Source organism: Streptomyces guryensis (assembly GCF_021261325.1).
GTDB classification, from domain to species: Bacteria; Actinomycetota; Actinomycetes; order Streptomycetales; family Streptomycetaceae; genus Streptomyces; species Streptomyces guryensis.
This window is the reverse complement of record NZ_JAJSBI010000002.1, coordinates 170,244-227,914: the sequence shown is the minus strand read 5'-3', so window position 1 is coordinate 227,914 and position 57,671 is coordinate 170,244. Positions and strand designations below refer to the sequence as shown.

At 69.5% G+C, this 57,671-nt stretch carries 44 protein-coding genes (2 of these 44 cut by a window edge); 16 read left to right on the top strand and 28 right to left on the bottom strand.

Annotated features, from left to right (window positions below):
* Together LJ657_RS04960 and LJ657_RS04955 are read left to right on the top strand one after the other, a co-directional pair.
* On the top strand, positions 1–95 hold the 3' portion of the coding sequence (locus LJ657_RS04960; protein WP_030939825.1) for a response regulator transcription factor. Its footprint begins 568 nt before the window's first position; the window shows 95 of its 663 coding nt (coding positions 569–663); the start codon falls outside the window, past its left edge; it ends in the stop codon at positions 93–95.
* Between the two features lie 238 nt (positions 96–333).
* Positions 334–1,665, top strand: coding sequence for a ribonuclease D (locus LJ657_RS04955; protein WP_232646981.1), 1,332 nt, complete (start codon positions 334–336; stop codon positions 1,663–1,665).
* A 7-nt stretch (positions 1,666–1,672) separates the two neighbouring features.
* Here the strand turns inward: LJ657_RS04955 and LJ657_RS04950 are convergent, their stop codons facing one another.
* From LJ657_RS04950 to LJ657_RS04940, 3 genes are read right to left on the bottom strand one after another with little or no spacing between them, the layout of a single operon-like run.
* Positions 1,673–2,503, bottom strand: a complete 831-nt coding sequence (locus LJ657_RS04950; RefSeq protein WP_232646980.1) for a carbohydrate ABC transporter permease — start codon at positions 2,501–2,503, stop codon at positions 1,673–1,675.
* Positions 2,500–3,462, bottom strand: coding sequence for a carbohydrate ABC transporter permease (locus LJ657_RS04945; RefSeq protein ID WP_232646979.1), 963 nt, complete (start codon positions 3,460–3,462; stop codon positions 2,500–2,502). Before LJ657_RS04945 ends, LJ657_RS04950 begins: the two co-directional genes overlap by 4 nt.
* Positions 3,462–4,775, bottom strand: a complete 1,314-nt coding sequence (locus LJ657_RS04940; RefSeq protein ID WP_232646978.1) for an extracellular solute-binding protein — start codon at positions 4,773–4,775, stop codon at positions 3,462–3,464. The genes LJ657_RS04945 and LJ657_RS04940 overlap by 1 nt, the downstream gene beginning before the upstream one ends.
* Positions 4,776–4,934: 159 nt before the next feature.
* On the opposite strand from LJ657_RS04940, the gene LJ657_RS04935 reads away from it, so the two are divergent.
* The 4 genes from LJ657_RS04935 (at position 4,935) to LJ657_RS04920 (ending at position 11,813) form a co-directional block, all read left to right on the top strand.
* Positions 4,935–7,310: a glycoside hydrolase family 2 protein gene (locus tag LJ657_RS04935; RefSeq protein WP_232646977.1), complete on the top strand. Its 2,376-nt coding sequence runs from the start codon at positions 4,935–4,937 to the stop codon at positions 7,308–7,310.
* The gene (locus tag LJ657_RS04930; RefSeq protein WP_232646976.1) at positions 7,307–8,335 is read left to right on the top strand and encodes a LacI family DNA-binding transcriptional regulator; all 1,029 of its coding nucleotides are present in this window, start codon (positions 7,307–7,309) and stop codon (positions 8,333–8,335) included. The genes LJ657_RS04935 and LJ657_RS04930 overlap by 4 nt, the downstream gene beginning before the upstream one ends.
* Positions 8,336–8,463: 128 nt before the next feature.
* Positions 8,464–9,690, top strand: a complete 1,227-nt coding sequence (locus LJ657_RS04925) for a thiolase family protein (RefSeq protein WP_232646975.1) — start codon at positions 8,464–8,466, stop codon at positions 9,688–9,690.
* Positions 9,687–11,813 (top strand): 3-hydroxyacyl-CoA dehydrogenase NAD-binding domain-containing protein, encoded by a 2,127-nt coding sequence (locus tag LJ657_RS04920; protein WP_232646974.1) that lies wholly within the window; start codon positions 9,687–9,689, stop codon positions 11,811–11,813. The genes LJ657_RS04925 and LJ657_RS04920 overlap by 4 nt, the downstream gene beginning before the upstream one ends.
* Positions 11,814–11,964: 151 nt before the next feature.
* On the opposite strand, the gene LJ657_RS04915 is transcribed toward LJ657_RS04920, so the two are convergent.
* The gene (locus tag LJ657_RS04915) at positions 11,965–12,981 is read right to left on the bottom strand and encodes a PLL family lectin (RefSeq protein WP_232646973.1); all 1,017 of its coding nucleotides are present in this window, start codon (positions 12,979–12,981) and stop codon (positions 11,965–11,967) included.
* Between the two features lie 142 nt (positions 12,982–13,123).
* Between LJ657_RS04915 and LJ657_RS04910 the strand changes: the two genes are divergently transcribed.
* Complete coding sequence (locus LJ657_RS04910; protein ID WP_232646972.1) at positions 13,124–14,014, top strand: NAD(P)-dependent oxidoreductase; 891 nt, start codon at positions 13,124–13,126, stop codon at positions 14,012–14,014.
* Positions 14,015–14,049: 35 nt separating this feature from the next.
* On the top strand, positions 14,050–14,424 hold the full coding sequence (locus tag LJ657_RS04905) for an NTP pyrophosphohydrolase (RefSeq protein WP_232646971.1): 375 nt from the start codon (positions 14,050–14,052) through the stop codon (positions 14,422–14,424).
* A 23-nt stretch (positions 14,425–14,447) separates the two neighbouring features.
* On the opposite strand, the gene LJ657_RS04900 is transcribed toward LJ657_RS04905, so the two are convergent.
* The 9 genes from LJ657_RS04900 to ngcE all read right to left on the bottom strand — a co-directional run bounded on the left by LJ657_RS04900 (position 14,448) and on the right by ngcE (position 26,606).
* Positions 14,448–15,929, bottom strand: coding sequence for an amino acid permease (locus LJ657_RS04900; RefSeq protein ID WP_232646970.1), 1,482 nt, complete (start codon positions 15,927–15,929; stop codon positions 14,448–14,450).
* 147 nt (positions 15,930–16,076) lie between these two features.
* On the bottom strand, positions 16,077–18,005 hold the full coding sequence (gene dxs, locus LJ657_RS04895; RefSeq protein ID WP_232646969.1) for a 1-deoxy-D-xylulose-5-phosphate synthase: 1,929 nt from the start codon (positions 18,003–18,005) through the stop codon (positions 16,077–16,079).
* A gap of 218 nt (positions 18,006–18,223) precedes the next feature.
* Complete coding sequence (locus LJ657_RS04890) at positions 18,224–19,546, bottom strand: sugar ABC transporter permease (RefSeq protein ID WP_232646968.1); 1,323 nt, start codon at positions 19,544–19,546, stop codon at positions 18,224–18,226.
* Complete coding sequence (locus tag LJ657_RS04885) at positions 19,543–20,334, bottom strand: ATP-binding cassette domain-containing protein (RefSeq protein ID WP_232646967.1); 792 nt, start codon at positions 20,332–20,334, stop codon at positions 19,543–19,545. The genes LJ657_RS04890 and LJ657_RS04885 overlap by 4 nt, the downstream gene beginning before the upstream one ends.
* 248 nt (positions 20,335–20,582) lie before the next feature.
* Positions 20,583–21,692 carry a sugar ABC transporter substrate-binding protein gene (locus tag LJ657_RS04880; RefSeq protein ID WP_372487804.1) on the bottom strand — a complete coding sequence of 370 codons (1,110 nt, stop codon included), beginning with the start codon at positions 21,690–21,692 and terminating at the stop codon, positions 20,583–20,585.
* A gap of 121 nt (positions 21,693–21,813) precedes the next feature.
* Positions 21,814–23,013 carry an ROK family transcriptional regulator gene (locus LJ657_RS04875; RefSeq protein ID WP_232646966.1) on the bottom strand — a complete coding sequence of 400 codons (1,200 nt, stop codon included), beginning with the start codon at positions 23,011–23,013 and terminating at the stop codon, positions 21,814–21,816.
* Positions 23,014–23,227: 214 nt separating this feature from the next.
* Positions 23,228–24,151 (bottom strand): carbohydrate ABC transporter permease, encoded by a 924-nt coding sequence (locus LJ657_RS04870; RefSeq protein ID WP_232646965.1) that lies wholly within the window; start codon positions 24,149–24,151, stop codon positions 23,228–23,230.
* Positions 24,152–24,157: 6 nt separating this feature from the next.
* Positions 24,158–25,084 (bottom strand): carbohydrate ABC transporter permease, encoded by a 927-nt coding sequence (locus tag LJ657_RS04865; RefSeq protein WP_232646964.1) that lies wholly within the window; start codon positions 25,082–25,084, stop codon positions 24,158–24,160.
* 67 nt (positions 25,085–25,151) lie between these two features.
* A complete protein-coding gene (ngcE, locus tag LJ657_RS04860) occupies positions 25,152–26,606 on the bottom strand; it encodes an N-acetylglucosamine/diacetylchitobiose ABC transporter substrate-binding protein (RefSeq protein WP_232646963.1) in 1,455 nt (484 codons plus the stop codon).
* A gap of 395 nt (positions 26,607–27,001) precedes the next feature.
* On the opposite strand from ngcE, the gene LJ657_RS04855 reads away from it, so the two are divergent.
* Positions 27,002–30,805: a GH92 family glycosyl hydrolase gene (locus tag LJ657_RS04855; protein ID WP_232646962.1), complete on the top strand. Its 3,804-nt coding sequence runs from the start codon at positions 27,002–27,004 to the stop codon at positions 30,803–30,805.
* 207 nt (positions 30,806–31,012) lie between these two features.
* On the opposite strand, the gene LJ657_RS04850 is transcribed toward LJ657_RS04855, so the two are convergent.
* A complete protein-coding gene (locus tag LJ657_RS04850) occupies positions 31,013–32,086 on the bottom strand; it encodes a lytic polysaccharide monooxygenase auxiliary activity family 9 protein (protein ID WP_232646961.1) in 1,074 nt (357 codons plus the stop codon).
* 581 nt (positions 32,087–32,667) lie between these two features.
* Here LJ657_RS04850 and LJ657_RS04845 point away from each other — a divergent pair.
* Together LJ657_RS04845 and LJ657_RS04840 are read left to right on the top strand one after the other, a co-directional pair.
* Positions 32,668–33,531, top strand: a complete 864-nt coding sequence (locus tag LJ657_RS04845; protein WP_232646960.1) for a helix-turn-helix domain-containing protein — start codon at positions 32,668–32,670, stop codon at positions 33,529–33,531.
* A 45-nt stretch (positions 33,532–33,576) separates the two neighbouring features.
* A complete protein-coding gene (locus LJ657_RS04840; protein ID WP_232646959.1) occupies positions 33,577–34,014 on the top strand; it encodes a hypothetical protein in 438 nt (145 codons plus the stop codon).
* 268 nt (positions 34,015–34,282) lie between these two features.
* Here LJ657_RS04840 and LJ657_RS04835 read toward each other — a convergent pair whose 3' ends face one another.
* The 4 genes from LJ657_RS04835 to acnA form a co-directional block, all read right to left on the bottom strand.
* Positions 34,283–34,444 (bottom strand): DUF397 domain-containing protein, encoded by a 162-nt coding sequence (locus tag LJ657_RS04835; RefSeq protein WP_232646958.1) that lies wholly within the window; start codon positions 34,442–34,444, stop codon positions 34,283–34,285.
* A 345-nt stretch (positions 34,445–34,789) separates the two neighbouring features.
* On the bottom strand, positions 34,790–36,277 hold the full coding sequence (locus LJ657_RS04830) for a sensor histidine kinase (protein WP_232646957.1): 1,488 nt from the start codon (positions 36,275–36,277) through the stop codon (positions 34,790–34,792).
* Positions 36,274–36,609: a response regulator gene (locus tag LJ657_RS04825; RefSeq protein WP_372487803.1), complete on the bottom strand. Its 336-nt coding sequence runs from the start codon at positions 36,607–36,609 to the stop codon at positions 36,274–36,276. The genes LJ657_RS04830 and LJ657_RS04825 overlap by 4 nt, the downstream gene beginning before the upstream one ends.
* Before the next feature lie 145 nt (positions 36,610–36,754).
* Complete coding sequence (gene acnA / locus LJ657_RS04820; protein ID WP_308117007.1) at positions 36,755–39,469, bottom strand: aconitate hydratase AcnA; 2,715 nt, start codon at positions 39,467–39,469, stop codon at positions 36,755–36,757.
* A 448-nt stretch (positions 39,470–39,917) separates the two neighbouring features.
* Between acnA and LJ657_RS04815 the strand changes: the two genes are divergently transcribed.
* A complete protein-coding gene (locus LJ657_RS04815) occupies positions 39,918–41,447 on the top strand; it encodes a helix-turn-helix domain-containing protein (protein WP_232646955.1) in 1,530 nt (509 codons plus the stop codon).
* Positions 41,448–41,692: 245 nt separating this feature from the next.
* Here LJ657_RS04815 and LJ657_RS04810 read toward each other — a convergent pair whose 3' ends face one another.
* Complete coding sequence (locus LJ657_RS04810) at positions 41,693–41,866, bottom strand: hypothetical protein (RefSeq protein WP_232646954.1); 174 nt, start codon at positions 41,864–41,866, stop codon at positions 41,693–41,695.
* Positions 41,867–42,070: 204 nt separating this feature from the next.
* Between LJ657_RS04810 and LJ657_RS04805 the strand changes: the two genes are divergently transcribed.
* The 4 genes from LJ657_RS04805 to LJ657_RS04790 are packed head-to-tail and all read left to right on the top strand — an operon-like array spanning position 42,071 to position 45,526.
* Positions 42,071–43,042 (top strand): ABC transporter ATP-binding protein, encoded by a 972-nt coding sequence (locus LJ657_RS04805; RefSeq protein ID WP_232646953.1) that lies wholly within the window; start codon positions 42,071–42,073, stop codon positions 43,040–43,042.
* Positions 43,039–43,785, top strand: a complete 747-nt coding sequence (locus LJ657_RS04800) for an ABC transporter permease (protein ID WP_232646952.1) — start codon at positions 43,039–43,041, stop codon at positions 43,783–43,785. The genes LJ657_RS04805 and LJ657_RS04800 overlap by 4 nt, the downstream gene beginning before the upstream one ends.
* A gap of 29 nt (positions 43,786–43,814) precedes the next feature.
* The gene (locus LJ657_RS04795) at positions 43,815–44,927 is read left to right on the top strand and encodes a sensor histidine kinase (RefSeq protein ID WP_232646951.1); all 1,113 of its coding nucleotides are present in this window, start codon (positions 43,815–43,817) and stop codon (positions 44,925–44,927) included.
* Positions 44,924–45,526 (top strand): response regulator transcription factor, encoded by a 603-nt coding sequence (locus LJ657_RS04790; RefSeq protein ID WP_232646950.1) that lies wholly within the window; start codon positions 44,924–44,926, stop codon positions 45,524–45,526. Before LJ657_RS04795 ends, LJ657_RS04790 begins: the two co-directional genes overlap by 4 nt.
* A gap of 10 nt (positions 45,527–45,536) precedes the next feature.
* Here LJ657_RS04790 and LJ657_RS04785 read toward each other — a convergent pair whose 3' ends face one another.
* The 9 genes from LJ657_RS04785 to LJ657_RS04745 all read right to left on the bottom strand — a co-directional run.
* A complete protein-coding gene (locus LJ657_RS04785; protein WP_232646949.1) occupies positions 45,537–45,701 on the bottom strand; it encodes a hypothetical protein in 165 nt (54 codons plus the stop codon).
* Positions 45,702–45,779: 78 nt separating this feature from the next.
* On the bottom strand, positions 45,780–46,637 hold the full coding sequence (locus LJ657_RS04780) for an ABC transporter permease (protein ID WP_232646948.1): 858 nt from the start codon (positions 46,635–46,637) through the stop codon (positions 45,780–45,782).
* Positions 46,634–47,614 (bottom strand): ABC transporter ATP-binding protein, encoded by a 981-nt coding sequence (locus LJ657_RS04775; protein WP_232646947.1) that lies wholly within the window; start codon positions 47,612–47,614, stop codon positions 46,634–46,636. The genes LJ657_RS04780 and LJ657_RS04775 overlap by 4 nt, the downstream gene beginning before the upstream one ends.
* 31 nt (positions 47,615–47,645) lie before the next feature.
* Positions 47,646–48,752, bottom strand: coding sequence for a thiopeptide maturation pyridine synthase (locus LJ657_RS04770; RefSeq protein ID WP_232646946.1), 1,107 nt, complete (start codon positions 48,750–48,752; stop codon positions 47,646–47,648).
* Positions 48,749–51,151, bottom strand: a complete 2,403-nt coding sequence (locus tag LJ657_RS04765; protein WP_232646945.1) for a lantibiotic dehydratase — start codon at positions 51,149–51,151, stop codon at positions 48,749–48,751. Before LJ657_RS04765 ends, LJ657_RS04770 begins: the two co-directional genes overlap by 4 nt.
* A complete protein-coding gene (locus LJ657_RS04760) occupies positions 51,148–53,001 on the bottom strand; it encodes a TOMM precursor leader peptide-binding protein (protein WP_232646944.1) in 1,854 nt (617 codons plus the stop codon). The genes LJ657_RS04765 and LJ657_RS04760 overlap by 4 nt, the downstream gene beginning before the upstream one ends.
* Positions 53,002–53,014: 13 nt before the next feature.
* Positions 53,015–54,433, bottom strand: a complete 1,419-nt coding sequence (locus LJ657_RS04755) for a nitroreductase family protein (RefSeq protein ID WP_232646943.1) — start codon at positions 54,431–54,433, stop codon at positions 53,015–53,017.
* Between the two features lie 4 nt (positions 54,434–54,437).
* On the bottom strand, positions 54,438–55,415 hold the full coding sequence (locus tag LJ657_RS04750) for a lantibiotic dehydratase C-terminal domain-containing protein (protein ID WP_232646942.1): 978 nt from the start codon (positions 55,413–55,415) through the stop codon (positions 54,438–54,440).
* Positions 55,408–57,671: the 3' portion of a lantibiotic dehydratase family protein gene (locus tag LJ657_RS04745; protein ID WP_232646941.1), read on the bottom strand. The gene runs 397 nt beyond the window's last position; the window shows 2,264 of its 2,661 coding nt (coding positions 398–2,661); its start codon lies beyond the right edge, outside the window; the stop codon is at positions 55,408–55,410. Before LJ657_RS04745 ends, LJ657_RS04750 begins: the two co-directional genes overlap by 8 nt.

Below are 57,671 nucleotides of genomic sequence, written 5' to 3'. Positions count from 1 at the left end.
TCAAGAGCCACCTCGCCCGCATCGCCCGCAAGCTCGGCACGGGCGACCGCGCCGGAATGGTCGCGGTGGCACTGCGCACCGGCATCATCCACTGACCCGTACTCCCCTGCCCTTCACCTCTGCCTCCCCCTACCTGGCTCCACCTCTCCCCTGTCTCCCCTGTACATCCCTGCCATTCACGGACGTGAACAGGATCGGCCGTTGATTCTCCGCCCGTGTCCCACCTGTCGTGAACCGGATCTTTCACCGACCTGACTGGTTTACGACCCCCAGGCGCCCGCCGACGGAACGTTACGTCGGCGGGCGCTGTCCATACACAGATACCCTTGACACGTGACCGACGCCCAAGAGACCGCAGCAGACAGCTCACTGCGAACCACCGGAGGCGCCCCTCCGGAAGACGGCGGAACATCTGTTACGGGGGCGCCGAAAGCGGAGTCGAGCCCAGAACCCGGCCCAGAACCCGGCCCGGAACCGATCCCTTTGCTCGAGCCGCGCGAGGGCATTCCGCCCGTGATCGCCGACGCGGACGCGCTCGCCGAGGTGGTCGCCGCCTTCGCCGCCGGTTCCGGCCCCGTGGCCGTCGACGCGGAACGCGCGTCCGGCTACCGCTACGGCCAGCGCGCCTATCTCGTCCAGCTGCGCCGTGAGGGCGCCGGGACCGCGCTGATCGACCCCGTGGCCTGTCCCGATCTGTCGGCGCTCGGTGAGGCGCTCTCCGGCGTCGAGTGGGTGCTGCACGCGGCCACGCAGGACCTGCCGTGTCTGCGCGAGATAGGCATGGTGCCGACGCGGCTGTTCGACACCGAGCTCGCAGGACGCATCGCCGGGTTCCCCAGGGTCGGCCTCGGCGCCATGGTCGAGAACGTCCTCGGCTTCGTCCTCGAAAAGGGCCACTCCGCCGTCGACTGGTCGACCCGCCCGCTGCCCGAGCCGTGGCTGCGCTACGCCGCGCTGGACGTCGAGCTCCTGGTGGATCTGCGCGACGCGCTGGAGAAGGAGCTGGACCGGCAGGGCAAGCTGGAGTGGGCCCACCAGGAGTTCGACGCGATCGCCTCGGCTCCTCCGCCGGAGCCCCGCAAGGACCCCTGGCGGCGTACGTCCGGCATGCACAAGGTCCGGCGGCGCCGGCAGCTCGCCGTGGTGCGGGAGCTGTGGCAGACGCGGGACCGGATCGCCCAGCGGCGGGACGTGTCGCCGGGGAAGGTGCTCGGGGACGCCGCCATCGTGGAGGCGGCGCTCTCCCTTCCGGGCAATGTGCACGCGCTGGCCGCCCTGAACGGGTTCGGCAACCGGATGGGGCGGCGGCAGCTGGAGCAGTGGCAGGCAGCGGTGGATCGTGCGAAGGCGCTGGCGGAGGCGCAGTTGCCGGCGCCCGGGCAGCCGGTGACCGGGCCCCCGCCGCCGCGGGCGTGGGCCGACAAGGACCCGGCTGCCGCGGCTCGCCTGTCGGCGGCCCGGGCGGCGGTGTCCGCCCTGGCCGAGCAGCTGAACATGCCTCAGGAGAATCTGATCACGCCGGACACGGTGCGGCGGGTCTGCTGGGAGCCGCCGAAGGTCGTCGAAGCGGATTCGGTCGGTGCGGCGCTTTCCGGGTTCGGGGCGCGGCCCTGGCAGGTCGAGCAGGTGACGCCGGTGCTGGTCTCCGCGTTGTCCGCCCAGTGACGCGGCCTCAACGGGTCGCCCCTCTCGTGAAGCCGTTGTAGATGTAGCGCTGCAGGCACAGGAAGACGATCAGCGTCGGCAGGATGACCAGAATTGCTCCTGCCGAGATCGTTTCCCAGTGGGCGCCGAACGGGCCCTTGAAGCGGAACAGGGATGTCGAGATCACGCCAAGATCCTGGGACGGCATGTAGAGGAAGGGGATGTAGAAGTCGTTGTAGACGGTGATCCCCTTCACGATCACCACGGTGGCGATCGCCGGTTTCAGGAGCGGAAAGATGATCTTGCGGTAGATCGTGAAGGCGTTGGCCCCGTCGATACGGGCCGCCTCGTCGAGCGAGGCCGGGATGGATCGTACGAACTGCAGGAAGATGTAGATCGAGACGATGTCCGTGCCCATGTAGAGCGCGATCGGCGCCCAGAGGGTGTTGAACATTCCGAAGCTGTTGACGATCTGGAAGGTCGCCACCTGGGTGGTGACGCCGGGGACCAGCGCGGCCAGCAGGAAGAGCGCCACCACCAGCTTCCTGAAGCGGAAGGTGAAGCGGTCGATGGCGTACGCCGTCATCGAGCCGATGAGGACCGTGCCGCCGATGGCGAAGACCAGGATGAAGGCCGTGTTGCCGAAGGCCGAGAGCATCCGGCCGTCCTGGAACGCCGTCACGTAGTTGTGGAAGTTGAGCGGGTCGTCGGGGAGCGTGAGGGCTCCGCTTTCGTTCGCCATCTCCTTGTCGGACTTGAGGGAGGTGAGGAACACGACGCCGAGCGGGAGCAGGACGACCACGGACACGGCGATCAGCGACAGGTACATCAGGGTGCGGGCGACCGCTCGGCGTGTCATACGAGGTCCACTCCCTTGTCGACGGAGTCCGGTACGAGGCGGCGCTGCAGCCAGGTCACCGCAAGGATGATCAGCAGCAGTACGACCGCGGCCGCCGAGGCGAGCCCCGTCTTGTTGAACTGGAAGGCCAGCTTCACGGTCTGGATCACGAAGGTCTCGGTGCCCGTCGCGCCGCCGGTCATGATGTACGGGATCTCGAAGGCCGACAGGGAGCCCGAGATGGACAGGATCACGGTCAGGGCGAGGACCGGCCGGATGCCCGGCGCGATGATGTGGCGGAACTGCTGCCAGCGGTTCGCGCCGTCCAGTTCGGCGGCCTCGTACAGGTCCCCCGGGATGGACTGGATGGCGCCCAGGAACAGGACGAAGTTCAGGCCCGTGTAGCGCCAGACCGAGACGCCCGCGAGGGAGACGTTGGCGGACACGGGGGTGCCGAGCCAGGCGTGGTCCGAGTGGAGGCCGAGCAGGCTCAGCACCGAATCGAGGGTGCCGCCGTCCTGGAAGAAGTAGAGGAAGACGAAGGCGATGGCCACCCCGTTGATCAGGTACGGGAAGAAGAGCAGGCCCTTGAAGAAGTTGCGGAAGCGGACGTTGAAGCTCAGGATCGTCGCGAAGTAGAGGGCCGCGGCGATCTGCACGGCGGAAGCGGCCAGGTAGTAGCCGCTGACCCAGAACACCTCGAAGAGCTCGGGGCGGGTGAGGAGTTCGGCGTAGTTGTGGGCGCCCGTGTAGTGCAGTTCGGGGCTCACCCCGTCCCAGTCGGTGAAGCTGTAGGCGACCATGTTGGCGATCGGCGCGTAGGTGAAGGTGACCAGCAGGGCCAGCGGGGCGATCAGGAACAGCCAGGGCGTGAGGCCCCGCCACACGCGCGTGCGGCGCGGGGCGGGGGCCGGGACGGGGACGGCGGACGGCGGCCCGGCGGCGGCCCGGACGGCCGCCTGGTGGGTGGTGTCCGTCATCAGGACCCCACGGTCTTCTGCGCCTCGGTCCACTTCTTGCCGAGGCCCGCGAGGAAGTCGTCCAGGCTGCCCTTCCGCGCGCCGCGCGCGAGGTCGACCAGGTCCTGGCGGTAGTCGGGCTTGTAGATGCCGACCTCCGACTGGTCGTCGATCTCCTTGACCTGGGCACCCTTTGCGTCGCTGACCTCGATGAACTTCACGCCCTGGTCCTCGTACGGCTTCAGGACGGACGGCAGGGGTGCCGACTTGAGCGGCGAGATCGCCAGGTTGTCCTTGTCGTAGCCGGACTTGTCGGTGAACCAGTCGATCCAGGCGCGGGCCGCCTCCTTGTGCTGGGAGTTGATGTTGACGGCCTGGCTGTAGTCGGGGCTCACGACTGCGCAGAACCTTCCGCCCGCTTGGGCCGGGAACGGCATGAAGCCGATGTCGTCGGGGCTCACCCCGGCCTTCCTGGCGGCGTCCTGGAACTGGATGATCGCCCAGGTGCCGAGCCACTGCGTAGCGATCTTCCCCTTGGCCAACTGGGGCTTGGACAGCTCCCAGTTGGTGGTCGCCGGGTCCTTCTCGGCCAGGCCCTGGTGGACGATGTCGTAGAGGAGCGTGTCGCCGACCCGGAGGTCGGAGCCCATCGCCCAGGGGTCGCCCTCGGCCAGCTTGGTGGTGGCCTGGGTGTCGCAGCTGGGCGAGCCGTTGACGTACGTCCAGGAGGTGAGCGGCCACTGGGCGGCGAAGTTGGTGTAGTAGGGCGTCGCGTCGGTCTTCGACTTGATGGCCTTGAGGTCGCTGAGGAACTCGGCAGGGGTGGTGGGCCACTTGCTGACCCCGGCTTCCCGCCAGACCTTCTTGTTGTAGACGAAGCCCGGGGACACCCCGATCGGGCTCTGGCCGTAGACCTTGCCGTCGACCGTGGTGAAGTCGGTGAAGCGGTACTTCTTACTGCGTTCGGCCTGGGTGCCCAGGGAGGCGAAGAACTTCGGGTAGTCGTTCTTCTTGATGACCGCGGGGATGAGGAGGACGTCGCCGTAGTCCTTCGTGTTCATGCGGATCTTGACGTCGGCCTCGTAGTCGGTGAGGGCCTCGAACTCGACCTTGACCTTCGGATACGTCTTGTTGAACTCGGCGGCGTACTTCTTCATCGTGCCGTCCTGCACCAGGTCGGTGCGCTGGGTGAGGACCTTGATGGTGCCGCTCACCTTTGACGGGTCGTCAGACGCCGGGGCCTCCGCGCCCTTCGAGGTGCCTCCGGTGCCGGTGCATCCGGCGAGCAGGAGGGCGGTTCCGGCGGCGAGGGCGAGGACTGTACGGCGGTTCATGTGCATCAGCTCCGTTCACTGTTCATGGGACGGACGAGCACGAGCGGGGTTGGCTGATTCGGTACTCTGACAACGTTTTCTTAACCGGTAAAGTCCCAATCGCGCCAACGCTGCCGAAAGTTTTCCGAGCACTGGGCTGGAACGGTTTAGGGAGTGTGCATGCTGGAGGCGACACCGCTCAGCGAGGGATGGGTCCTGCGGCACGGGGAGGCTGCACTTCCGGCCGTCGTGCCGGGTTGTGTGCACACCGACCTGATGGCGGCGGGGGTGATCCCGGACCCCTTCCTCGGGCGGAACGAGACCGAGGTCGCGTGGGTCGGGCGCCGGGAGTGGACGTATGAGACGGACCTCCGGGCGGGCTCCGGGCACGAGCAGTCCGACCTCGTCTTCGAAGGGCTCGACACGATCGCCGAGGTCCTGGTCGACGGTCGGCTCCTGGGCCGTACGAGGAACATGCACCGCTCCTACCGTTTCGACGTGACCGGCCTCCAGGGGCGCCTCTCGGTGCGGTTCGTCTCCGCCTACGCCGAGGCCGAGGCCGTCCGCGGGCGGGTCGGGGAGCGACCCGCCGCCTATGCCGAGCCCTACCAGTACCTCCGTAAGATGGCCTGCTCCTTCGGCTGGGACTGGGGGCCGACGCTGGTGACGGCCGGACTCTGGCGGCCGGTGCGGCTGGAGCAGTGGTCGACGGCCCGGATCGCGCGGGTGCGGCCGCTGGTGACCGTCGAGGGCGGCGAGGGGGTGGTCGAGTTGCACGTCGAGGTGGAGCGGACCCGGGTCGAGGCGCCCCTCACCGTCGAGGCGACGGTCGGCGGGGTGCGGGCCCGCGCCGAGATCGACGGGACGGCGGGGGTGGTACGGCTTCGGGTGCCGGACGTACGGCTGTGGTGGCCGCGCGGGTATGGTGAACAGCCGTTGTACGACGTCGAGTTGACGCTCCGGCATGGTGGCGACGCGCTCGACGTGTGGCGGCGGCGGGTCGGCTTCCGGACCGTCGGGCTGGACACCTCGGCGGACGCGCACGGCACCGGATTCACCCTCGTCGTCAACGGCGAGCGGCTGTTCGCGCGGGGCGTCAACTGGATCCCGGACGACGTGTTCCCGTCCCGGATCACCCGCGCGCGCTACCGGGAGCGGCTGCGGCAGGCGGCCGGCGCGGGCGTCGACCTCGTACGGGTCTGGGGCGGCGGGATCTACGAGGGCGAGGACTTCTACGACGCGTGCGACGAGCTGGGGCTGCTGGTCTGGCAGGACTTCCCGTTCGCGTGCGCGGCCTACCCGGAGGAGCAGTCGCTGCGGGGCGAGGTGGAGGCCGAGGCGCGCGAGAACGTCGTACGGCTGATGCCGCATCCGTCGCTCGTGGTGTGGAACGGCAACAACGAGAACCTGTGGGGGTTCCGGGACTGGGGCTGGGAGGAGCAGCTGGGCGGGGACTCCTGGGGCGAGGGGTACTACCTCGGCGTATTGCCGCGGGTGGTGGCGGAGCTGGATCCGACGCGGGTGTACACGACCGGCAGCCCGTGGTCGGGGTCGTGGGCGCACCATCCGAACGATCCGGCGCACGGCACGCATCACTCGTGGGAGGTGTGGAACCGGACGGACTACGGCGACTACCGGCTTCAAGTGCCGCGGTTCGTCGCCGAGTTCGGGTGGCAGGCGCCGCCTGCGTACGCCACGCTGCGGCGCGCGCTGCCCGGCGAGGAGCTCGCGGCCGACTCCCCCGGCATGCTGCACCACCAGAAGGCGGACGACGGCAACGGGAAGCTGGAGCGCGGACTCGCCCGGCATTTCGCCCTGCCGGAGGGGGACTTCGACCGCTGGCACTATCTGACGCAGGTCAACCAGGCGCGGGCGGTGGCCGCCGGGATCGAGCACTGGCGGTCGCACTGGCCGGTGTGCGCGGGCACGGTGGTGTGGCAGCTCAACGACTGCTGGCCGGTGACGTCGTGGGCGGCGATCGACGGCGACGGGCGGGAGAAGCCGCTGTACCACGAGTTGCGGCGGCTGTATGCGGACCGGTTGCTGACGGTTCAGGTACGGGAGCAGGGGCTGGTGCTGGCCGTCGTCAACCAGGCGGGCGAGGCATGGACGGGGGCGGTGCGCCTTCGGCGGATGTCGGTCGAGGGGGCGGTGGCCGGGGAGGCGGCCGTGCGGTTCGAAGTGGGCCCTCGCGGCGTCGCCGAGGTGCGGGTCCCGCGGGAGCTGGTGCCGCAGGGACCCAAGGAGTTCCTGGTGGCGGACGCGGACGCCGACGGGCTGCGGGCGCTTCATTTTCCTGTGCCGGACCGTGAAGTCCCGTACCCGCGACCCGAGTTCGACGTCGTGGTGGCGCCGGGTGCGGTGACCGTGACGGCCCACACCCTCGTACGGGATCTGCTGTTGCAGGCCGACCGGCTGCAGCCCGAGGCGCGGGCCGATCGGGGGCTCGTCACGCTGCTGCCCGGGGAACGGGTCACGATCGGCGTACGCGGCTGGGAGACTCCTGATCCGGCGGCCGCACGGTCTGCCCTGTACTGCCTGGAGCCCACCCCATGACCACGTCCCGCGTCACCATCAAGGACGTCGCCGCGCGCGCCGGCGTGTCCAAGGGGGCCGTGTCGCTCGCCTTCAACCACAAGCCGGGGCTGTCGGAGGCGACCCGGGGCCGGATCTTCGAGGCGGCCAAGGAGCTGGGGTGGGCGCCGAACCTGACCGCGCGGACGCTGGCCGGGTCGCGGGTGGACGTGGTGGGACTGGCCATCTGCCGGCCGGCGCGGCTGCTGGGGCTCGAACCGTTCTACATGGAGTTCGTGTCGGGGGTGGAGAGCGTCCTCATCGAGCGGTCCTGCTCGCTGCTGCTGCGGCTCGTCCGGAACGTGGAGGAGGAGGTCGGGCTGCAGGAGGCGTGGTGGCGGGGGCGGCAGATCGGCGGGGCGATACTGGTCGACTTCCGGCTGGACGATCCTCGGGTGGCCGCGGTCGAGCGGCTCGGGATGCCGGTGGTGGCCGTGGGGCACCCCTCGCTGACGGGGGGACTGACGTCCGTGTGGACCGACGACGCGACCGCCGTGACGGAGGCCGTGCGATATCTGGCCGCGTTGGGGCACCGGCGGATCGCGCGGGTGGGGGGCGCGGCGGCGCTGGGGCACACGGCGACGCGGACGGCGGCGTTCGACGAGGCGGCGGGGGCGTTGGAACTGGCCGGGGCGTGGCAGGTGACCACCGATTACTCCGGGGAGTCGGGGGCGCGGGCGACGCGGTCCCTGCTGACCGCTGCCCCGTCCGACCGGCCGACGGCCATCGTGTACGACAACGACATCATGGCGGTGGCCGGACTTTCGGTCGCGGCGGAGATGGGGCTGACCGTGCCACGCGACGTCTCGCTGCTCGCCTGGGACGACTCGCAGTTGTGCCGGCTCACCCATCCCACACTGTCCGCGATGAGCCATGACGTGCACGGGTTCGGGGCGGATGTGGCTCGGACCCTGTTCGGGGTGATCACGGAAGAGGGGCCGGGGTCGCACCCCGTACCCACTCCGGTACTCACTCCGCGCGGCTCGACAGCTCCCCCAGGAGTGTGACGTTCGCCGCTCCACCCGTCAGGGGTGTGCAGGCACGTTACCCGCAAGTAGCATGGGCCTGAGCGCGCGCTCAGCGCTTGCGCTTGCGCCGTGCAGCAGTGCCATCCCGCATCTGGAGGAGAGCCATCGTGCCTCGTACCGTCAGGGACGTCGTCTTCGTCGACGGCGTCCGTACCCCGTTCGGCAAGGCGGGCCCGAAGGGCATCTACCACGAGACCCGCGCCGACGACCTCGTCGTGAAGGCGATCCGGGAGCTGCTGCGCCGCAACCCCGGTCTCGACCCCAAGAAGATCGACGAGGTCGCCATCGCCGCGACCACGCAGATCGGTGACCAGGGGCTCACCCTCGGTCGTACGGCCGGCATCCTCGCCGGTCTCCCGCAGTCGGTCCCCGGCTACTCCATCGACCGCATGTGCGCCGGTGCGCTGACCGCGGTCACCACCACCGCCGGCTCGATCGCCTTCGGTGCGTACGACGCCGTCATCGCCGGTGGTGTCGAGCACATGGGCCGCCACCCGATGGGTGAGGGCGTGGACCCGAACCCGCGGTTCGTGAGCGAGAAGCTGGTCGACGAGTCCGCCCTGTTCATGGGCATGACCGCGGAGAACCTGCACGACCGCTACCCCACGATCACCAAGCAGCGCGCCGACGAGTACGCCGTGCGCTCGCAGGAGAAGGCCGCCAAGGCGTACGCCAACGGCAAGATCCAGCAGGACCTGGTGCCGATCTCGGTGCGCCGGAGCAACCCGGAGGCCGGCGAGACCGGCTGGGGTCTGGTCACCGCCGACGAGCCGATGCGCCCGGGGACCACCCTGGAGAACCTGTCGGGTCTGAAGACGCCGTTCCGTGTGCACGGCCGGGTCACCGCCGGTAACGCGGCCGGTCTCAACGACGGTGCGACCGCCTCGATCATCGCGTCCGAGGACTTCGCCCGCGAGCACAACCTGCCGGTCAAGATGCGCCTCGTCTCGTACGCCTTCGCGGGCGTCGAGCCGGAGGTCATGGGCTACGGCCCGATCCCGGCGACCGAGAAGGCCCTCGCCAAGGCGGGCCTGTCGATCGAGGACATCAACCTCTTCGAGATCAACGAGGCCTTCGCCGTCCAGGTGCTCGCCTTCCTGGAGCACTACGGCATCGCGGACGACGACGCGCGCGTGAACCAGTACGGCGGCGCCATCGCGTACGGCCACCCGCTCGCCTCCTCCGGCGTCCGTCTGATGACGCAGCTGGCCCGCCAGTTCGAGGAGCAGCCGGAGGTCCGTTACGGCCTCACCACCATGTGCGTCGGCTTCGGCATGGGCGCCACGGTGATCTGGGAGAACCCGAACCACAAGGACGCCGGAGGCAACAAGTGAGCACCACCGAACTCCTGAAGGGTGCGGCCGAGCTGTTCCCCGACGAGGTCGTGACGTCCGCGCACGTACGCCACCTCGACCTGCCGTTCGGCGCCGGGCGCTTCGCGCTGATCACGCTGGACAACGGTTTCGACCACACCAAGCCGACCACCTTCGGCCCGGCCTCGCTGGCGAACCTGAACACCGCCATCGACCAGGTCGAGAAGGAGGCCTCGGCCGGCGAGATCGTCGGTGTCGGCATCACCGGCAAGCCGTTCATCTTCGCCGTCGGCGCCGACCTCAAGGGCGTCGAGCTGCTGAAGGAGCACAAGGACGCGCTCGCCATCGGCAAGGGCGGCCACGAGGTCTTCAAGCGCCTCTCCGGCATCGCGGTCCCGACCTTCGCGTACTACAACGGTGCCGCCATGGGCGGTGGCGTCGAGGTCGGTCTGCACTGCAAGTACCGGACGGTGTCGAAGGCCCTGCCCGCCTTCTCGCTCCCCGAGGTCTTCCTCGGGCTGGTCCCGGGCTGGGGCGGCTGCACGATCCTGCCGAACCTGATCGGTGCCGACAAGGCCGTCTCGGTGATCATCGAGAACAGCCTCAACCAGAACAAGCAGCTCAAGGGAGAGCAGGTCTTCGACCTCGGTATCGCGGACGCGATCTTCGAGGGCGCCGACTTCCTGGAGCAGTCCCTGATCTGGACCGCCCAGGTACTGAAGGGCGACGTCGAGGTCGAGCGTCCCGTGATCGACCGCGGTGAGGCCTGGGACCAGGCCGTCGCCAAGGGCCGCTTCATCGCGGACTCCAAGGTGCACGGCGCCGCTCCGGCCGCCTACCGCGCCCTGGACATCATCGCCGCCGCCAAGAACGGCGACCTCCAGCAGGGTTACGACGCCGAGGACAAGGCGCTCGCCGACCTGATCATGGGGGGCGAACTGCGCGCCGGCATCTACGCGTTCAACCTGGTGCAGAAGCGCGGCAAGCGTCCGGCGGGTGCGCCGGACAAGAGCCTGGCCCGCCCGGTCACCAAGGTCGGTGTCGTGGGCGCCGGTCTGATGGCCTCCCAGCTCGCCCTGCTCTTCCTGCGCCGCCTGGAGGTGCCGGTCGTGCTGACCGACATCGACCAGGAGCGCGTCGACAAGGGTGTGGGCTACGTCCACGCCGAGATCGAGAAGCTGCTCGGCAAGGGCCGTATCAACCAGGACAAGGCCAACCGCCTCAAGGCCCTGGTCACCGGTGTGCTGGACAAGGCCGAGGGCTTCGCGGACGCCGACTTCATCATCGAGGCCGTCTTCGAGGAGATCGGCGTCAAGCAGCAGGTGTTCGCGGAGGTCGAGGCGGTCGCCCCGGCGCACGCGATCCTCGCCACCAACACCTCCTCGCTGTCCGTCTCCGAGATGGCGTCGAAGCTCAAGAACCCCGAGCGGGTCGTGGGCTTCCACTTCTTCAACCCGGTCGCGATCCTCCCGCTCCTTGAGATCGTCCGCGGCGAGCAGACCGACGACGCCTCCCTGGCGACCGCCTTCGCGGTGGCCAAGAAGCTGAAGAAGACCGCGGTGCTGGTCAAGGACGCCCCGGCGTTCGTCGTGAACCGCATCCTCACCCGCTTCATGGGCGAGATCCAGAACGTCATCGACGAGGGCACCCCGGTCGAGGTGGCGGAGAAGGCGGTGGAGCCCCTGGGCCTGCCGATGTCTCCTCTCGTCCTCCTGGAGCTGGTCGGCCCCGCGATCGGTCTGCACGTCTCGGAGACCCTCAACCGGGCCTTCCCGGACCGCTTCACGGTCTCCCCGAACCTCGCGGCCGTCGTCAAGGCGGGCAAGCGCGGCTTCTACGTGTACGACAGCGGGAAGCCGGAGCTGGACCCGGAGGTCGCCGCGCTGCTGAAGCAGGGCGACTCCGTCCTCAGCGAGGAGCAGGTCCGCGACCGCGTCCTCGACGCCGTCGCCCAGGAGATCGGGCTCATGCTCGACGAGGGCGTCGTCGCCGAGGCCCAGGACATCGACCTCTGCCTGATCACGGGCGCCGGCTGGCCCTTCCACCTGGGCGGCATCACGCCGTACCTGGACCGCGAGGGTGTCTCGGAGCGCGTGAACGGCAAGAAGTTCCTGGCTCCCGGCCTGGCGTCGGTTCCGGTGTAAGCGCTCCGCTGTGAACGCCGGTGCCCTGCACGCCTACCTGGTGTGCAGGGCACCGGCGTTCGTACGCCCGTACCTGGGGGCTCCGCCCCCAGACCCCTGTCGGCCTGAACGCCTCGTCCTCAAACGCCGGACGGGCTGAAAGCGCCGTTGCTCACAGCTCCCGCCACGCCTCCAGCGCCAGCCCCTGCTCCTCCTTGCGGCGGGTGAGCAGGAGCTGTCCGGTCGACGGGGACACCGTTGCCGCCACCACGCGGCCGTCCTCGTCCACCGCGAGCGCCACCGTGGCGTCCGCGGGAAGTGCCGGGCCCGACTCGGTCCACCAGGCGCCCGCCGACTCCTGCTCGGTCGGGTACGCGGCGAAGGCGACCCGGCCGCTCGCCGAGCGCTGCGCGAGCAACGTGCAGTCGTGGCCGTCGAGTTCGCAGCGGACCGCGGAGACGGGGCCGGGTCCGGCGGACGGCAGCAGTGTGACGGGCTTGGTGCCGGGGCGCCAGGCGCACAGGTCTCCCGACTCGTCGGTGTAGAAGAGGGTCGTACCGTCCGCAGAGGTGGCCAGCGCGCGCAGGGTGTCCGGGCGGACCGGCGCCTCCATCGCCTCCTCCAGACCCGGCTCGGCGCCCGCCTCCTCCTGACGCCAGTGCAGGAGGCCGCCGGGGACGGCCGCGTACACCTCGACGCGCCCCGGCTCCCCCGTCACCGCGGCCAACTCCCCTTGTACGTCACGACCCTTGAGGTCCCGCCAGGGGTCCCAGCCGCCCTTCTCCTTCTGCGCGACCATGCTCACGCCGCCGCCGCTGTTGCGGACGAAGACATGGGCGCGCCCCTCGGCGTCCACCGCGACGGCGGGCGTACCGGTGCGGGGTCCCTTCTTGTCGGGGTGCCCGATGGGCGCCCAGTCGAGGGCGGCGAGCCGGGGCCGGAAGTGGGTGGAGTGCACGAGGCCCGCCTCGCCGGACACGGTGGGCCGCCAGGAGACCAGATGGGCGTATGCGTCGCCGCCCTGCCCGACCGCCGGTGACGGGTGCAGCTTCTGCTCGCCGCCAACTCGGTGCGCGGCCGTCCAGGGGCCGCCGGGTGAGCGTTCCGCCCGGCACCGGAGGGCCTCGTCCGTGGGGAGGTAGACACTGAGCCGGCCGTCACGGCCGCGTAGGAGCCAGTCGCCGTTCACCGCTTCACTCTAAGCGGGGCGACACGCGGGCCGGGGCCCGGCCCCCCGCGTCCTGGTACGTGCGGCAGGCCGCCGACGGGGCAGGCTGTTCTTCAGCAACTCCAGCGACAGAAGCGACAGAAGCGAGAAGGAAGCCGATCTCATGACCGACCAGCTCACCGTGGGCGTCCTCGGCACCGGCATCATGGGCGCCGCGATGGCCCGCAACCTCGTCCGCGCCGGCCACTCCGTCCGTGCCTGGAACCGCACCCGCGCCAAAGCCGAGCCGCTCGCCGCCGACGGCGCGCACATCGCCGACACGCCCGCCGGGGCGGTCCAGGGCGCCGATGTCGTCCTCACCATGCTCTACGACGGTCCCGCAGCCCTGGAGGTCATGCGCGAGGCCGCCCCCGCGCTGCGCTCCGGCGCCGCCTGGGTGCAGTCGACCACGGCCGGCATCGACGCGATCGCGGACCTGGCCGCGTTCGCGGACGAGCACGGCCTCGTCTTCTACGACGCCCCGGTGCTCGGCACCCGGCAGCCCGCGGAGGCGGGCCGGCTGACGGTGCTGGCCGCCGGGCCGGTCGATGGGCGGGCGGTGGTGGAGCCGGTCTTCGACGCGGTCGGCGCCCGCACGCTGTGGACCGGGGACGACGGCGCGGCCGGCAGCGCGACCCGGCTGAAGCTGGTCGCCAACAGCTGGGTCCTCGCCGCGACCGCGGCGACCGGCGAGGTGCTGGCCCTGTCCCAGGCCCTCGACGTCGACCCGCAGAACTTCTTCGACCTCATCGCGGACGGCCCGCTCGACATGGGCTACCTCAAGGCCAAGGCCGGCCTGGTCCTGGACGGCCGGCTGTCTCCGGCCCAGTTCGCGGTGGCCACCGCCGCCAAGGACGCCCGTCTGATCGTCGAGGCCGGTCGGCGGAACGGCGTCCGGCTGGACGTCGCCGCCGCGACCGCCGAACGCATGGAGCGGGCCGCCGCCCAGGGCCACGGCGAGGAGGACATGGCCGCCGCGTACTTCGCCAGCTTCGACGAGAAGCCGGTGGACTGAGCGGACGGCAGCGGCGGCTGTGCGAACCTTGCCGCATGACTGAGAGCGACCCCCTGCTCGTGATCGTCGACGCCGCCAACGTCGTCGGGTCGGTGCCCGACGGCTGGTGGCGTGACCGGCGGGGGGCCGCGGAACGCCTCCGCGACCGGCTCGCCTCCGACGGTCTCCCCGGCCACTCCGGTCCCGTGGAGATCATCCTGGTGGTGGAGGGGGCGGCACGCGGAGTCGAGCCGGTGCCCGGCGTCCGGGTGGAGTCGGCGCCGGGCAGCGGGGACGACCACATGGTCGACCTGGTCGCCGGGGCGGAGGGACGCCCGGTCCTGGTGGTGACCGCGGACCGGGAACTGCGGCGGAGGGTACGGGAGTTGGGTGCGGAGGTCTCGGGACCCCGTACCGTCAGGCCGGCGTGAACGCGGCGCATCAAGGGAGTTGACTACGCCTCCTCGCCGCGTGCGAGTCGGCTGTGGGAGCGGCCGTAGAGGAAGTACACGAAGAAGCCGATCACCATCCAGATGCCGAACCGGAGCCAGGTCTCGGCGGGCAGGTTCAGCATCAGCCACAGCGAGGCGCACACCGACAGGACCGGGATGACCGGGACCCACGGAGTACGGAAGGAGCGGGGCAGGTCGGGGCGGGTGTTGCGGAGGATGATCACGCCGATCGCGACGACGATGAACGCGAAGAGCGTGCCGATGTTCACCAGTTCCGCGAGTTCGCTGAGGCTGGTGAAGCCGGCGACGATCGCGATGATCACACCGAGCAGGATGGTCGGCCGGTGCGGGGTCTTGAACCGCGGGTGGACGTGCGAGAAGAAGCGCGGCAGCAGTCCGTCGCGGCTCATCGCGAAGAAGACGCGGGTCTGGCCGAGGAGCAGGATCATGCAGACCGTGGTCAGGCCGACGGCGGCGCCGAAGCTGATGAAGCCCGCGAACCAGGGGTGCCCGGTGGCCTTGAAGGCGTCGGCGAGCGGGGCGTCCACGGACAGCTTGGTGTAGTGCTCCATGCCGGTGACGACGATCGACACGGCGACGTAGAGCGTGGTGCAGATGACGAGCGAGCCCAGGATGCCGCGCGGCATGTCCCGCTGCGGGTTCCGGGTCTCCTCGGCGGCGGTGGCGACGACGTCGAAGCCGATGAAGGCGAAGAAGACGACGGAGGCGGCGGTGAAGATGCCCATCACACCGAAGTTGGAGGGTGCCCAGCCGAACATCAGCTGGATGAGCGGGGCCTTGAGACTCCCGCCCGCCTCCACCGTCTGCGACTTCGGGATGAACGGCTTGTAGTTGTCGCCCTTGACGAAGAAGAGGCCCGCGACGATCACGGTCAGGACGACGGTCACCTTGATGGCGACCACGAAGGTGGTGACGCGCGCGGAGAGCTTCGTACCGACCACCAGGATGGCGGTCAGCACCAGGACGAGGGCGGCGGCGAGGATGTCGAAGCCGAACCCGTGCGCCCCCTCCCTGCCGCTGAGCGCTTCCGGCAGGTGCCAGCCCGCGTTGTCCAGCAGCGAGGCGATGTACCCGGACCAGCCGACGGCCACCACCGCCGTCCCCAGTGCGAACTCCAGGACCAGGTCCCAGCCGATGATCCAGGCGGGCAGTTCGCCCAGGGAGGCGTACGAGAAGGTGTACGCCGAGCCGGCCACCGGGACCGTGGAGGCGAACTCGGCGTAGCAGAGGGCCGCGAGCCCGCAGGCGACACCGGCCGCGACGAACGCCAGGGCGACGGCGGGACCGGCGTTGTTCTTGGCCACCGTGCCGGTCAGGACGAAGATGCCGGTGCCGATGATGACGCCGACCCCGAAGACCGTCAGATCGAGCGCGGACAGGGATTTCCTGAGCGCGTGCTCGGGTTCCTCGGTGTCGCGGATGGACTGCTCGACCTTCTTCGTCCGGAAGAGGGTGCTGCTCACGGGCTTACCTCCCACGCTGCGTCGTCCTCGACATGATCGAGAGGGGGCGTGGTACGTATGCCCCGACGCAGGCGGATTCACGCGGATGGGCCGCTTCCGCCCACCTCGGCGGTGGTGGAAGCGGCCCATCCGGCCGTCCTGAGCAGGTCAGTCGCGCGCGGGCTCCACCGAGTCGACCTCCGCCGCCTCGCGGTCGAAGCGGCCGTCGAGCCTGGAGACCAGGCCGGTGACCTGGCGGGCGATGTCGGGCGCGGTGAGCCCGATCTCCGTCATGACCTCGGCACGGGAGGCGTGGTCGAGGAAGCGCGGCGGGATACCGAAGTCGCGCAGCGGTACGTCGACGCCCGCGTCGCGCAGGGCCTGCGCGACGGACGAACCGACGCCGCCGACACGGGAGTTGTCCTCGACGGTGACGACCACGCGGTGCCGCTCCGCGAGGGGCGCCATGGCCTCGTCGACGGGCTTGACCCAGCGCGGGTCGACGACGGTCGTGGAGATGCCCTGCTTGTCGAGCAGGGAGGCGATCTCCAGGCACATCGGGGCCAGGGCGCCCACGGAGACGAGCAGCACGTCCGGGGTGTCCGTCCCGGGCTCGCGCAGGACGTCCATGCCGCCCACCCGTCCCACGGCGGCCACGGCGGGGCCGACGGCGCCCTTGGAGAAGCGCACCACGGTCGGCGCGTCCTTGACCTCGACGGCCTCCCGCAGCTGGGCTCGCACCTGGTCGGCGTCGCGCGGCGCGGCGAGCCGCAGCCCCGGCACGACCTGCAGGATCGACATGTCCCACATGCCGTTGTGGGAGGCGCCGTCGGTGCCGGTGACGCCGGCCCGGTCCAGGACGAAGGTGACGCCGCACTTGTGCAGGGCGACGTCCATCAGGACCTGGTCGAAGGCGCGGTTGAGGAAGGTGGCGTAGACGGCGAAGACGGGGTGCAGTCCACCGGTGGCGAGGCCCGCCGCGGAGACGGCGGCGTGCTGCTCGGCGATGCCGACGTCGTAGATCCGCTTCGGGAAGGCGTCCGCGAACTTCTTCAGGCCGACCGGCTGGAGCATCGCCGCGGTGATCGCGACGATGTCCTTGCGCTCCCGGCCGAGCCGGACCATCTCGTCGCCGAAGACGGACGTCCAGTCGGCGCCGGAGGCCTTGATGGGCAGGCCGGTGTCGGGGTGGATGGGGCCGATGCCGTGGAAGCGGTCGGCCTCGTCCTGGAGGGCGGGCTGGTAGCCGCGGCCCTTCTCGGTGAGGCAGTGCACGATCACCGGGCCGCCGAACCGCCTGGCGCGCGCGAGCGCCGACTCCAGGGCCTCGATGTCGTGTCCGTCGATCGGACCGACGTACTTCAGGCCCAGGTCCTCGAACATGCCCTGCGGTGCGATGAAGTCCTTCAGGCCCTTCTTCGCCCCGTGCAGGGTCTCGTAGAGCGGCCGGCCGACGACGGGCGTGCGCTCCAGCAGGTCCTTGCCGCGGGCCAGGAACCGCTCGTACCCGTCGGTCGTACGAAGGGTGGCGAGGTGGTTGGCGAGGCCGCCGATGGTCGGGGCGTACGACCGCTCGTTGTCGTTGACGACGATGACGAGCGGGCGGTCCTTGGCGGCGGCGATGTTGTTGAGGGCCTCCCAGGCCATGCCGCCGGTCAGCGCGCCGTCACCGATCACGGCGACCACGTGGTCGTCGCGCTCCAGGATCTGGTTGGCCTTGGCGAGGCCGTCGGCCCAGCCCAGCACCGTGGAGGCGTGGCTGTTCTCGATGACGTCGTGCTCGGACTCGGCCTGCGAGGGGTAGCCGGACAGGCCGCCCTTCTGTTTGAGCTTCGCGAAGTCCTGGCGGCCGGTGAGCAGTTTGTGCACGTACGACTGGTGACCGGTGTCCCAGAGCACCTTGTCCTTGGGTGAGTCGAACACCCTGTGCAGGGCGATGGTCAGCTCGACGACGCCCAGGTTGGGGCCGAGGTGGCCGCCGGTCTTGGAGACGGCGTCGACGAGGAAGGTCCGGATCTCCTCTGCCAGCTGGTCCAGCTGCTCCAGGCTGAGCCGGTCCAGATCGCGCGGTCCCCTGATGCGGGTCAGCAGCGGCACCCGTGCCTCCTTGCAGTAGAGCTGATCGAGCTGTTGCCGGGCTCGTCGAGTCTAATGTTCCGCCTGTGCGGACGACGCGCGGGCGGTGCGTGATAGGTCACGCGATCGGCTGTACCCAAGATCCCCCCTACCCATGACACGACTGTGCCCGGCACCGACATCGGCACCGGGCACAGGCACAGGGAGGGGCGCCGTGGCGCCCCCGGGGCGCGACCGCGCTACGCGCGACCCGCAGCCTTCTGACTCCGACGAGAGACGGAGTCGATGACAACCGCACCGAGCAGAACCGCACCCGTGATCATGTACTGGATGGACGTGTTCATGTTGAGCAGGTCCAGTCCGGTCTGGATCGACTGGATGACCAGCATGCCCAGCAGCGCGGACCAGACCGAACCCCGGCCGCCGAACAGCGACGTACCGCCGATGACCGCCGCCGCGATGGCGAGCATCAGGGTGTTGCCGCCACCGGCACTCAGCGTCGCACTCGCGGTCTGACCGGCGAAGAACATACCGCCGAGCGCCGCGAACCCACCGGAGATGGCGAACACGGTGATACGGATCAACGGCACGTTGATACCCGCACGGCGAGCCGCCTCGATGCCGCCGCCGACCGCGAACACCTTGCGGCCGTACGTCGTACGACGCAGCACGAAGTCCACGATCACCAGTGCCGCCAGGAAGATCACCAGCGCGTTGGAGACACCGGCCGAGTTGTTCAGCACGGCCGCGGCCACGAAGGACGCCACCGCGAGCGCGCCGACGCGCACCAGGATCTCGCTCGTCGGCCGGAACGGCACACCCGCGGCCTTGCGGCGCCGCTGCTCGCTGAAGTTGCCGACGAGCATCAGCACCACACCGAGGCCGGCCAGCAGGTAGGCGCCGATGATGGCCTGGTCCACGAAGAACGAGCTCTGGCCGAGCAGGTGGACCGGACCGGAGTCGGACGGGATGTTGATGGTGCCGCTGGAGCCCAGCAGCCACAGCATCAGGCCGTTCCAGCCGAGGAAGCCGGCCAGGGTGACCACGAAGGCGGGTACGCCGATCTTCGCGAAGAACCAGCCCTGCAGCGCGCCGATACCGATACCGGTGAGGACCGCCAGGACCAGCGACAGCCACGGGTTCATGCCGTGTGACACCACGAACACCGCGAACAGGGTGGAGCCCAGACCGCTGACCGAACCGACCGACAGGTCGATCTCGCCGAGCAGCAGGACGAACACCAGGCCGATGGCGAGCATGCCGGTGGCCGACATGTAGTAGCTGATGTTCGAGAGGTTGTCGGCGCTGAGGAAGCGGTCGTTCTGCAGCTGGAAGATCGTCCAGATGATGATCAGGCCGACCACCACCGGCAGCGAGCCCAGCTCACCGCCCTTGACCTTGCGCGTGAACTCCGTCCAGTAGCCCTTGAAGCCCTCTTCGCGGACCAGCAGACGGGGGTCGACGGTGGCCACCGGCGCGGCGGTGGGGTCGTCCGCGGGCGCGAGGGTGCTCTGAGCATCCGCCTCGGCGTCCGTCTTGGATACCTTGGATGTGTCGCTCACTGTCCCGCCTCCGTGCTGCGACGCCCCGCACGACGGGTCACGGCGTTGTCCGTGGCACCCGTGATCGCGGAGATGATCTCTTCCTGACTGGTGTCCTTCACCGAGAAGGAGCCGTTGTTGCTGCCCAGCCGCAGCACTGCGACGGTGTCGGCGACGGCCTTCACATCGGCCATGTTGTGGCTGATGAGGATGACGGCGAGGTTCTGCTCACGCAGCCGCTCGACGAGGTCGAGGACCTGCGCGGTCTGCTCGACGCCGAGCGCGGCGGTGGGCTCGTCCAGGATGACGACCTTGGGCTCGCCGATCAGGGCGCGCGCGATGGCGACGACCTGGCGCTGACCGCCGGAGAGGCTCGCGATCGGGATGCGCACGCTCGGGATGCGGATGGAGAGCGTGCTCAGCAGCTCGCGGGCCTTCTTCTCCATCGTGACCTCGTCGATGACGCCGCGGTGCAGCAGCTCGCGTCCGAGGTAGAGGTTGCCCACCACGTCGAGGTTGTCGCACAGCGCGAGGTCCTGGTAGACCGTCGCCACGCCGAGTCCCTGGGCGTCGTGCGGCTTGTTGATGCTGACCGGCTTGCCTTCCCACTCGATGACGCCCTCATCGATGGGATGCACACCGGCGATCGTCTTGACCAGCGTGGACTTTCCAGCGCCGTTGTCGCCGACCAGGGCGACCACTTCTCCGGCGTGGACCTCCAGTTCGACGTCGGTGAGTGCCTGCACCGCACCGAATCGCTTGGAGACTCCGCGCAACGCCAGCACGGGCGTAGCGGACACGTGAACCATCTCCTTCGCCGCCTGACCGGCGGGAATGCCGCGCTTGGGGTAGGGCGCGGAGAGTTGTGCGTAAGCACTGATTTACAGGTCGAACATGCGCGCGGCCGATGCCTCGCGGCAACGGCTGCGTCCGCCATGTTTCCGTCCGGCGCCCGCCCCGCAGCGGGGTGTTTGGGCGTGGCGGGCGCCGGACAGGCTCTGTGCCTGCCGTCGGGGCGGGTCCGGCGAGGAACGCGCCCCGAGGGCTCTGGCGGCTCTTACTGCAGGCCGGCCTTCTTGCAGGCGGCGGCGTAGTTCGGGGTGCAGATCTGGGCGACCGTGTAGAGACCGTCCTTGACGACCGTGTCCTTGATGTTCTTCACGGTCACCGAGACCGGGGTCAGCAGCTTGGCCTGCACCTTGTCGCCGGAACCGCTGGTCACCGTGGTGTCGGCCAGGGCCTTGATGTCCTTGCCCTGGAGCAGGTTCACCGCGAGCTCGGCGGCGTTGTCGGCCTCCGGCTTGTAGGCCTTGTAGACCGTGGAGGACTGGGTGCCGGCGACGATCCGCTGGATACCCGCGAGCTCTGCGTCCTGCCCCGTCAGCGGGATGCCGCTGATGCCGGCGCCCTTGAGGGTGTTGGCGATACCGCCGGCCATGCCGTCGTTGGCGGAGTAGACACCGGCGATGTTCTTGGCGCCCAGCTGGGTGATGGCCGCGGACATCTTCTGCGCGGCGACCGTGTCCTTCCACAGGCCGGACTGCTCGTAGGCGATGTTGACCTTGCCGTCGAGGATCTTGTGCGCGCCCTGCTTGAACTGCCCGGCGTTCGGGTCGGCGTCGTCACCGTTGATCATGACGACCTTCGACTTGGTGGTCGCCTTGGAGCCGAGCGCGTCGAGCAGGGCCTGACCCTGGAGCTCGCCGACCTTGACGTTGTCGAAGGAGACGTACGCGGAGACCGGGCCCTGGGCCAGACGGTCATACGCGACGACCTTGACGCCCTTGCTGACCGCGGCCTGGATGGAGGACTTGATGGCGGCGGAGTCCTGGGCGGAGACCACGATGACCTTGACGCCCTTGGTGACCATGGTGCTCATCTGCTGGGCCTGCTTGGTCGGGTCGGCCGCGGCGTTGGCGTAGGAAACGGTGCAGTCGCCGCACAGCTCCTTGACCTTGGCCTCGAAGTACGGCTTGTCGAACTTCTCGTACCGCGCGGTGACGTTGTCGGGCAGGAGCAGGCCGATCGACTTGCCGCCGGAGCCGGAGCCAGAGCTGGAGCTGCTGCTGCCGCTGCTCTTGTTACCGGCCTTGCCGCAGGCGGCCATGGAGAGAGCCATCGAAACCGCGGCCGTGCCGATCACGACTCTACGCATCGTTGCGTTCATTGGGGGTGCCTCCCTGACAGGGCCGCAACGCTGCGGCCGAGGTGGCTGGAAGTCAACTCGGCCACACGTGCGACGTCAAGAAGTAAATACTTAACGAGATGGCAACGGCGTCATTCGTTCTCTAAGTGAAGGCAGGTGTCGCAGTGGACAGGGTGCCGTCCAAAAGGGTCGAATCACCCATCTCGCTGAGTGCGAGAGCGAGCGCTCCGAGCACCTCCGCACGACCTCCAAGTGCCCCCGGGAGAACGGACAGTTGGCGCGCTGCGCTGGGGATCGCGTAGCGGCCGACAGACTCCCTTATCGGCCCGAGTACCAGCTCACCGGCCTCGGCGAGATCACCGCCCAGGACCACCCGGCTCGGGTTCAGCAGATTGCAGAGATTGGCGACTCCAGAACCGATGTGACGGCCGACGTCGGCGATCACCCGACGACAGCCCGGGTCTCCGTCCCTGGCCAGCCGCACGACTCCTTCCATCGTGAGGTCGGTGCCGTGGCTCGACTGGAGCAACGGAAGTACATAGCGCGCTGCCGCAAAGGTTTCCAGGCATCCCCGGTTTCCGCAGCGGCAGACGGGGCCGGATTCATCGAGTGTAATATGTCCGATTTCTCCTGCGGTGCCGCCGGGACCCCGATAGATCTTCCCGTTGATCACCAGACCCGCGCCGACACCGCTCGCGACCTTGATGTACGCGAGGTCCCTGACCCCCCGGCCACTGCCCCAGACCAGCTCGCCCAGGGCGCCGAGGTTGGCGTCGTTGTCCACGTGCACGGGCACACCGAGCCGCCCCCGCAGCTCCTCGGCGGGCCTGGTACCGGTCCAGCCGGGCAGGATCGCGGTGGAGCCGAGGGTGCCGGACTCGACGTCGATCGGGCCGGGCACACCGAGACCCACGCCGGCGATTTTGGACCGGTCGACCCCCGTTGCTGCAATCAGGCGATTGACCAGCTCCTCCGCCCGGTCGAAGCCCTGTGCGGAGGAGGCGTCCACGTCCAGCGGCTCGGACTCCTCCGCGAGCACCTGATGAGCGAGGTTCCCGACCGCGACGCGCAAATGCGTGTGCCCGAAGTCCACGCCGATGACGATCCCGGCGTCGCCGCTGAGGGAGACGCTGCGGGCTCTTCGGCCACCCGCCGATGTGGGCGTGACCTCGACCGTTCCGCCGTCCTTGAGCTCGCGGACGATGTTGGAGACCGTTGCTGCGGACAGCCCTGTGGTCCTCGCGATCTCCGCCTGCGTGAGTGATCCGGCCAGCCGGACGGCCCGGACGACCCGCTCCAGGTTGGCTCGGTGCAGTGACGACTGCGACCCTGGAGTCTCCACGACGACCTCCTGCGCGCGGGACCGCTTCAACGAGGCCCCGTCTATGTCCAACTAGTGAACTCTAAGCTGAGCCGTTCGGGTCGCCTCCCGTCAAGAGGTTGAACTGTTTCCGGGCCCTTGAACACACCCGGACACCGGCAGCAGACGCGGACAGACGAGTGCGCGCCGCTCCCCGGATCCCGGGGAAACGGCGCGCACGCCGGGCGCAGGAGCGCTACTTCAGCGCGCCCGCCGTCAGCCCCTGCACCACCTGCCGCTGGAAGATGATGTACGCCGCCAGCACCGGCAGCATCGCCATCACCAGACCGGCGAAGAGCCCCGACCAGTCGCCCTTGTACCCCTGGCTGGCCGCCAGCTGCACCAGGCCCTGGGTGAGCACGCGCTTGTCCGGGTCGGTGTTGAGCACCGTCGGCAGCATGTACTGGTTCCACTGCCCGAGGAAGTTGAAGATCCCTACGCTGATCAGACCGGGCTTGGCCATCGGCAGCATGATCTGGAAGAACGTCCGGCTGTGCGAGGCCCCGTCGACGAAGGCCGCCTCCGCGACCGAGGTCGGCAGGGTGCGGAAGAACGCGGTCAGGAAGAAGACCGTGAACGGCAGCGAGTAGGCGATGTAGACCAGGATCAGCCCGTGGATGGTGTTCAGGAGGCCCATGTTGTTCACGACGTAGAACAACGGGACCAGCGCCAGCATGATCGGGAAGCTCATGCCGCCGATGAAGAGGAAGTAGATGAAGCGGTTGCCCGGGAAGTCGAACCGGGCGAGCACGTAAGCCGCCATCGAGCCCAGCACCAGCGTGCCGATGAGCGAACCGCCCACCACCAGAATGGTGTTGAGGAAGTAGTCGCTCATGTTGGCGTCGGTCCAGGCCCGCGCCCAGTTGTCGAAGTGCAGCTTGTCGGGCAGGGCCCAGGGCGAGCTGAAGATGGAGCTGTCGTCCTTGAAGGACGTCATGACCGCCCACAGCAGCGGCATGACGACCATGAACGCCCACAGGACGAGCATCCCGCGGGAGAAGACGTTGAGGACGTTGCCCTCCTTCTTCTCCTTCGCGGGCGCGGCGGACGGCATGTCGACCTTGGAGACGGAGGCACCGGACTCGGCCGGTACGGAGGCGGCGGTATCGGTCGTCTTCATGTGTGATCAGTACTCCAGCCGCTCGCGCCGGCCCAGCCGCATCACGATCGCCGCGAAGGCCAGCGTGACGATGAGCAGGGCGACGCCGATGGTGGTCGCGTAGGCGGCCTGTCCGTCACGGAACGCCTTCTGGTACACGTACAGGACCATGACGGTGGTCGAGTAGTCGGGACCGCCGGGCCCGGTCGTCATGATCTGTACGACCGCGAACGACTCGGCTCCCAGCGCGAGGATGCCCATGTAGACCCAGCCGGACTGCACGGTGTCCCACAGCAGCGGCAGGGTGATCCGGAAGAACGTGCTGACGCGGTTCGCGCCGTCCAGCAGCGCGGCCTCGTACAGGTCCGCCGGGATGGAGGCCATACCGGCGGAGAAGAGGACCACGAAGAAGCCGACCGAGGACCAGACCAGCACCCCCATCACGCACCACAGCGCCAGGCTCGGGTCGCCCAGCCAGAGCGGCTGGACGCTGTCGAGCCCGATCCCGCGCAGCAGGGAGTTGATCGCGCCGCTGTCCGGGTTGTACGCGAAGGCGAACAGCAGGGCGACGATCGCGATCGAGAGCACCTGCGGGAAGAAATAGACGATCTTGTAGAAGGACGAACCGCGGACGCCGGAGATCACCGGGCCGCCCCGCCTCCGCCGTCCGCCCACGTTGATCATGAAGGCGAAGAACAACGCCAGGCTGATCGTCACCACCGGCAGCACCAACGCGAACAGCAGGCTGTGCTGCAACGACTTCCAGAAGATCTCGTCGTCGAGCATCCTTTTGTAGTTGTCGAAGCCGACCATCTTGAATTCGGGGCTCAGGCCGGTCCAGTCCGTGAACGAGTAGTAGATGGACTGGATGAACGGCCAGACGACGAAGAGCGCATAGAGCCCCAGGGGCAGCGCCAGAAACCCCACGATGAACCGGTACTTGCCGTGCTGCATTACTACCTACCCCGATCTCTGGGCGGGTGCTGCCTGTGCTGCGTGTGCTGCCGCTGGTGACGGGCCCTCACTGGTGCTTGTAGTGCTTGATCGACGTGTCCTTGGCGGCCGCGTCGGCGAAGCCCTGGATCTTCTTGATGGCTTCGGCCGGCGTGCTGCGCCCGGCCATCATCTCGCCGAGGCCCGCCACGCCGATCTGCTCCTTCTGCAACTGGACGTACCAGTCCTGGAGGCGCGGATTCAACACGTTGTCCCCGGCCAGCTTCAGTGCCGCGACACCGGACTTGAGGCCCGGGGTCAGGGAGATCCCGGTGGTGCCGCCGTTGAACGCGGTCAGCGACTTGACCTTGGTGGTGAAGTTCTTCGAGGAGGCCTCGCTGAGCATGATGCGCAGCTGCTCCATGCCGCCCTCGGGGTTCGCCGCCTTGGCCGGGACGATGAAGGGCTCGCCGCCGGAGGCCCAGATGGTGCCGAAGGGCATCTTGTCGGAGCTGTCGATGCCGGTGGGTGCGGAGACCGCCAGGTTGAAGTCGGCGGGGATGACGTTCGCCGACTCGTTCTCCACCCAGGAGCCGTTCGGGATGAACAGCGCGTTGCCCTTGGCCCATGCGGTCTGCGACTGGATGTGGTCGAGGCCGGGGGTGCCCTTGAGGATGTAGCCCTTCTTGTAGAGCTCGTAGTAGGCGTCGAAACACGCCTTGACGGCCGGGTGCTTCCAGGCGTTCGGCTCGAGGTTGTCGATGGCGTCGAGGACCTCACGGCCGCCGACCTTGCCGATCATCGGGTACAGCGAGAAGGGGATGTAGTACGGGTATTTGCCCGCGTACGTCCAGCCCGCCATGCCCTTTTTCTTGGCCTTCTCGCACACGGCGAGCATCTCGTCCCAGGTCTTGGGGTACTGCGCGTCGAGCGAGTCGAGCGCCTTCTGCGAGTACCAGACGCCGTACACGGTGTAGGCGTAGTACATGATCCAGACCGGGTTGCCGTCGAACTGGCCCATCTCCACGATGCCGGGGCGCAGCGTGTCGCGGACCTTCTTGTTCGGGTCGTCGTACGACGGGGCGTCCAGCAGCGGGGTGAGGTCGGCGAGCTGCTTCTTGCCGACCAGGACGCCCATGTCCATCTGCTCGGCGCCGGAGTTGTCGATGAGGTCCGGCGGGGTGCCCTGGTTGAAGCGGGGCTGGAGCGTCGACTGGATCTTCTGGGTCGCGGAGAACTTCACCTTCACCTTGGGGAAGTTCTTCTCGTAGATCTTCACGGCGTCCTGGGCGTATTCCTTGCCGAAGCCGCCGTCGAACAGGACGAACTCCATACCCGCGGTGTCGTTCACGCCCAGCGGATTCTTGGCGGTCTTCTTGCCCGCCTTGGCCTTGTTCCCGTTGTCGCCGCCGCCACTGCTGGCACAGGCCGACAGGAAACTCATCGTGGGTACGGAGATCAGTCCGAGCGCGGCGGACCGCTTGATCAGATCGCGGCGGCCGACACCCGCGTTGCCGGTGTTCTCGGCGGAAGTGGATCCCATGCTCAAGTCCTCGCCTTCTCCAGGACTCAGGCGGTGAACCGGATCCTCCCCGGCACCGCGGTCAGGTCAGGGTCGTGCAGGAAGTGCGGATGGTGAAGAACGGATCGGGTGAATCGCCGACAGGTATAGTCCACTTCCCGCCAACGGAGCAAGATCGAATGCAAGGTTGGCCAATGGTCTTATCCGAGTTGAGACCTCCAGGAAATATGAGCCGCCTGTGGCCACCTTGCCGGAAAAACCCGCGACATACGCCCCGAATGCCACAGTCAACACCCTTGACATCACTGAGCACTTGACCCACTACTGGTCTCTGCGCGTCACAGTTGACAACGTTGTCCGAAGCGCACGCGAGTGAGCCGAGGGGGCGCGCCAAAAGACAGGGAGGGTGTCGGCGTATGCGGCACAGAACTCGGCACAGGTGGGGTCCGGCGGTCGTGATCACGGCCGCCTTTGTCATGGCGGTGGGCTCGCAGGGGGCGGCGGTCGCCCTGCCCGACGCGCCGCCCAAGGCGGACCGGGAGTTCGCCTCCTCCTTCGAGGCGGGCGATCCGGCCCCGGACTGGCTCAACACCGTCGACACGGCGGCAGACGGCAGCAAGCGGGCCTCCGGTGTCGACGGCGGCTACAGCACCGGCATCCCGGGCAATGTGACCGGCCATGTCACGGATGTGCGCGCCAGTGCCGAGAACACGGACGGCGGCGAGGTGAAGGAGAACCTCGTCGACGGCGAGTCCGGCACCAAGTGGCTGACCTTCGCGTCCACCGGCTGGGTCGAGTTCGACCTGGACAAGCCGACCAAGCTGGTGACATACGCGCTGACCTCGGCCAATGACGTGGCCGAGCGCGATCCGAGGGACTGGACCCTGCAGGGCTCCACGGACGGCAAGGAGTGGAAGACCGTCGACACCCGCTCCGGCGAGTCCTTCTCCGAGCGCTTCCAGACCAGGTCGTACGACCTCGCCGAGCCGGCCGAGTACCAGCACTTCCGGCTCGACATCACGAAGAACAACGGCGCGGACATCCTGCAGCTGGCCGATGTGCAGTTCTCCACGGGCGGCAGCGGCGGCCCGGTCCCGCAGGACATGCTCTCGCTGGTGGACCGCGGCCCGAGCGGATCGCCCACCGCGAAGGCGGGCGCCGGGTTCACCGGAAAGAGAGCCCTGCGTTACGCCGGACGGCACACCGCCGACGGGCGGGCGTACTCGTACAACAAGGTCTTCGACGTGAACGTGGCCGTCGGCCGGAACACCCGGCTGTCGTACCGGATCTTCCCGTCGATGGCGGACGGGGACCGCGACTACGACGCCACGAACGTGTCGGTGGATCTCGCCTTCACGGACGGCACCTATCTGAGCGATCTCGGCGCGAGGGACCAGCACGGGTTCACGCTGTCGCCGCAGGGCCAGGGCGCCTCGAAGGCCCTGTACGTCAACCAGTGGAACAACGTGGCCTCGCAGATCGGGTCGGTCGCGGCCGGAAAGACGGTCGACCGGATCCTGGTGGCGTACGACTCCCCCAGGGGCCCGGCGAGGTTCCGCGGCTGGCTGGACGACATCGCGATCAAGCCGGTCGCGCCGGAGCCGCCGAAGGCCCATCTGTCCGACTACGCGCTCACCACCCGCGGCACCAACTCCAGCGGAGGCTTCTCACGCGGCAACAACCTCCCCGCGACCGCCCTGCCGCACGGCTTCAACTTCTGGACGCCGGTGACCAACGCGTCCTCGCTGAGCTGGCTGTACGACTATGCGCGTGCGAACAACGACGACAACCTGCCGACGATCCAGGCGTTCAGCGCCAGTCACGAGCCGAGCCCGTGGATGGGCGACCGGCAGACCTTCCAGGTGATGCCGTCGGTCGCGCCGGGCGCCCCGGACACCGGCCGTCAGGCCCGTGAGCTGGCCTTCCGGCACGAGAACGAGACCGCGCGGCCGTACTACTACGGGGTGCGGTTCGAGAACGGGCTGAAGGCCGAGATGGCCCCGACCGACCATGCGGCGGCGCTCCGGTTCACCTACCCCGGCGACGACGCGAGCGTGATCTTCGACAATGTGACCGAGCAGGCGGGCCTCACGCTCGACAGGGACAACGGGATCGTCACCGGCTACTCGGACGTGAAGTCCGGGCTGTCGACGGGCGCGACCCGGCTGTTCGTGTACGGCGTGTTCGACAGGAAGGTGACGGACGGCTCGTCGAGCGGGGTCAAGGGCTATCTGCGCTTCGACGCCGGAAAGGACCACACGGTCACCCTCCGCCTCGCCACCTCGCTCATCAGCATCGACCAGGCCAAGGACAACCTCCGCCAGGAGATTCCGGACGGCACGTCCTTCGACGCGGTGAAGAACCGCGCCCAGCGGATCTGGGACCGCCTGCTCGGCAAGGTCGAGGTCGAGGGCGCGACGCCGGACCAGCTGACCACGCTGTACTCGTCCATGTACCGGCTGTACCTGTACCCCAACTCCGGCTTCGAGACGGTCGGTTCGACGTTCCAGTACGCCTCCCCGTTCTCGCCGATGCCCAGCCAGGACACACCGACGCACACCGGCGCGAAGATCGTGGACGGCAAGGTGTACGTCAACAACGGCTTCTGGGACACCTACCGGACGACCTGGCCGGCGTACTCGCTGCTGACACCCGGTCAGGCGGGCGAGATGGTGGACGGTTTCGTTCAGCAGTACAAGGACGGCGGCTGGACCTCGCGCTGGTCCTCCCCCGGATACGCGGATCTGATGACCGGCACCTCCTCGGACGTGGCGTTCGCGGACGCGTACATCAAGGGCGTGAAGTTCGACGCGAAGGCGGCGTACGAAGCGGCCGTGAAGAACGCGACGGTGGTCCCGCCGATGTCGGGCGTGGGCCGCAAGGGCATGGCGACCTCGCCCTTCCTCGGCTACACCACGACCTCCACCAACGAGGGCTTCTCATGGGCGATGGACGGCTACAACAACGACTACGGCATCGCCCGGATGGGCCAGGCTCTCTACCAGAAGACCGGTGACGAGCGGTACAAGGAGGAGTCCGAGTACTTCCTCAACCGCGCTCAGGACTATGTCAACCTCTACGACAGGTCGGCCGACTTCTTCCAGGGCCGAAACGACCAGGGCGACTGGCGACTCGACGCGTCCAAGTACGACCCACGGGTGTGGGGGTACGACTACACCGAGAGCAACGGCTGGGGGTACGCCTTCACGGTCCCGCAGGACACCCGGGGCCTGGCGAACCTGTACGGCGGCAAGGGCGCGCTGGCCCAGAAGCTGGACCGGTTCTTCTCGACCCCGGAGACGGCCGACCCGCAGTTCGCCGGGTCCTACGGCGGCGTCATCCACGAGATGACCGAGGCCCGGGACACCCGGATGGGCATGCTCGGGCAGTCCAACCAGCCCGCCCACCACATCCCCTATCTGTACGACGCGGCCGGACAGCCGTGGAAGACACAGGAGAAGGTGCGCGAGATCCTCTCGCGGCTCTACACCGGCAGCGAGATCGGCCAGGGCTACCACGGCGACGAGGACAACGGCGAGCAGTCGGGCTGGTACCTCTTCTCGGCCCTCGGCTTCTACCCGCTCGTCATGGGCAGCGGCGAGTACACCATCGGCTCCCCGCTGTTCACCAAGGCCACCGTGCATCTGGAGAACGGCCACGACCTGGTGGTCAAAGCGCCCGGGAACAGCCGGAGGAACATCTACGTCCAGGGTGTGCGCTTCAACGGGCAGGCGTGGGACTCGACTTCGCTCCCCCACTCGCTGCTCGCCAGGGGCGGGGTCCTGGAGTTCGACATGAGCGCGAAGCCGTCGTCGTGGGGCACGGGCAGGAACGCGGCGCCCGTGTCGATCACCCAGGACGACAAGGTGCCGACACCGCGCGCGGACGTGCTGAAGGGCGAGGGGCCACTGTTCGACAACACCTCGGCGACGGAAGCCACCGTCACGTCCGTGGACCTTCCGGTGTCCGGACCGGTCAAGGGCCTTCAGTACACGCTGACTTCGTCCGCCGACCGCGCGTTGGCGCCGACCGGCTGGACGCTCCAGGGATCGGACGACGACGGCACCACCTGGCAGACCCTCGACAGGCGGTCCGGCGAGTCCTTCACCTGGGACCGGCAGACCCGCGCGTTCACCGTGGGGTCCCCGGGGACGTACGGGAAATACCGTCTGGTCCTCGACGGCGAGGCGGTGCTGTCGGAGGTCGAACTGCTCGCCTGAGCAGTGGCGTTGGTTACCTGCCGCCTCAACTGGTTTGACAGGGCTGTCGGTTGAGGCGGTAGGGTCTTGCACAGACGTGAGACAACGTTGTCGTCGCATTCGGTGTCGCAGAAGCCAACACCACCCGGGCAGGTACTCCCCCGGCCTGCACCGGCTCGCGGACCCGGTGGCCGACCCATCGCCACCGGGTCCGCCCCGAGCGGCCCTTCAGCCGACGCGGCAGGGCAGGTTCGTCGCCGTGTCACCGCCGTCGCCCGTGACGACATATCCGAAGGTCGTGCTCTTTCCCGGATCCAGCGAACCGTTCCAGTCGGCGTTGTGGACCATCACGTCCCGGCCGTCGTAGGTCGCGTTGCCGTTCCAGAGACTGTCGACCTTCTGGCCTCCCGGCAGCGTCCAGTCGACCATCCAGCCCAGCATCGGGACGTCGCCGGTGTTGGTGACGGTCACCTCGGACTGGTAGCCGCCGCTCCAGCTGTTGGTGGTCCTGCGGACCGCCTCGCACTTGCCCGGTACGGGGTCGGTCGGGTTGCCGGGGTCATGGATGCCCGTGACCTCGCCGTGGCCACCGTCGAAGACGACGTCGGAGCAGGAGTAGAAGGTCTCCGCGCTGTCCGAGCGCTGCCAGACCATGTAGATGATGTGGCGGCCCGACTTGTTGGCGGGCAGCTGCCCCGTCCAGGAGTAGTTGGCCTCGACCGTGCCCGGGGTGCCGTTGAGGGGCGGGTGGTCGACGGTGAGGAAGGGCTTGTCCTCGATGTCGTCCCAGGCGAGTGGCTTGGTCGGGTCGAAGCCGTCCTTGGTGATGTAGACGTGGAACCAACCCGGGTGCGCCGCCCAGGCGTTGTACGAGAAGTCGACGGTCACGCCCGAGGTGAGATGGGTGAGCGGCCAGTCGCCCCGCGGGAGGTTGAACCCGGTGAAGTTGGGGTTACCGCCGCTGCAGAGCTGACCGTCCGGGACGAAGCCGCGGGTGCGGCCGGCGCCGTCGGAGCGCAGCACGGAGAACCAGTTGTAGAACGGCGTGGTGCCGCTGACCTGTTGGGCCGCCTTGCAGGCCGGGTTGACGGGTTTGATCTCACCGGTGCTGGTGAGGCCGTCCTGCCAGCACAGGAAGGTACGGCTGCCGGGTTTCATGGGGGTGCCGTGGGCCTCCGCCTTGCCGCCTGCCGTGATGACGAGGGCGAAGGCGGGGAGGGTGGCGAGGAGCGGGACGAGGACGAAGAAGAGAGCCCTGCTGGTTAATCGGCGCGCCGGTCGGCGCGTTATTGTCAGGATCATGCCATCTCGGTCCTTCAGCTACGGCCGGGTGGATGCGGGTGTGCGGGTGTGAGCGAGGCGGGAGCGACCTTGGGGCGGCGGGTTCCGGTCCGCCGTCCCATATGGGAGCGCTCCCACCTCGCCCTGGTGGAAAGTAGCGCCGCTTGGCTCACTTGTAAACGACTGCCGCAGTGGTCGTCCCGGGCCGCAGCGGCACGACACGCGACGAGCCGGACTGGTTCTTGAGGAACTCGAAGAACACAGGTCACTTCTTTCGCGCGCCCCAGCGCCTTTTCGTGCGCCGTTCTGAATTTCGCGCGCCGCCCGCGCTCCCTGCTTCCACAACTCGGAACCATGTCCGGCAACTTCGGAGAAAGTACGACCGGCCCTGCGTTGTTTCAGCGATGGGAAGGGTGACAGGAACGCTGATCACAGTGGTTTCGTGGGGTCGTCCACGCCCCATGACCGCCCCGGCGCGTTCATGCCAATGTCTATCAGCTCTATTCTCTTTGGCCGATGCATAATGATGGGATCGAAGAGCTAGGAACTTTCTGTGCATGGCCGCTCAGGTTCAGGGTACGTGCACCGTCTAAGGAGCGGCGATGACACCCCCCGTGGACCCCAGCCTCAACCGGCGAAAGCTACGCCTTGCCCTGCGGCAGGCGCGTGAGCGTGCCCGGATGAGTCAGCGTGAGGCCGCCGAGCGGGTGGAGTGGTCGCAGTCGAAACTCATTCGCGTGGAGACCGGCACGGTCAGTGTGTCCGTCAGCGATCTACGGGCCCTGATGGCTTTGTACGACATCACCGACTCCGCCACCAGGCACGAACTCGAGGATGCAGCCCGGGGCAGCAAGGGGCCCAGCTGGTGGTCCAGGTATCACGACGTCGCCACGCCCCAGTTCGCCCAGTACCTGGGATATGAGAGCGCCGCAACGTCTCTGCACACCTATCACCCCATCGTCGTCCCCGGCCACCTCCAGACACGCGGTTACGCGGAGGCGCTCCTCGCCCCTCGCGGTCTGAGTCCCGAACGGGCGCGCCGGGTCGTGGATTTGAGGCTGGAACGGCAGGAGAGGATGTTCGACGCCTCCGCCGCCGGCCCCGTGACCACCTTTGTCCTGGACGAGGCCGCGCTACGACGCCAGATCGGAGGTGAGGAAGTGCTTGCCGAGCAGCTCCAGCAGCTGCTCGACTTCAGCGAACGCGACAAAGTCACGATCCGGGTACTGCCTTTCAAGGCCGGAGCACATTTCAGCACCCTCGGCAGCTTCGTCCTGTTGGGCTTCTCCGACGACGACGATCTGCTGTATTTGGAGCACGCCGCAGGAAGCATGACCGGCGGCGAAGACCTGGAACTGCTGGCCCGTTACCAGGAGTGCTTTCAAACGATCACGGATCTGGCACTCGGCGCCACCGAGTCTCTCGACCTGATCGATCACATCAAGCAAGACCTCGCTGGCCGCTAGTTCTGCGGCACCGACGGCTGGTGGTGAGCCAGGGGGAGGACCGACGTGGTCTTCAGGTCGATATGGCAGGGCCTGCGACAGCCGTGGGCCCGCAGCGAAGAACCCGGTACCGAAGCGACCGGGCTGTCCGACGTGGAACTGAAAGCGCAGGCCATCCAGGACGAGAAGCAGTCGCAGAACCTCATAGCCATAGAGAAGGCCCGGGGCTCGATGAAGCTGAGGTTGGTGCTCGCCCTCGGCGGCCTGGGGCTGATCGCCCTGATCGTGCTGGTCGTGGCGTTGGTGGTCACCGTCCGGGCGGCCGCTCACCTCAAGCTTCCCTGGCACCCGATAGCCACCGTCGTCTGCACGCTGCTGGGCTCGTCAGGTGTCAGCGGCCTGGTGGGCTGGCGGGTGAGGAAGAGGATCCTGACGCGCCCTCAGGCCGCCGCTCAGTCGGAGAATCCCCAGGCAGGCGATCCGGACCAGGTGGGGACGACATAGTGGTGATCCCCGCCCGCCACACTCCCGTGCCGACGGCCACGGACAGTGCCACGACCACCCACAGGATCCGTTTGGCGAGCACGTTCTCGACGAGGAGTGACGCGAGGGCAGCGGCCACAGTCGCCGCCGCGCCGGCGCTGAGCGCGTAAGTGACGGCCCCGCCCACCACCGCGGACCGTTTCCGTGTCCTCTTACCCGAATGCTGCACCGCTGATGCCCCGGCACCCATAGAGGCCCCCTACCTACTGCCGATGGCTGGTCAATGACGTCACGGGCCCTCTAACTCCCCCTGCATCACCGCATGGACGAACTCCGTCCAAGCAGCGGCGGCGAAGCACAGGTGTGAGGGTCCGGGCCTTTTGGAGTCGCGCGCGAGCACTCGGTCCTCCCCCACGGCGACCTCCACGCACTCGGTCTCATTGCCACACATGCTGCTCCTGCGCCACAAGGGTTGCCCCTTATGCACCACCTCAGCCCTCCTGCCCCCCGATGCGCCCGGGCAGTGCCCGTCCATGTTAGTGGACGGTTGTGCACCACCGCAGGCAAGTACCCCCAAACGTCAGGCCGGGAACCACACGCGGCAGCCGAATGACTACACACGGCTACTGATACTCAGCGTAGAGGAGCCGCATCTCCGCAGCCATACCCGATCCGGTCCATATGCCGTACGCCATTGCGAGCGACACAGCCCACGCCGAGCAGCCCACTACGTTCGCATTCCCAACCTGCGTCCGGGGCAACCGCCTTGTCCTTCATTTGGCTCAAGTCGCGTCGTTCACTGGCGGTTTGAGGCCAGCAGAATGCCCGCGTCCGCCTCGTAGGTGGTCGGCAGCTCGACGGTGAACTCCGTGCGCCCCGGGCGGCTGTTCACATCGATCCGTCCGCCGTGCGCTTGGACGATCGCCGCCGCGATGGCCAGACCGAGCCCCGACCCGCCCGCCGTCCCCGGTGCGCGTGAGCGGGACGTGTCGGCGCGGGTGAAGCGCTCGAAGACCTTCGGGAGCAGGTCCGGGGAGATGCCGGGGCCGTTGTCCCGTACCCGGACGACGCACCGCTGTGGCGTCGCCTCCACCTCCGCGACCACCGTGGTGCCCGCGGGTGTGTGCACACGGGCGTTGGCCAGCAGGTTGGCCAACGCCTGCTGGAGGCGGGCCGCGTCGCCGGTGACCAGGGGCGGGGTCTCGGTGAGGGAGAGGGCGAGTTGCCAGTCGTGGCCGCTGCCTGCCGCCCGTGCGGCCCAGAGGGCCTCGGCGACCACGGCCGCGAGGTCGACCTCGGCGGACTGGAGGGGCCGGCCCTCGTCCAGGCGGGCGAGCAGCAGCAAGTCCTCCACCAGGCCTGTCATACGGGCCGACTCCGCCGAGACGCGGCGCCATGCCAGTACCGGCTCGATGCGGTCCGTGCCGCGGTTCATCAGTTCCGCGTAGCCCGCGATGGATGCGAGGGGGGTGCGCAGTTCGTGGCTCGCGTCGGCCAGGAAGCGGCGCATCCGTTCCTCGCTGCGCCGGCGTTCGGCGAGGGAGGACTCGACGTGGTCGATCATCCGGTTGAGGGCGGCGCCGACCTGGCCGACCTCGCCGGCGGGGTCGGTGTCCCGGGCCGGGACGCGGGTGAGGCCGGTGACCTCGCCGCGGCCGAGCGGGGAGCGGGAGACCTCGACCGCAGTGGCGGCGACCCGGCCGAGGGGGCTCAGCTGACGTCGTATGACCACTGCGCAGACGATGCCCGCGACGGCGAGGCCGGTGGCCGCGACGACCGCCTCCGTCTCGACCAGTCCGTCGATCATGTGCTGTACGTCGTCCATGGGAAGTCCGGCGAGAACGCGGACCCCGTCCGAGTCGAGCCCGGCGACCCGGTAGGCGCCGAGGCCGGGAACGGTGACCGTGTGCTTGGAGCCGTTGGGTGCGATGCCCTTCAGGGCGGTGCGCTGGGCGGCGGTCAGGTTCTGCGGCGGGGCGTCCTGGCTGACGATCGCCGCCGAGAGGACCCTGCCGTGGCCGTCGAGGCGGGCGGCGATCATGCCGACGGGGTGACCGTTCTCGGTGAGGAAGGAGAGGTTGGCCTCGTCGTCCCGGTGCAGCGCGGCCCCGCCCATGCTGCGCTCGACGGCGTTGGTGACACGGCCGTCCAACTCGCCCATGAGGGAGGAGCGTTGGACCACGGCCGTGGTGAACGTCATCGCCGCGCACACGACGACGAGGGTGGCGCCGACGAAGAGCAGCAGTCGGGCGCGCAGCGAGCGGGCGACCGGGCGGGCGGTCATCTGCCGTTCTCCGTCGGCGTGATGGTGTGGAGACCGTCGGTGCGGTGTTCCACGGCGTCGCGGGCGGTGAGCATGAGGGCGGGGAGTTTCGGGTTCTCGTAGCGGAGCCGGCGCAGGACCTGGATGCCGTCGAGGTCGGGCAGCATCCCGTCGAGCACCACGGCGTGCGGGGCGCAGCCGTGGGCGATTCGCCGTGCGCTGCGGCCGTCGGCGGCTGGGCGGGGCCGCCGGACCGCCGCGGTGGCGGCGGCGGACGGCGCTTCGGTGACCGGGGGCTCGTCGACGATGAGGACGCGGGCCCGGCCGGTTCGGGACGCGGAGGTGCCTGACATGTCTTGATACTGTCCCGGTCCGCTGAGGGAATCCTGTGTTCCACCTGAGGGTGGGCGATGACCTGGGATTTCCCGGCCCGGACACGGCGAGGGCCGCATCCCCGGCGTACCGGGGATGCGGCCCTCGACTGCCTTGCCGCGCCGCTTACTTGCGGATCAGGTTGCGCAGCACGTACTGCATGATGCCGCCGTTGCGGTAGTAGTCGGCCTCACCGGGGGTGTCGATGCGGACGACCGCGTCGAACTCGACGCCCGTGTCGGTGCTGACCTTGACCGTGCGCGGCGTGGTGCCGTTGTTCAGCTCCTCGACGCCGGTGAAGGAGAAGGTCTCCTCGCCGGTGAGGCCGAGGGACTCGGCGCTCTGGCCCTCCGGGAACTGCAGCGGGAGGACGCCCATGCCGATGAGGTTCGAGCGGTGGATGCGCTCGTACGACTCGGTGATGACGGCCTTGACGCCCAGGAGCGCGGTGCCCTTGGCGGCCCAGTCGCGGGACGAGCCGGAGCCGTACTCCTTGCCGCCCAGGATGACGAGCGGGATGCCCTGCTCGATGTAGTTGCGCGAGGCGTCGTAGATGAACGACACCGGGCCGTCGGCCTGGGTGAAGTCGCGGGTGTAGCCGCCCTCGGTGCCCGGCGCGAGCTGGTTGCGCAGGCGGATGTTGGCGAACGTGCCGCGGATCATGACCTCGTGGTTGCCGCGGCGGGAGCCGTAGCTGTTGAAGTCGCGGCGCTCGACGCCGTGCTCCGTGAGGTACTTGCCGGCCGGGGTGTCGGCCTTGATGGCACCGGCGGGCGAGATGTGGTCCGTCGTCACCGAGTCGCCGAGCTTGGCGAGGACGCGGGCGCCGGCGATGTCGGAGACGGGGGCCGGCTCGTGCTGCATGCCCTCGAAGTACGGGGGCTTGCGGACGTAGGTCGACTCCGCGTCCCACTCGAAGGTGTTGCCGGTCGGGATCGGCAGCGCCTGCCACTGGGCGTCGCCCGCGAAGACGTCCTGGTAGGACTTGTTGAACATGTCCTCGCCGATGGCGTTCGCCACGACGTCGTTGACCTCGGCCTCGGAGGGCCAGATGTCCTTCAGGAAGACCGCGTTGCCGTCCTGGTCGGTGCCCAGGGCGTCACGGGTGATGTCCACCTTCATGGAGCCCGCGATGGCGTACGCGACGACCAGCGGCGGGGAGGCCAGGTAGTTCATCTTGACGTCGGGGTTGATACGGCCCTCGAAGTTCCGGTTGCCGGAGAGGACCGAGGTGACCGCGAGGTCGTGGTCGTTGACGGCCTTGGAGACCTCCTCCGGCAGCGGGCCGGAGTTGCCGATGCAGGTGGTGCAGCCGTAGCCGACGAGGTTGAAGCCGACCTTGTCGAGGTACGGCGTCAGACCGGCCTTGTCGAAGTAGTCGGTGACGACCTTCGAACCCGGGGCGAGGGTGGTCTTGACCCACGGCTTGCGGGTCAGGCCCTTCTCCACGGCCTTCTTCGCGACGAGCGCGGCGGCGACCATGACGTACGGGTTGGAGGTGTTGGTGCAGGAGGTGATGGCCGCGACGGTGACCGCGCCGTGGTCGATCTCGTACGTCGAACCGTCGGGGGCGGTGACCGTGACCGGGTTGGTCGGGACGCCGTTGGTGGCGGCCGGGGCGTCGGAGGCCGGGAAGGACTCCTTGCCCGCCTCGTCGTCGTCGGCGACGTAGTTGCGGACGTCGCTCTTGAACTGCTCGGCGGCGTTCGCCAGGACGATGCGGTCCTGCGGGCGCTTCGGGCCGGCGATGGAGGGGACGACCGTGGACAGGTCCAGCTCGAGCTTCTCGGAGAAGTCCGGCTCGGCCTTCGGGTCCAGCCAGAGGCCCTGCTCCTTGGCGTACGCCTCGACGAGCGCGACCTGCTGGTCGGAGCGGCCGGTCAGGCGCAGGTAGTTCAGGGTCTCGTCGTCGATCGGGAAGATCGCGGCGGTGGAGCCGAACTCCGGCGACATGTTGCCGATGGTGGCGCGGTTGGCGAGGGAGGTGGCGGCCACGCCTTCGCCGTAGAACTCGACGAACTTGCCGACGACGCCGTGCTTGCGCAGCATCTCGGTGATGGTCAGCACGAGGTCGGTGGCGGTGGTGCCGGGCGTGAGCTCACCGGTGAGCTTGAAGCCGACGACACGCGGGATGAGCATCGAGACCGGCTGGCCGAGCATCGCGGCCTCGGCCTCGATGCCGCCGACGCCCCAGCCGAGGACGCCGAGGCCGTTGACCATGGTGGTGTGCGAGTCGGTGCCGACCAGGGTGTCGGGGTACGCCTGGCCGTTACGGACCATGACCGTACGCGCCAGGTGCTCGATGTTGACCTGGTGGACGATGCCGGTGCCGGGCGGGACGACCTTGAACTCGTCGAAGGCGGTCTGGCCCCAGCGCAGGAACTGGTAGCGCTCCTTGTTGCGGCCGTACTCCAGCTCGACGTTCTGCTTGAAGGCGTCGTTCGTGCCGAACTTGTCGGCGATGACGGAGTGGTCGATGACCAGCTCGGCCGGGGCCAGCGGGTTGATCTTCGCCGGGTCGCCGCCGAGCTCCTTGACGGCCTCACGCATGGTGGCGAGGTCGACGACACAGGGGACGCCGGTGAAGTCCTGCATGATCACGCGGGCGGGCGTGAACTGGATCTCCTGGCTGGGCTGCGCCTGGGAGTCCCAGCCGCCGAGGGCGCGGATGTGGTCGGCGGTGATGTTCGCGCCGTCCTCCGTGCGGAGCAGGTTCTCCAGCAGGACCTTGAGGCTGTACGGCAGTCGGGCCGAGCCCTCCACCTTGTCCAGCCGGAAGATCTCGTACGACTCGTCGCCCACCTGCAGCGTGCTGCGGGCGTCGAAGCTGTTCGCCGACACGACAGTCTCCTTCATTGATGTGCGCGTACTCACCACGATCCTGCCGCCACGGCATCTCGGCCGATCCGCTAAGGTAAGGCTAAGTTAGGTACGCCTTACCGAGGGTGGCGACTGTGGTGCTCCTCGGCAGATATCTCGATGTCGAGATAACTCTAGTACATGGGGCCGGAATGGTCATGCCCGACCTCCTCACAACCGGGCCCCGCCGACTCCGCCAGCCGCGCTCGCGCGACCGGGTCCGCCAGGCGATTATCCAGCGAAAAGGGACATTTGGCGCGACCGTCCATCACCAGGCCAGGCCTGGGCGCTCGACCCGCCGCGGGGAAGTCCGTCCGACGCGAAGGGAGGCATCCGCCCACCGGCCTCCCATGAGGCGACGTTGACGGCCCGTCACCCGAATGACCCCTCTTCACGTGCCTCATCTCATATCTGAGATAGCCTCAACCCCATGGCAGACGACTACCTCGTACGCATCGGCAAGCTCATCCGTGATGCCCGGCAACATCGGGGCTGGACACAGGCCCAGCTCGCGGAGGCACTGGGCACCAGCCAGAGTGCCGTCAACCGCATCGAGCGCGGCAACCAGAACATCAGCCTTGAGATGATCGCTCGAATCGGTGAAGCCCTGGAGAGCGAAATCGTCTCGTTGGGCTATGCGGGGCCGATGCATCTGCGGGTGGTCGGCGGCCGTCGGCTGTCCGGCGCCATCGACGTCAAGACGAGCAAGAACGCGTGTGTCGCGCTGCTGTGCGCGTCCCTGCTCAACAAGGGCCGCACGGTGCTGCGCCGGGTGGCGCGGATCGAGGAGGTCTACCGGCTCCTGGAGGTGCTGGGCTCCATCGGCGTCCGCACACGCTGGGTCAACGACGGTGTCGACCTGGAGATCGTGCCGCCCGCCGAGCTGGACATGGCGGCGATCGACGCCGACGCCGCCGTCCGGACGCGCTCCATCATCATGTTCTTCGGGCCGCTGCTGCACCGTATGGACCACTTCAAGCTGCCGTACGCGGGCGGCTGCGACCTGGGCACCCGGACCATCGAGCCGCACATGATCGCGCTGCGCCGGTTCGGCCTGGACATCACCGCCACCGAGGGGCAGTACCACGCCCTGGTGGACCGGACGGCGCGGCCCGACCGGCCGATCGTGCTGACCGAGCGCGGGGACACCGTCACCGAGAACGCGCTGCTGGCCGCCGCCCGCCACGACGGTGTCAGCATCATCCGCAACGCGTCCTCCAACTACATGGTCCAGGACCTGTGCTTCTTCCTGGAGGCGCTGGGCGTCAAGGTCGAGGGCATCGGTACGACCACCCTCACCGTGCACGGCGTTCCGCAGATCGACGTCGACGTCGACTACTCCCCCTCCGAGGACCCGGTCGAGGCGATGAGCCTGCTGGCCGCGGCGGTGGTGACGGAGTCGGAGCTGACGGTGCGTCGCGTGCCCATCGAGTTCCTGGAGATCGAGCTCGCGGTCCTGGAGGAGATGGGCCTGGACCACGACCGCACCCCCGAGTACCCCGCCGACAACGGCCGCACCCGGCTGGTGGACCTCACCGTGCGGCCCTCCAAGCTGGAGGCGCCGATCGACAAGATCCACCCGATGCCGTTCCCCGGCCTGAACATCGACAACGTCCCCTTCTTCGCGGCCATCGCCGCCGTCGCACAGGGCAAGACGCTGATCCACGACTGGGTCTACGACAACCGCGCGATCTACCTGACGGACCTGAACCGCCTCGGCGGCCGCCTCCAACTCCTCGACCCGCACCGGGTGCTGGTCGAGGGCCCGACCCGCTGGCGCGCCGCCGAGATGATGTGCCCACCCGCACTGCGGCCCGCCGTGGTCGTCCTGCTGGCGATGATGGGAGCCGACGGCACGTCCGTGCTGCGGAACGTGTACGTCATCAACCGGGGTTACGAGGATCTGGCGGAGCGGCTGAACTCGGTGGGGGCGCAGATCGAGATCTTCCGGGACATTTGATGTGACGATGTCGCCGCACCCCGTCTGACCTGCTACTTAGCGGGGCAGGATGGAGTGCGGCGGCATCTGTGGGACTTCTCTGGGACTTTGGGCCTGCGGCGGGCTACGGGCCGCGCTCGACGGCCCCTGTCGGCTGACCGCGGCTACGCGAAGATCGCGTCGATGGCGGCGCTTCCCCGTGCGCCGGCTCGCGGCAGGAAGTGGGAGTACTTCCGCAGCGTGAACCCCGGGTCGGAGTGCCCTGGTCAGCGTGCCAGGGAGACGATCGATTCGCCGGCCTCCAACTCCTCGGAGGCGAAGAAGTGACGCAGGGCGTGGAAGCCGTGCTCCCGGGACGGCTCCCACACACGAGCACCGTCGGCGCTACCTTCCTCCAGCGGTGCGATCACGCCCGCCGTGGCCGGCGCGGGCTTCCACACGCAGGAAGAGCCGGGGCTGTGTGCCCGCCGGGTTCCGGGCGGCATCGTGGGGCACTTGCCGGTTCACGCGCCCGCGCTATAGTGCCGAAACCCCCGATCACTCTCCCGAGGACCCCCGGGTGAGCAGGGGTTGACTTTTGTCATCTCGCGCTCGTGACAGGGCGGCACTGCCGAGCCCGGTCACCGGACGGGAGTCTGGTGACCATGGCAACGACACAGGCGGTGCTGACGGCCGAAGGGCTGCGGTACCGGTACGGAGAGACCGTCGCACTCGCAGGCGTGGACCTGCGGGTCGACCCGGGAGAGTGCGTCGCGCTGCTCGGACCCAACGGGGCCGGGAAGTCCACACTGGTGGCGCTCGCGGTCGGACTGCTCGCGCCGCAGCAGGGGACCGTGCGGATCCTGGGCGGTGATCCGCTCCGCGCGACGACCCGTCGGCGGCTGGGCGTGGCGCAGCAGACCCTGGGATTCCCGAACACGCTGACCGTGGGCGAGCTCGTGAGCGGTGCCGCCGTCCGCGGCGGGCTGCGGGCGACCGCGGCTGTGCCGGTCCTGGAGGAACTCGGGCTGACCGATCTGGCGCGCAGGCGGGTGGCGAAGCTGTCCGGCGGTCAGAAGCAACGCGTGCAGTTGGCGATGGCACTGGTCACCGAGCCGGCGCTGCTGGTGCTGGACGAACCGACGGTCGGCCTGGACACCCAGGCCCGGCGGCACTTCTGGGAGATCCTGGCGCGGCGCCGGGCACAGGGCACCGCCGTGCTGGTGACCACGCACCTGATCGAGGAGTCGGCCGCGGTCGCGGACCGTGTGGTGGTGCTCGACCACGGTCGGGTACTTGCGGACGGGTCGCCGCAGGAGCTGGTGTCCCGCCTGCCGGACCGGACCGTGACCGTCCGGACCACCCTCGACCAGGACGGACTGGAGCGCCTGCCGGGTGTGCTCCGGCTCGGGCGGGAGCACGGTCTGGTGACGATCCAGACGCGTTCGCCGGAGGACCTGCTGCGCGTGCTGCTGGACCGGGACCCGCAGGTGTCGGAACTGCGGGTACGGGACGCCGGTCTGGAGGAGGCCGTGGTCGCACTGACCGACGGCGGGGAGGCGGTCGGACCTTCCCCGTCCGCGCCGTCGCGGGCTCGTGGAACCTCAGGACGCACTCACGAAGGCAGTACGGCATGAACATGATGATGGGACGGGTCTTCCGCGCCGAACTGCGGGACGAACTCCGGTCGATCGTGCGGGAACCCACCTCGTTGTTCTTCGGCGTCCTCATGCCGGTCGGGATCTTCGTGCTGTTCAACCTGCTGTACGGGCACGATGCCGTGCAGGGCCTGTCGGCCGGTACGGCGATGGTGGCCACGTTCGGCACCTACGGGGTGATCACTGTGGCCTCGCTGCAGCCGGGGATCGGGGTCGCACAGGACAGGGACCTGGGCTGGCTGCGCATGAAGCGGGTGTCCGCCGTACCGATCTGGATCAGCCTCACCGCCAAGGCCACCGCCGCGCTCCTGTACGGCGTGGGCGTGCTGGTGCTGATGGGGGCGGCGGCCGCGGCCTTCGGCACGCTCCACGCCTCGCCCTGGGCGCTGTTGCGGGTGGCGCTGGTGCTGCTGCTGGGCAGTGTCCCGTTCACGCTGTTCAGCGTGGCGGTCGGTTTCCGGTTCCGCACGGGCGCGGCGAGCGCGCTGCTCAATGCGGTGCTCTTCCCGCTGGCGGTGCTGTCCGGGCTGTGGATGCCGATCCGGTTGCTGCCCTCGGTCGTCCGGGACATCGCCGAGTTCCTGCCCACGTACCACCTCGCCCAGCTCGGGCTCGCCCAGCTGGGTCAGGGCACCTCCCTGCTCCACGTGCTCGCCTTGGTGGTCACCACGGTTGTGGCGGCCGGTGTGGCGGCGGCGTCCTACCGGCACGCGCGGATCTGAGGCGGGTCCGGCATGGGCAGGACGTGGACATGAGCGGCTTCGACGGTGCTGCCGGGTCCGTGGCCGAGCGGCTGCGGACCTGGGAGTGGATCTACCTCGGCTACCTGGTGTTCCTGCCGGCGCAGCCGTACTTCTCCCCGGATCCCGCGTGGTGGGAGTGGCCGCTGGCGATCGGGGTGTGCGCGGTCACGGTCCTGCTGTACGCGGTCGCACTGCTGCGGAACCGGTCCACGTGGGGCGTCTGGGCGTCGGTGGTCCCGATGGCCGTGCTCGGCGCGCTGACCACGCCGTTCAACGCCGCCGCCAGCGTGCTGTTCATCTATGCCGCGGCCGCCGCGGGCAACTCGCTGCCGTGGCGGGTCGCGCGGCGCTGGTTCGCCGGCCTGACCGTGCTGGACTGCGCCACGGCACTGCTGTCACAGGTACCGGTGTCCTACCGGCTGCTGGGTTTCGGTTCGGCGCTCGTCATGATCTGGGTGATCGGGCTGCTCGAACTCAGGCAGCGCGACCGGAGGCAGGAGCTGGAGAACCAGCGGCTCCGTAACGACCAGGTCGAACTGCTCGCGACCCTGGCGGAACGCGAACGCATCGCGCGTGACCTCCACGACCTGCTCGGGCATTCGCTGACCGCGGTGGTGATGCGCGCGCAGCTGACCAAGGAGCTGGTGGTCGCCGATCCCGAACGGGCGCGCGCCGAGTCCGAGGAGATCGAGCGCAACGCACGGGAGGCGCTGGCCGCGGTGCGCAGCACGGTCACCGGCTGGCGGCGGACCAGCGTCCGGGCGGAGCTGGAGGTGGCACGGCGTACGCTGGCCGGGACCGGGGTGACGTTGCGGGTGAACGTCGACGGCGAGCCGGGCCTGGTCGCGGCGACCGAGCACGAGCTGGGGCTGGCGCTGCGCGAGGCGGTGACGAACGTGGCCCGGCACGCGCGGGCCTCCAGCTGCCGCATCGGACTGGATACGGACGGGGAACGGGTGCGCTTGGTGATCGCGGACGACGGGATCGGCGGCGACGCCCCGGAGGGCACCGGGCTGACCGGGCTCCGGGAGCGGATCACGAAACTCGGGGGCTCGGTGCAGCGCTCCGGCTCGGCCGGCACGACGCTGGTCATCACGGTGCCGGTGGAGGCGGCCGGATGATCCGGGTGGTGCTGGCCGAGGACCAGGGCATGGTGCTGGGCGCGTTCGCGTCCCTGCTGGACCTGCAGGCGGACATCACGGTGGTGGCGACCGCGACCGACGGCGACGGCGCGCTGGCCGCGGTGCGCGAGCACCGGCCGGATGTGCTGGTGACCGACATCGAGATGCCCGGCCGTACGGGTCTCGACCTGGCCGTGGAGCTGAACCGCCTGGGTGACCCCACCCGGGTGCTGATCGTGACCACGTTCGCGCGCAGTGGCTACCTGCGGCGCGCGGTCGACGCAGGGGTGTCCGGGTATGTGCTCAAGGACGCGCCGATCGGTGAACTGGCAGCGGCCCTGCGCCGGGTGCACGCGGGCGAGCGGGTGGTCTCACCGGAGCTGGCGGTGGCCGCGTGGGACGCGGCCGATCCGTTGACGGAGCGGGAACGTGAGCTGCTGCGCGCGGTCGCGGAGGGGGCGGGCAACGCAGAGATCGCGGCGCGCCTGTGCCTTGCCGAGGGGACCGTCCGCAACTACCTCTCCAGTGCCATGGCCAAGCTGGGCGCGCGCAACCGGACCGAGGCGGCCCGGGTGGCGCGGACCCGCGGCTGGCTCTGAAGACTGCCCGTCAATCGCGGTCCCGGTTACGGCCGTTGGTGAGCGCGTAGAGGGTTCCGAGCAGTATTCCGCCCACCACACAGACACCGACCCCCATCGTGGAGCTGATCATGAAGCCGCTGACGACGAGGGCCGCGAAGACCATCGGTGCGGCGGTCCTGAGGTTCCTGTTCATCTGTCGTACTCCTTCTTGCTCTTCTTCTCGAACTCTTCTTCTCGGACTCTTCTTCTCGGACTTCTTCTTGAGGTCGTCTCAGCCGAGCGCCCGGGACATGAATCCCCTGATGCCGATCACCGCGGTGACCGCCATGGCGAACAGCAGCACCAGTGCGTCCGTCCACAGCGGGATCGACGACGGAGGACCGGGCAGTGCCGCGGCTCGCAGTCCTTCGCTCACGTACGTCAGCGGGTTGATCGCGGAGATCACCTGGAACCACCTCAGGTGACCGAGGGACGACCAGGGGTACTGGACGGACCCCGTGAACGTCAGCGGGGCCATGACGAGCGAGAAGGTGACACCGATGCGGTCCGGCGACACGATCGTGCCCAGTGTGAGGCCGAGGCCGGCACCGGTCGCCGAGCCGAGCAGCAGGATCAGCAGCGCGCCCGGCCAGGCAGTGAGCGGCCAGCCGGCGCCGCCCAGCACGAGGAACCCGACCGGCGCCATGACCAGCCCGGCGAACAGGCCGCACAGTGTTCCGAACACCATCTTGGCGACGGCGACGAGCTCTCCCGGCAGCGGTGCGAGCAGCCTGTCCTCGATCTCGCCGGACCACGAGAAGTCCATGATCAGCGGCATCGCGGTGTTCTCCAGGGAGACCAGCAGCGCGTTGAGCGCCATGACGCCGGGCAGCAGGGTCGCGCCGAAGTCACCCCTGGTGTAGCCGGCCTCGCCGAGCACCTTGCCGAAGACGAAGAACAGCAACAGCGGCTGGACGATCACCTGCAGCAGGAACGCGGTCGGCCGACGGGTGGTGGTGTACACATCACGCCACAGCACCGCCAGGAAGGTCCGCGTCACGGAACCGACATCGCCACGCGGTCGCCGGCCGGCGGCCTCGGCGGACCGGGCGGCCTCGACGGCCTCGGCGCCTTCGCTCACGGTGGTCACCGCAGTTCCCTTCCGGTCAGACTGATGAACACGTCTTGGAGGCTCGGCCGGGCGATCGACAGATCGACCAGCTCGACCCCGCGGTCGACGATGGTGCGCAGCACGTCCGGCAGCAGGACCGACGGGTCCTTCTCGGTCCGCACCCGGAAGTACTGGCTGTCGTCGGTCCCGGACCCGCTCGGCGCGTCGTGCTCGACGGTGCCGGAGCCGGGCAGATCCGTCAGCGCGGCGAGGATCTCGGCGCTCGGCACCTGCGCACCGCGTACCTGTGCGTTGATCGTGGTGCCGCCCTGGAGTGCCCCGGTCAGCGCGCTCGGCGTGTCCAGCGCGAGGAGCCTGCCGTGGTCGACGATGCCGATGCGGTCGGACAGGCTCTCGGCCTCGTCCATGTCGTGGGTGGTGAGCACCACGGTGACGCCCCGGTCGCGCAGTTCGCGGATGCGTTCGTGCAGGAACAGCCGTGACTGGGGATCCAGGCCGGTCGACGGCTCGTCGAGGAACAGCACTTCGGGCGCGTGCATCAGGGCCCGCGCGATGACGACCCGCTGCGCCTGGCCGCCGGAGAGCCGCTCGACCCGTTGGCCGGCCTGCTCGGTGAGCCCCATCAGGTCGAGCAACTCCTCGGCGCGGCTGGTCCGTTCGTCCTTGCCGACGCCGTGGTAGCGCGCGTGGAAGAGCAGGTTCTGCCGTACGCCGAGGGAGCGGTCCAGGTTCTGGCGTTGCGGTACGACGGCGAGCAGTCGCTTCGCCGCGGCCGGCCGGGCCACCACGTCCGTGCCGAAGACCAGGCACCGGCCGGACGTCGGCCGTATCCGGGTGGTCAGCACACCGACGGTGGTGGACTTGCCGGCCCCGTTCGGGCCGAGCAGGCCGAAGACCTCGCCCCGGTCGACCGTGAAGCTCAGACCGTCCACGGCGGCCGGTGCGTGCGGGTGGTAGTGCTTGACGAGTTCGCTGACGGAGACGGCGTGGGTCACGGGTTCGTCCTTCCTCGGGTTCGTGGGCCGGTCACAGCCGGCCGCCGCTGTCGACGAAGCCGATCAGGTCTTCGATCCGGTCCATCGCGGTCACTCCGTGTACGTCCTCGACGGCGCGGGAGACGACGTGGCAGATCAGGTTGCGTTCCATCTCGCCGATGCCGAGCCGGTACATGTTGAGGTAGAGCCAATTGAGCACGACCCGGTACTGCTGGAAGGTGTTCCAGCCGCCCAGTTGGTCGGCCGCCGTCCGGTGGCCGCCCAGGACCCGGTGGAACTCGCTGCGGTCCGACCAGGCGCTCCAGGTCGAACCCCATGCCTCCGGCTCGCCGTTCATGTCGGTACTGAGCGCCAACTCGCCTGTCCCGATCAGCTCGTTGGCCCGATTGCGATAGCGGAGCAGGGTGTCGAGGAGCTCGCTGAACGGGACGACGTCGTGGTAGTCCGCCGCCCCGGTGATCTCGACGACCCGCTGCCGGAAGGTACCGGCGTTGGCGTCGTAGACCTGGTCGAAGCGTGCGCGCAGACCGTCGGGCATCTTGGCCAGGAAGGCGTCGGCGTGTCCGCGGTAGGACATGTAGCCGTAGGTCACCGGCGGCAGGAAGCGGTTCGCCGCCCCGATGAACAGGTCCACCGCGAGCGCCATCTTCGAGCCCCCGCCACGGATCCAGCCGAGGATGTCGAACACGAGGTCGTTGGTGTCGACGTAGTAGTCGGCGAGCAGGTCCGCCGCGGCCGGTCCGCCGAGCACGTACTGGCGCCGGTCGTAGGGCTCGGTCTCGACGGTGTTGTTGGGCGCCCAGGGGGTCAGCGGCCCGCGTTCGCACTCCACCTCGGCCAGCCGGACGTGCTCGGCGTGAGCTGCCTGCTCGTCGAGGAGGACGGTCGACGGATGCGCCCGCAGGTACGTCTCCAGCACGTCGGCCACGGCCGGTGCGACGACCTCGTCGAAGACCTCGGCACCCGCCTGGATCGGGATACGCACATGCGGCCCGCGCCGCCAGTGCGGCTGGTAGTACACCCTGGCCGCCGAAGGGGCCACGGCCGTGACGAAGGGGCGTACCGCGTCGAGCAGCAGATCGGTGCGGTCGCCGTCGTGGTGGAACACGTTCACGGTGCGCCACACGGACTCTGTCATTCCTGGTCTCCTCGGCAGTCGAGTTCGATGACGTATTCGGTCACTCTCGGCACGCCCTGGTGGTCGAGGAGAGCGGCCTCGGGCTTCGGTGTGACCTCCTGGAACACCGCCGCGGCGGCCGGATCCCCGGCCAGCCGCTCGAAGGCCAGGACGAGGGGCGGCGATCCGATGTCGACGTACATCGGTTTGCGGCTGCGGTCGCCCGCGAACGAACCGGCCGGGACCGCGCCCATGCGCAGCACGGACACGAAGAACCTCGGCGGGAGGCCGTGCCCGGTCAGCCAGGTCGTCAGCGTGAGCAGGAAGTCCGCGTCGGACTGGCCGGCCGCGCGGCGCGGGAGCGTTCCCGGCTGCGCCACCCAGGTGGCCCGCCGGAGCACCACCTGCCCGATGCTCAGCCGCGGCGCGTGCAGGACGCGGCCCTGTCCGCTCCCGGCGCTCGCGTCGTGCTGCAGCGGCTGGTCGGGGCGCAGCAGCAGGGGATTCTCGCCGAACGCCTCGATCAGCAGCGCCATGACCGGCGGGAGCTGCCGCTCGTAGGACAGTCCGCCGTGCACCGGGCGGACGACCGAGCCGCCGTCGAACAGGGCGGGCAGTCCGTCGCCGTCCAGGCCGACCGTCAGCCGGGCGGGCGGCGGGTAGTCGAGCCGGTACGGCAGGGCTGCCTCGCGCTGGTTGAGCGAGGTGGCGAGAGTCTGGGTGAACTCCGCGTACGTCGGCGTGCCCGGGTACACCGCATCGACCGGGAGCGGGTCGTCCGCGACGTAGCGCAGCAGTCGGCGCACCTGTGAACGGGCCCGGCCGAACCCGGAGTTCACCGCGTTGACGACCAACTCCTCGCCGTCGCGCTGGGCGTACACGGCGACCGAGCCGACCGGGCGCACCCAGGGCGGCAGCGCGTCGAGGACCTGCTCGATCCGCTGCCGGTCCGGCAGCGCGCGCCGGATCTCGGCGACCAGGTCCACCAGGTGGCGCACCTCCGCGATCGGGCTGGCCGCCAGGGTTGCGGTCAGCCCGGTCATGTCGAAGGCGACCGCGGCGGGGTGCAGCCGCCTGGCCTCATGGCCGTCGCGGACGAGTTCGGAGTAGAACCGGTCGAACGGCACCGTCGCCTGCGCGCCGAAGCGCTCCCGGATGAACGCGGCGACCGCCAGTCTGAACGGCAGCGTGTGGTCGAAGACCGCGAGCAGCCGGCAGGCGAGAGCCAGGTCGTCCAGTGCGTCCTGCCAGGACGGCAGCCCCGCCTCGACCAGGACTCCGGGGACGACCGACTGCTCGGTCACCACGTCCCGCAGCCTGCCCGTGATGCCGACGGCCCGCAGCCGTTCGTGGAGCGCCGCCCCGAGCACGACCCGGTCGGCTCCCTTGGCGCTCCCGTACGTGCGCAACTCCTCCCGGACCGGGGCCAGTTCGGGAACCCGTTCGGCCAGCTGCCGCAGCGGGTCGATGCCGTGGTCGTCGAAGTCCGGCTGGAGCAGGAGCAGTCCGCTCGCCACGAGTGAGCGCAGATATCCGGACGCCTGCTCGGGCGGCGCGGGAAGGCCCGCCGCCAGCGCGGCGAGGGTCGGCCGGGCGGCGGCGGCCCGCAGGCAGTGCCGCAGCGGCGGTGTCAGCGGCAGGGTGAGGAGGTCCTCCGCCGGTGCCGGGCCGAGGTACCGGACGATGTCGGCCTCCAGCCGCGCACTGGGGTTGATCCGGACCGTCGCCCCGGACAACCTGTCGGCCAGGGGGGTGAGGACCGACAGGTCGAGTTCGACGATCGACCGCGCCCCCTCGGTCGCGGTCCAGCGCAGGGCCGGCCCGTCCGGAACGAACCGGCCGAGGCCGCTGGCGGTGAACGTGCTGAACGGGCTGGTCTTGACGGCGGCGCGGGCGACGTAGAGGGCCAGCCGGATCAGTTCCTGCCGACCGGGTCTGCGCCCGAGCACCTCGTGCAGGGTGGGACTGGCATGGGCGAGGCCCTGGTCGAACCGGGGATCCGCGCTGATCTCGCGCAGGCCGGCGTCGATGGACCGGGACGCCTCGGCCAGCACGGTCGGCAACTGCGCACGGTCGTCGCGATAGCGCCCCAGCCTGCGGCCGAACTCGGCTATGTCCGCGGCGAGTTCGTCACCGAGGGAAGCGGCGACCCTCGGGTCGGCGAGCAGCCGGTCGGGGTCACGCTGCTGGTGGACGGAGCGGCGCAGTGCCACCAGCCTGGGTTTGGCCCCGGGGTCGCCGAGCGCGCCGATCACGTCGTGGCAGCGGTCGGACAGTCCCGCGGCGGCGGCCGTCAGCTCGGCCGCGGTACCGGCCAGCGCGAGCAGCTCGCTCCGCAGGCGGTGGTCGACGAGCCGGTCGACCACGTCCGCGGGCAGGCCCGCGACGCGTACTCCGAAGGTGGTGGCGTGGCTGGTCATGGGAACGGGTGGGGGTGGGGGTTGAGGTCGGTGTCGGTCAGCGGGCGCGGCGCGTGGCCGAGCCGGTGGGGCACCTCCCGCAGCCGCGGCAGCCCGGTGGTCCGCCGGTTGCGGTGGCCGAAGGTCATGGACAGTGCACCGGGCGCGATCACCTTCACGCAGTGCAGGTCGGCGGCTTCGTGCAGGGGCGAGCTCTGGTCGACGACCACGACGTCCATGCCGCCCGCCAGCATCCGGTCGACGGCCTCGGTCAGGTCGTCCCGCAGGTCGGTGTGGAGCGGCCACGGGCTGCGGGCGATCACCTCGTCCCAGCCGGTCATGCGGTCGCCGTCGAGCAGGAACGAGAAGCGGTCGAACGCCTCCGGTGTCGCGGCGCACAGCGCGTGGTCGGTCATGACCCGCACCAGTTCGGGGTCGGCGGCCATCCGCCTGGCCCGTTCGGCTTCGGCCGGGTACCTGGTCAGCTCCTGTTCGACGATGGGTGCCAGTTCACCGAGGGCGGTGAGCACGGCGGCGACCGGGTCCAGCGCCGAGCCGCTGGTGCAGACGGCCTTCGGCCGCCTCTCGTCACCGGTGGTGTCCTGCGCGAGCACCCAGAACGCGCGGATCCCCTCGGTCAGGGTGATGTCGAAGGCCCGCACCCGGTAGCCGTGGCGTTCGATGCGTTCCGCGACGAGCCGGATGCGCGGATCCGGTGCGCGGGCGAGGTCCACCTCGGGCACGGGCAGCCTGGCGTACCAGGTCATCAGGAACGCGTCGCGCTCGACGACCTCCAGGATCCCGTGCAGGACCGCTTCCTCGATGCAGCCGCCGAGCGCGCAGCCGTTGGAGATCTCGAAGGTGAACGGCTTGTCCGCCCGGGTGCCCGGCTGCAACGGCATCCGGTAGTACGCGTGGGTCTCCGGCACGAGCACCGGCCGGGCCCGGCCGAACGAGTACGCCCACACCCAGGACACCTCGGCGTCCTCGGTGAACGGCTGGTACGGGCAGTCCGGCTCCAGGTAGCGCTCCGGGGCGAGCAGGCCGAGGGTACGCGGGTCCAGGGCGTCCTCGGCCAGTTCCGCGTAACTGCCGCGCACGGTGGTCCGCTTGCCCCAGGGCCACTGGCCGCCGAGCCGTTCCAGTGCCTCGGCGACCGCGGTGGCCCGGCTCGACGCGAAGTCACGGGTGCGCCCGAACCCCGCCTCGCCCCGGTAGCCGTACTCGGCCAGGACCGCTTCGGTCAGCGGGACCATCGAGTCGCGCATGCCACGGGGCGGGGCGACCACACCGGTCTCGGCGTCCACGTAGAGCCGGGTCAGCCGGGACTCGGAGAGTTCGCGGATCCTGCTGGAGCGGGCCCGGGGCTTGGGCCGGGCGAGGGGCACGATCTCGGCTCGTGCGGCCGTGTCGTCGGGCAGCGCGCCGCAGACCGCACACAGCGGGTCCGGGAGGAACGTGTGCCGGGTCAGCGACAGGTCGCGCAGGTCGAGGTACCAGCAGCGGTCCCCGGCGACGCCCGACCGCAGCACGTCGCACACGGCCTCGGCGGCGAAGCCGGACAGCCAGGCGGAGGGCCGGGTCGCGATCCTCTCGTCCTCGCGCAACTCGCCCGTCCAGGGCGCCCGTTCGGGCGCGCTGGAGCGCCATTTCTGCAGGCACCAGACGCAGCCGGGCTCGCCGGGCCGGACCACCGGGCCGATCACGGCCCGGTCGAGTTCGGTCCACACCGGCAGCCAGGGCTCGCCCCGGTCCTGCGCCGCGGTCCAGTCGCCGGTGTCCCAGCCGTCGCGCGCCACCACCAGCATCGACGGCGGGCGCCGGGCGATGGCGTCGGCCAGCAGGCCGTCGCCGAGTACGGTGTCGCTCACGAGCCGTTCCCTCTCACCAGGTCAGCCGGAACTCGGGGCGCGGCCCGGCGGGGTGCTCGGTGCCGAACTGCGCCACCAGCAGGCTCCGCTTGCGCCCGTCCAGGCCGAACCAGCCGTCCAGCAGGTGCGTGAGCACGTCGTTCTGGATCCGGCCCGCCACCTCGGCGGCCGCTGCGGCGAGGCAGGCCCGGTGCAGTGCGGCACCGGCCGCCGCCTGCTGCACGCGGTACCAGCGGGAACCGAACCGCTCCTCGGCCGCCTCGGCGTCCCCCACCGGCAGCAGCCATATGTTCGCCGTGCGGGCACCCTGCTGGGTCAGCGCGGCAAGGGAGGCTTCGCGCAGCACCTGGCGGGGGTTGCCGCCCTCACCGACGGGTTCCAGCTGGTGCTCGTCGGGCAGGTAGCGGTAGGCGCCGTCCGGGACCCCGGGCACGTCGGCGATGACGCAGTAGAACTCGACCAGGTTCGCCGGGAGGTCCCAGCGCACCGGCCGGCCGTAGGCGGTGAGGATCGCGGCCAGCGTGCCGATCGGCATGCTCGCGCCGCTGAAGCCGCGCATGGCCGCACGACGGTTCCGCGTTCCGGCCCGCAGGTCCGCCTCCGCATGCGGCAGGCTGATCCGTTCGGTCTCCCCAGGGGGCGCGGACGGCAGCGGCTGCGGGGCTGGGCGGCTCTCGGTGAGCACGGCCGCATGTGCTGCGAAGGCGCGTGGGAAGGCGGACAGCGCAGGGCCCTCGAACGCGGCGGGCACCGGTGCGACCAGCTCGACGACCGCGTGCACCCCTTCGCTGCGAGGGTCGAGCCCCAGCAGCTCGGTGAGGTCGGCGTCGGGGAAGCACAGCCGGGCCGTGGCGTCCTCGTCGGCGGCGGCCACCAGCGCCTGGGCCACCTGGATCCCGGCCTCCAGGCAGGCGAGGCGGTAGTACATCTCGCCGTACTTGGCGGCCAGCCGCCAGAACACATTGGTCTGGACGAGGATCGTCGTGGCCGGCCGGGACGCCGCCCAGCTCCGGTGGTCGCCCGAACGCAGCCGCACCAGGTCGTGCCGGGCCGGGTCGTAGTAGTAGACGCCGGCGGGCACCTCCGAGTCGGGCCCGGCGATCACGTACCACTCGGCGCTGTACCGGGCGCCCCCCGACGGCGTCGGACGGCGGGTCACCAGCCACTGCAGCGGATCGTCGTCCGGGATGGCCTCGAAGCTGTCGGTGAAGGGCAGCATGTCCAGCGGGGTCAGCCACTGGGCCCGGGTGATGCCGCCGAGTTCGGCGAGCTGCCTGCCGAGCCGGTGCTCGGACTTCTCGGGGGGCCATGGCAGCGGGTGCCGCGGTGCGCCCGGGTAGCTCTTGACCACCCGGGGCGGGTACGCCTCCGGGTTCGCCACCTCGGTCGGCGTGTGCACGTTCTCGTGGTAGCGGGTCGCCTCGTTGCTCATGGGGTCACACACCGCACAGGTCGAAGGCGGTCCTGGTCAGGAGCAGCCGCAGGTGGGATTCCTGGGCCAGGCTGATGCCCAGCCGGTTGCACATCAGGTGCATGCACCGTTCCACGATCAGCTGCGGGACCAGGTGGTTGATGTGCTGCAGCACATCGGCGGGAGCCTCGAAGTCGGGGTAGGCGTCCAGCTGACCCAGCAACTCCAGTTCGACCAGGGTGTCGTTGGCCTCCCGCACGGTCTTCAGCCAGTTGCTCGCCACCGACGAGTCCGGCAGCGCCACCCCCCTGGTCGCCGCCCACACCGTCTCCAGGCCGGCGCGCAGCTGGGCCTTGTTGGCGTCGAAGTACCGCTCGAAGTCCGACGATTCCAGCAGCTGGGCAGCGGAGCCGCCGCTCTCGACCATGAACCGTGCCTGGTAGGCGAGTTCGGGCAGGATGCCGGTGAAGACCGTACGGTTGGCGGCCATCATGGCGAAGGCGTCCATGGCGCGCTGTCCCGGGGTCCGGCCGCGGGCGATCAGTTCGACCGCCAGGGCGCTTGCGGCCATGAACTGCTTCTCGACGGCCTCCAGTGCGCGGCCGCTGCCGAACACAGAGGTCTCGGGCACGTAGTCGATGAACGCGACCGAGTTGTCCGGGTGCAGCACCGTGTCGTAGTCGGTCATCTGCTCCAGCGCGGCGAGTGCGGCGGCGGACTCGGTGTAGCCCTGCTCGGTCAGTTCGGACCGCGACGGCGACGTGCGGTAGAACTCCGCGGCCGTCGCCTCGATGGCCGAACGGACCTCCTGGGCCTGCTCCGGGCGGGCGCGCACCCGCAGCCGGACGTGCGGGCCGCCCTCCCAGTAGCGGAGGAAGAAGAAGCCATCGGCCAGCCCGGCCCGGCCCAGTCGTTCGACGACGGGCCTGACGACGCCGACGATCACGGCGTCCTGGTCACCGTGGTAGAAGAGGTGGGCGCTGACCCAACTGTGCTCAGACATATGTGACTCCGGGCTCGTTCAGTTCCACGATGTACTCCGCCACGTGCTCGCCGCGGACCTGGCCGGGGTCCGGCAGCATCTCGCTGATCTGCACGATCGCGTCGGGTTCGGCGAGTCGGCGTTCCAGGCCGAGCAGCAGCAGCGTGCTCGCGAAGTCCACGTAGTTCGGTTTGGTGTCGTTGCTCGGCCCCTGCCTGTTCTCGCCCTGGCCGAGAAAGGCCGGGTCGAGCACGGTGACGAAGCACCGCTCGGGGATGCCGTGTTCGGCCAGCCAGGCGGCCGTTCTCAGCATCCAGGCCGCACCGGTCTCGGCATCGGCCCGCCGGGGCAGCCGGTCCGCGCGGGTCATCCACATGGCGCGGCGCAGCACCACGCCGCCCACCATCAGCCGCGGCAGGTGGCGTACGCCGTCGTCCGCCCGCGGGTCCGAGGTCATCCTCAGCTCGGTGTGCGCACCGAACCAGGTGTTGGACTCGCCGAACGCCTCGATCATGAAGCGGGCGGCGGGCGGCAGCAGCCGGTCGGCGCCGAGACCCGGGTGCACCGGGCATATCCGCCTGCCCAGCCGCCGCGACACCAGCGCGAGCAACCCGTCGTCACCGCTGTGCACATAGAGGTCGTTGACCGGTACCCGGTCGTCGTCCGTGCGCGTGCTGCGGACACCGGGGTAGTCGACGACCAGCCCCACGCCCGGCTTGCGGACGTTGACGGCGGAGCGGGCCACGGCCTCGAACTCGGCGAAGAACATGTCGCCGTGGTGCACGGCCGGCCCCGGTTCGTCCGGGACGTCGGCGTGCAGATCGAGCACGTCCAGGATCTGCCGTACCCGGTTGCGGCCGCGGCCGAAGCCGCAACCGATGCTGTTGACCACCAGTTCCAGCCCGCGCACGGCGTCGGCGAGCTGGCAGTAGACCGCGAGCGAGGTCGGTGTGCGGACCCAGTCCGGCCATTCCTTGGCCAGCGTCCGCACCTCCTCGGGGTCGACGCGGACCACGCCGTCCCCGTCGGGCCTCCGCTCGCCCAGCAGCCGCTTGACGGCGGTGCGCAGACGGTGCAGCTCGCGCACGGCCCCGACCGGGCTGTCCGCGGCGGCGAACCGGCTGTGCGCGAGGAGCGCCCCCTGCCCGGCCGGGCCCGAGGCGGCGCCGGCGGACTGCTCGGCCAGCACGTCCCGGTAGAACACCAGCAGCGGGATCTGCGCGCCGGCCGGGTAGCGGCTGCGGAACATCTCGCTGAGCGTGAGCTTGAACGGCAGATCGGGACCGATCAGGCCGAGCAGGGTACGCACCGCGTCCAGGTCGTCCAGCAGCGGCCGCCAGCCCGCCCGGTCCAGCACGGCCGTCGTTCCGGGGTGCACGGCGTTCTCGTAGAAGCTGTACCGGGCGAACTCCTGGGCCATCTTCGGGCTGTGGGCGTGGGCGTGGTCGCCCACCTCGCGCAGTGCCGTGTCCAGTCCGCGGACGACGGCTTCGCGGACGGCGACGCGGTCGCCGGGTTCGGTGACCGCCGGGTAGCTCGACAGGGCCTCGGCCACCCCCAGCAGGGTCCGGTCCAGCCGTTCCAGGCCGGGCTGCCGGCGCTGCCGCAGCCAGGCACGCAGGTCGCCGACCGGGTCCGCGGACTGGTCGGCGAGCGGCGGGACCAGTTCCAGCAGGCCCAGCGTCACCAGCCGGCGCAGGAACACGTCGACCTGGTTCCCGTCCGCGGCCAGGGCCAGGAGCTCGCCGCGCAGGTCGTCGAAGGTGCTCTGGCCCGTGGTCAGTTCCAGCACGCGGCGCAGGGTCGGGGTGAGCGCGAGGGTGTGCACGTACTCCCCCGGCCGACGGCCCAGGAACAGCAGGGCGCCGTCCAGGGCCGTGGCGCTGGGGTTGATCCGGATCCGGCAGCCGCCGACCAGCTCGGGGCGTTCGCAGACCGCGCGCGCGATCCGGTGCAGCGATCCGACGCTTGCCTCGGTCGCGGTCACCGCGGTGAGCTGCCCCCCGGCCGGTCGCCCGGCCGGCTGGACGAGGTCCTCGGCCCGGCCCCAGGCGGCCAGGCCGCTGCTGGTGAACGTGGAGTACGGGCTGGTCTTCGCCGCGGAACGGGCCAGGTACTGCGCCAGGCGCAGCACGGTCTGGCGTTGCGGGGCACGACCGGTGTCGAACCACTTCCGCAGGGCCAGGAACATGTCCGGGTTGGCGTGCACGAGACCGAGCTGGAACGCGGGCAGCCGGGCCGCGGCGAGCAGGGACTCGTAGCTCGCGGCCCAGTCCT

Excerpts from the sequence above, each read along its gene's own strand:
- LJ657_RS04950 (WP_232646980.1), bottom strand. The coding sequence starts at position 2,503 with ATGACACGCCGAGCGGTCGCCCGCACCCTGATGTACCTGTCGCTGATC.
- LJ657_RS04945 (WP_232646979.1), bottom strand. The coding sequence starts at position 3,462 with ATGACGGACACCACCCACCAGGCGGCCGTCCGGGCCGCCGCCGGGCCG.
- LJ657_RS04940 (WP_232646978.1), bottom strand. The coding sequence starts at position 4,775 with ATGAACCGCCGTACAGTCCTCGCCCTCGCCGCCGGAACCGCCCTCCTG.
- LJ657_RS04935 (WP_232646977.1), top strand. The coding sequence starts at position 4,935 with ATGCTGGAGGCGACACCGCTCAGCGAGGGATGGGTCCTGCGGCACGGG.
- LJ657_RS04930 (WP_232646976.1), top strand. The coding sequence starts at position 7,307 with ATGACCACGTCCCGCGTCACCATCAAGGACGTCGCCGCGCGCGCCGGC.
- LJ657_RS04910 (WP_232646972.1), top strand. The coding sequence starts at position 13,124 with ATGACCGACCAGCTCACCGTGGGCGTCCTCGGCACCGGCATCATGGGC.
- LJ657_RS04905 (WP_232646971.1), top strand. The coding sequence starts at position 14,050 with ATGACTGAGAGCGACCCCCTGCTCGTGATCGTCGACGCCGCCAACGTC.
- LJ657_RS04885 (WP_232646967.1), bottom strand. The coding sequence starts at position 20,334 with ATGGTTCACGTGTCCGCTACGCCCGTGCTGGCGTTGCGCGGAGTCTCC.
- LJ657_RS04880 (WP_372487804.1), bottom strand. The coding sequence starts at position 21,692 with ATGAACGCAACGATGCGTAGAGTCGTGATCGGCACGGCCGCGGTTTCG.
- LJ657_RS04870 (WP_232646965.1), bottom strand. The coding sequence starts at position 24,151 with ATGAAGACGACCGATACCGCCGCCTCCGTACCGGCCGAGTCCGGTGCC.
- LJ657_RS04865 (WP_232646964.1), bottom strand. The coding sequence starts at position 25,084 with ATGCAGCACGGCAAGTACCGGTTCATCGTGGGGTTTCTGGCGCTGCCC.
- ngcE (WP_232646963.1), bottom strand. The coding sequence starts at position 26,606 with ATGGGATCCACTTCCGCCGAGAACACCGGCAACGCGGGTGTCGGCCGC.
- LJ657_RS04855 (WP_232646962.1), top strand. The coding sequence starts at position 27,002 with ATGCGGCACAGAACTCGGCACAGGTGGGGTCCGGCGGTCGTGATCACG.
- LJ657_RS04850 (WP_232646961.1), bottom strand. The coding sequence starts at position 32,086 with ATGATCCTGACAATAACGCGCCGACCGGCGCGCCGATTAACCAGCAGG.
- LJ657_RS04845 (WP_232646960.1), top strand. The coding sequence starts at position 32,668 with ATGACACCCCCCGTGGACCCCAGCCTCAACCGGCGAAAGCTACGCCTT.
- LJ657_RS04835 (WP_232646958.1), bottom strand. The coding sequence starts at position 34,444 with ATGTGTGGCAATGAGACCGAGTGCGTGGAGGTCGCCGTGGGGGAGGAC.
- LJ657_RS04830 (WP_232646957.1), bottom strand. The coding sequence starts at position 36,277 with ATGACCGCCCGCCCGGTCGCCCGCTCGCTGCGCGCCCGACTGCTGCTC.
- LJ657_RS04825 (WP_372487803.1), bottom strand. The coding sequence starts at position 36,609 with ATGTCAGGCACCTCCGCGTCCCGAACCGGCCGGGCCCGCGTCCTCATC.
- LJ657_RS04815 (WP_232646955.1), top strand. The coding sequence starts at position 39,918 with ATGGCAGACGACTACCTCGTACGCATCGGCAAGCTCATCCGTGATGCC.
- LJ657_RS04805 (WP_232646953.1), top strand. The coding sequence starts at position 42,071 with ATGGCAACGACACAGGCGGTGCTGACGGCCGAAGGGCTGCGGTACCGG.
- LJ657_RS04800 (WP_232646952.1), top strand. The coding sequence starts at position 43,039 with ATGAACATGATGATGGGACGGGTCTTCCGCGCCGAACTGCGGGACGAA.
- LJ657_RS04795 (WP_232646951.1), top strand. The coding sequence starts at position 43,815 with ATGAGCGGCTTCGACGGTGCTGCCGGGTCCGTGGCCGAGCGGCTGCGG.
- LJ657_RS04790 (WP_232646950.1), top strand. The coding sequence starts at position 44,924 with ATGATCCGGGTGGTGCTGGCCGAGGACCAGGGCATGGTGCTGGGCGCG.
- LJ657_RS04785 (WP_232646949.1), bottom strand. The coding sequence starts at position 45,701 with ATGAACAGGAACCTCAGGACCGCCGCACCGATGGTCTTCGCGGCCCTC.
- LJ657_RS04770 (WP_232646946.1), bottom strand. The coding sequence starts at position 48,752 with ATGACAGAGTCCGTGTGGCGCACCGTGAACGTGTTCCACCACGACGGC.
- LJ657_RS04765 (WP_232646945.1), bottom strand. The coding sequence starts at position 51,151 with ATGACCAGCCACGCCACCACCTTCGGAGTACGCGTCGCGGGCCTGCCC.
- LJ657_RS04755 (WP_232646943.1), bottom strand. The coding sequence starts at position 54,433 with ATGAGCAACGAGGCGACCCGCTACCACGAGAACGTGCACACGCCGACC.
- LJ657_RS04750 (WP_232646942.1), bottom strand. The coding sequence starts at position 55,415 with ATGTCTGAGCACAGTTGGGTCAGCGCCCACCTCTTCTACCACGGTGAC.